The 53458-nt window shown below is 52.1% G+C and carries 55 protein-coding genes; 20 read left to right on the forward strand and 35 right to left on the reverse strand.

Annotated features, from left to right (window positions below; translation table 11 throughout):
• Positions 1–112: 112 nt before the first annotated feature.
• From H7F08_RS06780 to H7F08_RS06810, 7 genes are all read right to left on the reverse strand, one after another.
• Complete coding sequence (locus H7F08_RS06780) at positions 113–340, reverse strand: hypothetical protein (protein WP_193640175.1); 228 nt, start codon at positions 338–340, stop codon at positions 113–115.
• A gap of 58 nt (positions 341–398) precedes the next feature.
• Complete coding sequence (locus H7F08_RS06785) at positions 399–689, reverse strand: major capsid protein (RefSeq protein WP_193640176.1); 291 nt, start codon at positions 687–689, stop codon at positions 399–401.
• A gap of 375 nt (positions 690–1064) precedes the next feature.
• Entirely contained in the window at positions 1065–1661 is a 597-nt protein-coding gene (locus H7F08_RS06790) for a hypothetical protein (protein ID WP_193640177.1), read from the reverse strand.
• 187 nt (positions 1662–1848) lie between these two features.
• On the reverse strand, positions 1849–3120 hold the full coding sequence (locus tag H7F08_RS06795) for a phage/plasmid replication protein, II/X family (protein WP_193640178.1): 1272 nt from the start codon (positions 3118–3120) through the stop codon (positions 1849–1851).
• Complete coding sequence (locus H7F08_RS06800; protein WP_193640179.1) at positions 3113–3286, reverse strand: hypothetical protein; 174 nt, start codon at positions 3284–3286, stop codon at positions 3113–3115. Before H7F08_RS06800 ends, H7F08_RS06795 begins: the two co-directional genes overlap by 8 nt.
• 234 nt (positions 3287–3520) lie before the next feature.
• Positions 3521–3736, reverse strand: a complete 216-nt coding sequence (locus tag H7F08_RS06805) for a hypothetical protein (RefSeq protein ID WP_193640180.1) — start codon at positions 3734–3736, stop codon at positions 3521–3523.
• A gap of 2 nt (positions 3737–3738) precedes the next feature.
• Entirely contained in the window at positions 3739–4050 is a 312-nt protein-coding gene (locus H7F08_RS06810) for a hypothetical protein (RefSeq protein ID WP_193640181.1), read from the reverse strand.
• Positions 4051–4236: 186 nt separating this feature from the next.
• Between H7F08_RS06810 and H7F08_RS06815 the strand changes: the two genes are divergently transcribed.
• Positions 4237–4707, forward strand: coding sequence for a helix-turn-helix domain-containing protein (locus tag H7F08_RS06815; protein WP_193640182.1), 471 nt, complete (start codon positions 4237–4239; stop codon positions 4705–4707).
• Here the strand turns inward: H7F08_RS06815 and H7F08_RS15880 are convergent.
• The 5 genes from H7F08_RS15880 to H7F08_RS06840 all read right to left on the reverse strand — a co-directional run bounded on the left by H7F08_RS15880 (position 4621) and on the right by H7F08_RS06840 (position 8698).
• Positions 4621–4890 (reverse strand): DUF3293 domain-containing protein, encoded by a 270-nt coding sequence (locus tag H7F08_RS15880; RefSeq protein ID WP_077273104.1) that lies wholly within the window; start codon positions 4888–4890, stop codon positions 4621–4623. The two genes, H7F08_RS06815 and H7F08_RS15880, sit on opposite strands and share 87 nt — an antisense overlap.
• Positions 4891–4984: 94 nt before the next feature.
• Positions 4985–6511 carry a D-alanyl-D-alanine carboxypeptidase/D-alanyl-D-alanine-endopeptidase gene (gene dacB / locus H7F08_RS06825; RefSeq protein ID WP_193640183.1) on the reverse strand — a complete coding sequence of 509 codons (1527 nt, stop codon included), beginning with the start codon at positions 6509–6511 and terminating at the stop codon, positions 4985–4987.
• 24 nt (positions 6512–6535) lie between these two features.
• On the reverse strand, positions 6536–7747 hold the full coding sequence (locus H7F08_RS06830; RefSeq protein ID WP_235180042.1) for an MFS transporter: 1212 nt from the start codon (positions 7745–7747) through the stop codon (positions 6536–6538).
• Positions 7748–7805: 58 nt separating this feature from the next.
• Positions 7806–8360, reverse strand: a complete 555-nt coding sequence (locus H7F08_RS15455; protein WP_010642850.1) for a c-type cytochrome — start codon at positions 8358–8360, stop codon at positions 7806–7808.
• A 47-nt stretch (positions 8361–8407) separates the two neighbouring features.
• A complete protein-coding gene (locus H7F08_RS06840; protein ID WP_010642852.1) occupies positions 8408–8698 on the reverse strand; it encodes a hypothetical protein in 291 nt (96 codons plus the stop codon).
• A 233-nt stretch (positions 8699–8931) separates the two neighbouring features.
• On the opposite strand from H7F08_RS06840, the gene H7F08_RS06845 reads away from it, so the two are divergent.
• Positions 8932–10044 (forward strand): fatty acid desaturase, encoded by a 1113-nt coding sequence (locus tag H7F08_RS06845; RefSeq protein ID WP_193640184.1) that lies wholly within the window; start codon positions 8932–8934, stop codon positions 10042–10044.
• Here H7F08_RS06845 and H7F08_RS06850 read toward each other — a convergent pair whose 3' ends face one another.
• The 3 genes from H7F08_RS06850 to rfaD are packed head-to-tail and all read right to left on the reverse strand — an operon-like array spanning position 10045 to position 12447.
• Entirely contained in the window at positions 10045–10458 is a 414-nt protein-coding gene (locus tag H7F08_RS06850; RefSeq protein WP_075323599.1) for a hypothetical protein, read from the reverse strand.
• The gene (locus tag H7F08_RS06855; protein ID WP_193640185.1) at positions 10448–11458 is read right to left on the reverse strand and encodes an NAD-dependent epimerase; all 1011 of its coding nucleotides are present in this window, start codon (positions 11456–11458) and stop codon (positions 10448–10450) included. Before H7F08_RS06855 ends, H7F08_RS06850 begins: the two co-directional genes overlap by 11 nt.
• Positions 11458–12447 carry an ADP-glyceromanno-heptose 6-epimerase gene (gene rfaD / locus H7F08_RS06860; protein ID WP_193640186.1) on the reverse strand — a complete coding sequence of 330 codons (990 nt, stop codon included), beginning with the start codon at positions 12445–12447 and terminating at the stop codon, positions 11458–11460. The genes H7F08_RS06855 and rfaD overlap by 1 nt, the downstream gene beginning before the upstream one ends.
• A 157-nt stretch (positions 12448–12604) precedes the next feature.
• Between rfaD and H7F08_RS06865 the strand changes: the two genes are divergently transcribed.
• Together H7F08_RS06865 and acs are read left to right on the forward strand one after the other, a co-directional pair.
• Entirely contained in the window at positions 12605–14593 is a 1989-nt protein-coding gene (locus H7F08_RS06865; RefSeq protein WP_193640187.1) for a cation:proton antiporter, read from the forward strand.
• 106 nt (positions 14594–14699) lie between these two features.
• Positions 14700–16670 (forward strand): acetate--CoA ligase, encoded by a 1971-nt coding sequence (gene acs, locus H7F08_RS06870; protein ID WP_193640188.1) that lies wholly within the window; start codon positions 14700–14702, stop codon positions 16668–16670.
• A 215-nt stretch (positions 16671–16885) separates the two neighbouring features.
• Here acs and clpB read toward each other — a convergent pair whose 3' ends face one another.
• Genes clpB through xseB form a run of 7 tightly spaced genes read right to left on the reverse strand, consistent with a single transcriptional unit; the run spans position 16886 to position 25655 of the window.
• Positions 16886–19483: an ATP-dependent chaperone ClpB gene (gene clpB / locus H7F08_RS06875; RefSeq protein ID WP_193640189.1), complete on the reverse strand. Its 2598-nt coding sequence runs from the start codon at positions 19481–19483 to the stop codon at positions 16886–16888.
• A 40-nt stretch (positions 19484–19523) separates the two neighbouring features.
• Positions 19524–20690: an MFS transporter gene (locus H7F08_RS06880; protein ID WP_193640190.1), complete on the reverse strand. Its 1167-nt coding sequence runs from the start codon at positions 20688–20690 to the stop codon at positions 19524–19526.
• Positions 20691–20693: 3 nt separating this feature from the next.
• Entirely contained in the window at positions 20694–21785 is a 1092-nt protein-coding gene (gene aroC, locus H7F08_RS06885; RefSeq protein WP_193640191.1) for a chorismate synthase, read from the reverse strand.
• 3 nt (positions 21786–21788) lie between these two features.
• Entirely contained in the window at positions 21789–22583 is a 795-nt protein-coding gene (folE2, locus tag H7F08_RS06890; protein WP_193640192.1) for a GTP cyclohydrolase FolE2, read from the reverse strand.
• Positions 22584–22623: 40 nt separating this feature from the next.
• A complete protein-coding gene (gene dxs, locus H7F08_RS06895) occupies positions 22624–24498 on the reverse strand; it encodes a 1-deoxy-D-xylulose-5-phosphate synthase (protein ID WP_193640193.1) in 1875 nt (624 codons plus the stop codon).
• Positions 24495–25415 carry a polyprenyl synthetase family protein gene (locus H7F08_RS06900; protein WP_010639049.1) on the reverse strand — a complete coding sequence of 307 codons (921 nt, stop codon included), beginning with the start codon at positions 25413–25415 and terminating at the stop codon, positions 24495–24497. Before H7F08_RS06900 ends, dxs begins: the two co-directional genes overlap by 4 nt.
• Positions 25416–25418: 3 nt before the next feature.
• On the reverse strand, positions 25419–25655 hold the full coding sequence (xseB, locus tag H7F08_RS06905; protein ID WP_024893757.1) for an exodeoxyribonuclease VII small subunit: 237 nt from the start codon (positions 25653–25655) through the stop codon (positions 25419–25421).
• Positions 25656–25793: 138 nt separating this feature from the next.
• Between xseB and H7F08_RS06910 the strand changes: the two genes are divergently transcribed.
• The 4 genes from H7F08_RS06910 (at position 25794) to H7F08_RS06925 (ending at position 28571) form a co-directional block, all read left to right on the forward strand.
• Entirely contained in the window at positions 25794–27014 is a 1221-nt protein-coding gene (locus tag H7F08_RS06910; protein ID WP_193640194.1) for an MFS transporter, read from the forward strand.
• Positions 27015–27082: 68 nt separating this feature from the next.
• Positions 27083–27949, forward strand: coding sequence for an energy transducer TonB (locus tag H7F08_RS06915; RefSeq protein WP_226831391.1), 867 nt, complete (start codon positions 27083–27085; stop codon positions 27947–27949).
• Positions 27950–27970: 21 nt separating this feature from the next.
• Positions 27971–28144, forward strand: coding sequence for a hypothetical protein (locus H7F08_RS06920; protein WP_193640195.1), 174 nt, complete (start codon positions 27971–27973; stop codon positions 28142–28144).
• On the forward strand, positions 28137–28571 hold the full coding sequence (locus H7F08_RS06925; protein ID WP_010639058.1) for a DUF3429 domain-containing protein: 435 nt from the start codon (positions 28137–28139) through the stop codon (positions 28569–28571). The genes H7F08_RS06920 and H7F08_RS06925 overlap by 8 nt, the downstream gene beginning before the upstream one ends.
• A 15-nt stretch (positions 28572–28586) precedes the next feature.
• Here the strand turns inward: H7F08_RS06925 and trxA are convergent, their stop codons facing one another.
• On the reverse strand, positions 28587–28964 hold the full coding sequence (gene trxA, locus H7F08_RS06930; protein WP_010639060.1) for a thioredoxin: 378 nt from the start codon (positions 28962–28964) through the stop codon (positions 28587–28589).
• 130 nt (positions 28965–29094) lie between these two features.
• Here trxA and xseA point away from each other — a divergent pair, with 130 nt between their 5' ends.
• Positions 29095–30444, forward strand: coding sequence for an exodeoxyribonuclease VII large subunit (gene xseA / locus H7F08_RS06935; protein WP_010639061.1), 1350 nt, complete (start codon positions 29095–29097; stop codon positions 30442–30444).
• Between the two features lie 50 nt (positions 30445–30494).
• On the opposite strand, the gene H7F08_RS06940 is transcribed toward xseA, so the two are convergent.
• Together H7F08_RS06940 and H7F08_RS06945 are read right to left on the reverse strand one after the other, a co-directional pair.
• Complete coding sequence (locus H7F08_RS06940; RefSeq protein WP_215866458.1) at positions 30495–30740, reverse strand: BrnA antitoxin family protein; 246 nt, start codon at positions 30738–30740, stop codon at positions 30495–30497.
• A 34-nt stretch (positions 30741–30774) separates the two neighbouring features.
• Positions 30775–31074: a BrnT family toxin gene (locus tag H7F08_RS06945; RefSeq protein WP_193640196.1), complete on the reverse strand. Its 300-nt coding sequence runs from the start codon at positions 31072–31074 to the stop codon at positions 30775–30777.
• A 194-nt stretch (positions 31075–31268) separates the two neighbouring features.
• Between H7F08_RS06945 and H7F08_RS06950 the strand changes: the two genes are divergently transcribed.
• From H7F08_RS06950 to H7F08_RS06975, 6 genes are all read left to right on the forward strand, one after another.
• Positions 31269–31781: a peptidylprolyl isomerase gene (locus H7F08_RS06950; protein WP_024893752.1), complete on the forward strand. Its 513-nt coding sequence runs from the start codon at positions 31269–31271 to the stop codon at positions 31779–31781.
• A gap of 1 nt (position 31782) precedes the next feature.
• Entirely contained in the window at positions 31783–32559 is a 777-nt protein-coding gene (locus H7F08_RS06955) for a UDP-2,3-diacylglucosamine diphosphatase (protein ID WP_193640197.1), read from the forward strand.
• A 33-nt stretch (positions 32560–32592) separates the two neighbouring features.
• Positions 32593–35052 carry a cation-translocating P-type ATPase gene (locus H7F08_RS06960; RefSeq protein ID WP_193640198.1) on the forward strand — a complete coding sequence of 820 codons (2460 nt, stop codon included), beginning with the start codon at positions 32593–32595 and terminating at the stop codon, positions 35050–35052.
• 65 nt (positions 35053–35117) lie between these two features.
• Positions 35118–35336, forward strand: a complete 219-nt coding sequence (locus H7F08_RS06965) for a hypothetical protein (RefSeq protein WP_193640199.1) — start codon at positions 35118–35120, stop codon at positions 35334–35336.
• A complete protein-coding gene (locus H7F08_RS06970; RefSeq protein ID WP_193640200.1) occupies positions 35320–36153 on the forward strand; it encodes a hypothetical protein in 834 nt (277 codons plus the stop codon). Before H7F08_RS06965 ends, H7F08_RS06970 begins: the two co-directional genes overlap by 17 nt.
• Before the next feature lie 33 nt (positions 36154–36186).
• Positions 36187–36960: a sulfite exporter TauE/SafE family protein gene (locus H7F08_RS06975; RefSeq protein ID WP_193640201.1), complete on the forward strand. Its 774-nt coding sequence runs from the start codon at positions 36187–36189 to the stop codon at positions 36958–36960.
• Positions 36961–36986: 26 nt separating this feature from the next.
• Here the strand turns inward: H7F08_RS06975 and H7F08_RS06980 are convergent, their stop codons facing one another.
• Positions 36987–38687: a 2-isopropylmalate synthase gene (locus tag H7F08_RS06980; protein ID WP_193640202.1), complete on the reverse strand. Its 1701-nt coding sequence runs from the start codon at positions 38685–38687 to the stop codon at positions 36987–36989.
• Positions 38688–38828: 141 nt separating this feature from the next.
• On the opposite strand from H7F08_RS06980, the gene H7F08_RS06985 reads away from it, so the two are divergent.
• The gene (locus H7F08_RS06985) at positions 38829–39314 is read left to right on the forward strand and encodes an Lrp/AsnC family transcriptional regulator (RefSeq protein ID WP_010639082.1); all 486 of its coding nucleotides are present in this window, start codon (positions 38829–38831) and stop codon (positions 39312–39314) included.
• On the opposite strand, the gene H7F08_RS06990 is transcribed toward H7F08_RS06985, so the two are convergent.
• From H7F08_RS06990 to H7F08_RS07005, 4 genes are read right to left on the reverse strand one after another with little or no spacing between them, the layout of a single operon-like run.
• Positions 39308–40183 carry an HAD-IIB family hydrolase gene (locus H7F08_RS06990; RefSeq protein ID WP_010639084.1) on the reverse strand — a complete coding sequence of 292 codons (876 nt, stop codon included), beginning with the start codon at positions 40181–40183 and terminating at the stop codon, positions 39308–39310. The two genes, H7F08_RS06985 and H7F08_RS06990, sit on opposite strands and share 7 nt — an antisense overlap.
• Before the next feature lie 44 nt (positions 40184–40227).
• Entirely contained in the window at positions 40228–42372 is a 2145-nt protein-coding gene (locus H7F08_RS06995; protein WP_193640203.1) for an HAD family hydrolase, read from the reverse strand.
• A 37-nt stretch (positions 42373–42409) separates the two neighbouring features.
• Complete coding sequence (locus H7F08_RS07000) at positions 42410–43843, reverse strand: glycoside hydrolase 100 family protein (RefSeq protein ID WP_193640204.1); 1434 nt, start codon at positions 43841–43843, stop codon at positions 42410–42412.
• 57 nt (positions 43844–43900) lie between these two features.
• The gene (locus H7F08_RS07005; protein WP_193640205.1) at positions 43901–44806 is read right to left on the reverse strand and encodes a PfkB family carbohydrate kinase; all 906 of its coding nucleotides are present in this window, start codon (positions 44804–44806) and stop codon (positions 43901–43903) included.
• 353 nt (positions 44807–45159) lie between these two features.
• Here H7F08_RS07005 and H7F08_RS07010 point away from each other — a divergent pair, with 353 nt between their 5' ends.
• Complete coding sequence (locus H7F08_RS07010) at positions 45160–46587, forward strand: MFS transporter (RefSeq protein ID WP_193640206.1); 1428 nt, start codon at positions 45160–45162, stop codon at positions 46585–46587.
• A gap of 67 nt (positions 46588–46654) precedes the next feature.
• Here the strand turns inward: H7F08_RS07010 and H7F08_RS07015 are convergent, their stop codons facing one another.
• On the reverse strand, positions 46655–47212 hold the full coding sequence (locus H7F08_RS07015; protein WP_226831389.1) for a mechanosensitive ion channel domain-containing protein: 558 nt from the start codon (positions 47210–47212) through the stop codon (positions 46655–46657).
• 82 nt (positions 47213–47294) lie between these two features.
• Between H7F08_RS07015 and H7F08_RS07020 the strand changes: the two genes are divergently transcribed.
• Positions 47295–48155, forward strand: coding sequence for a fumarylacetoacetate hydrolase family protein (locus tag H7F08_RS07020; RefSeq protein ID WP_193640207.1), 861 nt, complete (start codon positions 47295–47297; stop codon positions 48153–48155).
• A gap of 14 nt (positions 48156–48169) precedes the next feature.
• On the opposite strand, the gene H7F08_RS07025 is transcribed toward H7F08_RS07020, so the two are convergent.
• The 4 genes from H7F08_RS07025 to H7F08_RS07040 all read right to left on the reverse strand — a co-directional run bounded on the left by H7F08_RS07025 (position 48170) and on the right by H7F08_RS07040 (position 52403).
• Positions 48170–48562 carry a group II truncated hemoglobin gene (locus tag H7F08_RS07025; RefSeq protein WP_081577562.1) on the reverse strand — a complete coding sequence of 131 codons (393 nt, stop codon included), beginning with the start codon at positions 48560–48562 and terminating at the stop codon, positions 48170–48172.
• A 3-nt stretch (positions 48563–48565) separates the two neighbouring features.
• Positions 48566–50452: a biosynthetic arginine decarboxylase gene (gene speA / locus H7F08_RS07030; RefSeq protein WP_193640208.1), complete on the reverse strand. Its 1887-nt coding sequence runs from the start codon at positions 50450–50452 to the stop codon at positions 48566–48568.
• Positions 50453–50517: 65 nt separating this feature from the next.
• Entirely contained in the window at positions 50518–51927 is a 1410-nt protein-coding gene (locus H7F08_RS07035; RefSeq protein WP_193640209.1) for a PhoH family protein, read from the reverse strand.
• A complete protein-coding gene (locus tag H7F08_RS07040; RefSeq protein ID WP_031569480.1) occupies positions 51924–52403 on the reverse strand; it encodes a peroxiredoxin in 480 nt (159 codons plus the stop codon). The genes H7F08_RS07035 and H7F08_RS07040 overlap by 4 nt, the downstream gene beginning before the upstream one ends.
• A gap of 117 nt (positions 52404–52520) precedes the next feature.
• Between H7F08_RS07040 and H7F08_RS07045 the strand changes: the two genes are divergently transcribed.
• Both H7F08_RS07045 and H7F08_RS07050 read left to right on the forward strand, forming a co-directional pair.
• Positions 52521–52991: a Fur family transcriptional regulator gene (locus H7F08_RS07045; protein WP_024893737.1), complete on the forward strand. Its 471-nt coding sequence runs from the start codon at positions 52521–52523 to the stop codon at positions 52989–52991.
• A gap of 144 nt (positions 52992–53135) precedes the next feature.
• On the forward strand, positions 53136–53339 hold the full coding sequence (locus tag H7F08_RS07050) for a type II toxin-antitoxin system HicA family toxin (RefSeq protein WP_193640210.1): 204 nt from the start codon (positions 53136–53138) through the stop codon (positions 53337–53339).
• Positions 53340–53458 lie beyond the last annotated feature (119 nt).

Below are 53458 nucleotides of genomic sequence, written 5' to 3' on the forward strand. Positions count from 1 at the left end.
ACATCGTCCACCAACCACGGCGGAACCAATCCTAACGCGAGAGAAAACAGCTCTTCAGGGACCATCAGCTAACTCCTATTCAGGGCACGACCGCTCCACAGCATTCTACCCCCTACCCACTCAATCTGACGAAGAGCCTTTTGGCTTTGTCTCTAATGCGTTGTTTGGCTGTTTCAGAAAGACCCACGTCAAAGCCAAAAAGGCGGGCTAAAAACCAGAAGCCAACAATAGCAGCAACAAGCGCAAAAATTGCAACAGCAATGACAGGCAAAGCTGATTGAGCCAAATTGTCAAATTCATTTTGTAGGAAAGCTGTTGCAGAGGCAAAGGGATTGACCATTAGATGAACCTCTAAAAAAGAGGGAGGGGAATTAAAGCCCCTCCCGGGGCGAGTGGACTTACACCAAAAGACTCAGAATCCACTTGAAGCCATAGATAGCCGCAGCCAGGGCCATCAGGGCAGTAGCCACAACCGCCACGTCAGGAACAATATCCGTGGTTATGTAGCTGGCGGCAGAACTGGCACCGATACCCGCGCCAGAGGCGAAGGCAGTCGAGGCCAATACCAAGGATCCCACACCGCCATAGACGGCAACGCGAGAGGGAGTAGCCAGACTGGCAATTTTCGCAAGGGCGCGATTACGCAGGCTTGGCTGTTCTTCATCAACTACGAGGGCTTGTTCACTCATGGGAATATCTCCTGTAAGAGAGTGAGCACCAGGGGACCGCCTGGCCGGATTGAGGGGGTGACTCATCGCCTACCCCGCATGAAATTAATGATCCACTTAGCGCCAGCCGTGGCGGCGAGTAATGCCATGATGGCGGGGGCTAAGATCAAAAAGCTGGATTCTGTAAAGGTGAAAGGGACCACATACGGCACCCAAGCAGGCGAAGTGCAGGCAGCGACAATTTCGGAGCCTGTGGCTTGACCAGACAGGACATTTTGTCCGGAGGCAGATCCAGCAGTTGCGTCGGGAACTACGTAGTAGAAAGACGCAGGGCTAGAACAGGTCAGGACGTAAACGCCTGTTGAAGTTGTGGAGGCCGTGGCAGACATGAATTAATTAACCATTCGCCTGCTGAAGAGGAATAGGCTTATTAATTGGCACCACGTCATCCAAGCGGAAACTTGGATAGGAACGCCCAGAATGGCGACGTGAAGTCAGTTGAAAGCTGGCGTGATAAACACCATGAGGCAAAACATCGGCTTCGAAATCGACGTAATTGCGCAGAGTAAGGTCAGTAGGCCAGAGGTCTTTATCAAGTACGGTGAGGGACTGAATAAAGCAGTCTTCCCAAGAGCGATCCTCGTAGGAGCCAGCAGCGCGAAATTCAGGAGCCCAAGCCTGAACATCCACAACAAAACATTCACCGGAAGTAATCCGTTCATTAACTTTGTCAATCGTAATGATTTCACCAGAGGAAGCCGGCAATAAGCGCAAGTCACCACGATCAGAGGCAGCAAGTTCAATCATGCCAATGCGGGTTTTATTCTGAGTGTCCTGAAAAAGCTTCTCCCCATCCTGAAACATCACATCAAAATTGAGAGGGCCACCGCCAAAGGGAAACACAGTCACAGGCTGAATATAGCCAGTCCAAGAAGATTTTTTACTTTCGAGTTTACGGGCTTTTCCCGCTTTCCAAACAGTTTCAATTTGCATAAATCACCTATAATCATCAAGTTACTGAGAAAAAGACCAAAGAGCTAAGAGGTAGAAAAAAAGGCAGACCTCCCCCATTGGCACGAAAAAACGGCCTTAAAAAACTGCATTTAAAACAACAGGCTATAACGTCGAGTCCAACCCGTTGGAAAAGGGAGCGCTGTTAGTAGCTCCCTTTGCTAACGATTCAGGCAGCCTTGAAAACTTCCGCATGCAGACGGTCAATATTTCCGGCTTGCATTGCGTTATGCGTGGCCTCCACAAGACGCAAACGATCAGAGTTAGGATTCCATAGCCGAACCTTCACAGGATCAACAGGAACGCGAATTAAGGCCGATCCATCTTGCATCATGGCGTCAGAGACACCAGAGGCGTTTAACAGGCGGCGATGGTTATAAAAAGAGGATTTAGAAACGGTACGTTTGGCCTGGACAAAGCCAAGGGATCGAATCCGTTGATAGAAGTCGAAAGCGCGTTGAGCGCGAGCAGCGTTAGGGGCATGTTGAATGAGGGAAGATAGCAAAGTGTCGTCAGTCATGGCGGCCTCCGTGGAAAATAAATGCCTGAATTCGGCATCCCATAGATCGGGCAGGTGAAGAAGTTTTGAGAGATAGTGAACAGGAAAGTAGATAATCGGCTGTTTCTTGTTTTTTGAATGAAGCGGCGTTATGCCAATGTCATGGAGATATTTGGAAGCGTTGTCTGCAAAAACACCAGGCACTAGATCGACAAAGTGTTTAGGAAGAAGACCATATTTTACGGCGTGTCTGGAAATGGCCAGGGCGCGAATCTGTAATTCAAAACGACCCACAGAGGCGAACTCTTGGGAGAGTTCTTCAATAATTTCCGGATAGGCTTGCAGGCATTTAGGGGGATGGGCTTTGAGATCCCTACCCTTGCAGTAGATTTTACCAACACGGTAGCGGGAGCCTTTGCCCAGGTAGATGGTGCGACCAGAGGGCATGGCATCACAGGACATGGGACGGGTTTCGAGTTCTTCGGCACGTTCTTCAACACCAGCACGGCGCTGACCACGTTGAACACCCAGAACGGTGTCAATCCATACATCAAGAGCTTGGAACGTTGGGAAATCATAGTTATAGGTCACATCGACGCGGGCCAAGTACCAAAGGGAACCATCCGGCCAGGTAGTGAGGTTGAAGATAGTGCCGAAAACATAATCAACCAGGCAACGGGCTGAAAACATTAAATCATCAGAGCCAGTTACATTGTGGCCCTGGTAGAGTTTGGGGGAGGCTTCGAGGGTTACACGGCCACCGATAGAAAGAGAAAAACCATCAAACCATGACGGGATTTCCACACCGGAGCTAATGCACCAATCCACCATATCACCAGTGAAGTTAGTTTTACTGATCTTGTGTTGAAGGCCCATGAGCCAACCAATGGCATCAGAGGGGAAAAAATCACTAGGAATAGTCAGGCGGAGGGTGTCAATCATTGGAACCACCCGACTTATTGTAGATACGATTACCTATAAACGTGACAAGCAACGAAAGGGCATCAATCAGACCATGAAAGGCATCATAGGCAAACAAGGCCAGAAAGCAGCCACCGAAGGAATACCAAAAGGCGTTTTCAAGTAGGTAAACCATTTGCTGATTCATGAATGCACCCGAACCACAAGTAAAGCCAGAATCAGCGGGGACATGAAAAAGCCCAGGAAGAACCAGATCATGTTAAGTAGCCAAGGTTTTTGAGGGGCTAGATTCATGACTGGCCACCGTTACGGTGACGGCGCTGATTGATGGCAACCAACAAGAAACCAATCAGGCCAAGATCAAGGGCAGTGGCGCAAACAAACGTAAAGAAGTGGACTTGTCCAGAAGATGAGAGGTAGATCACCAGGCACCCCCTAAGCCGCCAAGCTCATCCAAAAGTTCACGCGCAGACATGGAGCGCAAAGAAAGAACATGCCGAGCATAAGCATTACGAGAAGATAATGGGGTGATATAAAAAAGGAACATCTCACGTAAAAGTAAACGGCTACGAGCGTAAATAGCAAAAACATCTTGTGCAGGACAAGTATCAAGGGGGAAAAGATCGATCTGGGGCATAGTCAGGCCCCCTCTTCCATCAGTTCGAGAGCAAAAGCTTCGACTTGCTGGCGTTGCCAGTAGTCATTTACCTGGGCATCAAAATCTTCAATCGCACGATGAAAGGCCAGGTGACGAAGGTGACGTGCAAAATATTGCAAGGCGAAGCGGCGATGTTGAGCAATGACAAAGGGATCACCACGAGTCTCAAGGTAAGGGTGCAGGCGCATTGCCTTGCAGATGCAAATGGATTTAATCAAGGGAACAGGAACACGCCAGAAAGCAGCGTAATCATCAGCATTTTTAAACTTCTTAACGGTTGATTTAATAATCATATTTGTATCTCCAGTAAAAAGGGGAATCGGTGGATTCCCAAACCGGGTCATGACCCCGGAACCGCTACAAAGAGAGTGATTAATGCTTGATGAACACCAATCAGTAGGGAGAATAGCAAGTGCTGAGTGTTTGTCAAGCAGCCGACAAAGGAATATATCTAGTACATGCAGAAAAAGGAGTACGTCATGGAAATCAGAGAATTGCTAAGCAAGGCACAAACGAACAGCGGTGCTAGTAGTCAGAGAGAACTCGCCAAAATAATGAACTTAAATAACAGTAGCCTAAGTCTGCTCGCAAGTGGCAAAGGTGAACTATCCGATGACACCTATGTCAAGTTGGCCAAGCTTGCAGGTGTTGATCCTGTTCAGGTCCTCATCGAGAAACACGCACGGAAGGCAGGACCAGAAGCGGCCCCATTGTGGAAGCAAATACAAAAGCACTTACCCAAAAGTGCGGCGGTTGCAGTAATCGCAGTATGTGCTATGCCATTGATTCCAGAAAAAGCACAGGCAGGAATGGCTTATACAAATTTGCAGGTCCCCACAATAAACATTATGCGAATCAAAATATCAAACATACACCAGCCATACACGTCTTCCATCCAGATAGACAAAAGCCTTTTGTCCAAATTGACGAGCAAGCTTGACTGCCGCTGACTCATTCATAGTAAACACCATCAGACTTTCCTCCCACCACGCATCAACACCGCAACAGGATCGTAAAAATCGATAGCCGTTTGCATCCAACAACCTGACCAAACGACGTTGTCTTATTCTGTTTTGCCATGGACTCAATGGCTCTGACTGGGGATTCCAGGCCGTAATAATTGCGGCACGCACTCCATAAGCCGGGCCACCGATATGGAGGTTAAGCTGACCGGGAATCAGATAATGACTGTTTCGGTAGACCGAATCCAAAGCATCTGCGGCGAGTTTATGAGTCTCTTGAAGGCGATAATTGGCTTTTCCCCAGAATGATGTCCCGCACGACTTGGTCCACCCGGGCTCTGGCCTCAGCGTCCGTGCCCTGGAAATGATCGACCATAATCGCAAAGACATAAGCTTCCCCTGACTTATTGCGGAGTAATCCGGCGAGCGTGACTGCATTACGTAAAGTTCCTGTCTTGGCTCTTATGGTGCCTTTTGGCAGATCAAGAAAACGATGCCTTAAGGTGCCATCTACTGCCGCAACGGGCAAAGAATCACGCCAGATCTTGCCCCAGGATTGCTGATAAGAATACGCCAATGCTGACACTAACTCTTTGGCACTAAGGCGATCTAGCCGCGATAAACCGGAACCATCCACGAGTTGAGAAGACCCATTGTTCAGTATGCCTGATTGTAGTAACCAGTTATGTAATCCCTGCATGGCAGAGGCACGACTGCCATCACCTCCTCGACGCAAATCCGCATCTCTCAGTAAAACCTCTACATGCGTATTTTCACTGACTTTGTTGGCTACTGTTATCTCTTCTGCAAGGGATGGTGACACTCTTTCGGCAAGAACCGTAGTGCCTGGATATCTGCTACGCCAAGCACCTGGAGACCTTGGGCGACGATCAACGCTGATTGTCGGTCCAACCACTATCCCCTCCTCTTCTGCAGCTTGCCGCAGGGCTAAAGCTGCAAAATAAGGTGGATCGGGTTGAGCCAACAATGCAGAAAAATTTCCAGTGTTGGCACGTACGCTACCAATAAGCTGATATTGGTTTCCGGATTGAATGAGCTGGACAGGTCGTTCTTCTCCGTGTTGACCAACGGTTTGCACCTTGTTAATGATGACATTCAGTGGATCAGGCGTAATTTTTACGGTGGCGAGTCTACCCGCCCGGCGTGCGGGAAGCAGCTCAACACTGACCATGGCGTCGTTGAACATCAATGCGCTGACCGGTGCTCCAAACCAGAAACGCTGATCATCTGCTGTCCAACCTGGTATATGGTGATCTTCTGGAAACTTTCCAGCATCCACGACCATACCGTCGGGAACATAACGAACGCCCCGTGCGTAGAGACTTTTGGCGATGCTCCGCATCGGCAGCATAGGATCACCGCGCTCGGTTTTTTTGACAAACGGAAAATGACGACTGGAAATGTCAGGATCTCCATCACCCAGCACAATCAGTGGTCCAATTACTGTGCCGGTCGATTCAACTGTTCCTAAAACCAGAGTATGTTGTCTGGCCTCCGCCCCTAATACCTGCAGAATATAGGCTGTGGTCAACAACTTGGCCGTCGATGCAGGCAATTGACTATGCGTAGCTTCCTGATTCAGCAAAAGGTGGGCATCATGAATGCTGCGCAGTGCAATACTCCAATGCTCGCCATTGGCGCTGGACTCATTATTTCCATTAGTTTCCGCCTGACTGACTCCGCACAGTCCCAGCATCCCCAAAAATAAACCCAAACTAATCATGTCTAACAACCAGTCTGATGTTTTTTCCTTCAACCCATTAAGCAACATGTCTAACGCTCCTTTTTGATTATTTTATATTGGGGATTTCTTGTCCTGATAGAGCTTGTCCGGCATCCCTATTGCCAGTAAAAGGCTGGGGATCGCGGCCACAAATGCCAAAAGAAAAAATTCGACGAATCCAACTTTTGCTGCAAGAAAACCACTAAAACCTCCTACTACGGTGGCCGCCACAGACATCAAAGCCGAACCGATGGCAAAATGGGTGGCTTGATAATTTTCCTGACAGCGTTGCATTAAAAAAACCATAAGTACAGCCGTACCCAATCCGGCTGAACCTTGTTCAAAGGCAATGGTGACGCCCACCCACCAGATAGATGGATCTGCCCAGGCCAGCCAGGCATAGGCTGGTATGGCCAGAGACTGAATTAAGGTAAGCGGAAAAAGGGCCCTTTTTAAACCCCAACGCGAAATAATGAGACCACCCAGTAATGCCCCTCCAATACCAGTCACCGTACCGACACTGCCAGTGAGAATTCCGCGCGCAATTAATCCGTAACCCAGATGGTTCAGGAAAGGGGTAACCATGGCGAACATCATGGCGTCCCCGGCTCTAAACAAGAGAATGAAGGCCAAAGCCCAAACAATGCCAGGCTGCGCCAAATAGGTTTGAAAAGCTTCACGTACTGCTGCCCAACGATGACCTTGATGTTGCGTATTGGCGGGAGGCGGCTCTGGCAGTATCCATTTATGAAAAGCAGCCAGTCCCCACATCATGAATGCAGCAGTCAAAAAACAGACTGTCCATGATATCCATCCCGCTAAAATGACGAGTGCGCCATTTCCTACGAGCATCGCCACCCGATAAGCGGCCACCCTAAGCCCGGAAAAACCTGCCTGATCAGCCGTATCAAGGGTCTGAATATAATAACCATCGACGGACATATCATGTGTTGCTGACATAAAAGCCATCAGAATAAAAATTTTTGCGGCCAGATCCAGATTAAGATGCTGTGCTGGCCATATCAGCAAGGCGGCTACAGCCCCTAAAATCAACTCCATGACTACCAGCCAGCGTTTTTTATTTCCGAATAAATCAATGACCGGACTCCAGAATAGTTTCAGATTCCAGGGCAGCCCAAAAAATGAGAGCAAGCCAATAACCTGAAGACTGGCACCAGCATAAGTAAAAAACTGCACAGAAACCTGTTGCACCAAAGAATAGGGCAGTCCTTCGGCATAGTAAGTACTGGCAATCCAGGATAGTTTTTTAAATTTTATAGCCACAGCATTTTCCATATAAAAAACCCCCGCTGGGCGGGGGTTTTAACGGGCCTGAAAAATGTCAGGCTGATTTCGGCGGAGCAATAGGCTTTTGCGCCAGTACCCAGGCAGCCAACTCTTTAGCCTGAGCCGGTGTCACGCTTTGTGCTGGCATCGGCATTCCACCCCATACACCCGATACACCGTGTTCAATGGCATGACTCAGGGTGTCAACCGCCTTGGGATTACCCTTGTATTTATAGGCAACCCAAGCAAAAGCCGGCCCAACAACCTTGGCTTCCACCTGATGACAGGCAAAACAGCCCTTGGCTTCTGCCAAGGATTTTGCTTTAGCCATCTGATCCGTATTCATAGTAGCCGCTGATGCAGCCACTTTCACAAAGTGCCCGCTCCCTCCCTGCACATCAAAACTGGATGGCGAGGTGGTAGATCCAGTGCTGTCATCACTTTGGGTAGATCCAGAACCCTGGTCACTACTCATGGCCGAACTGGTAGCAGAGCTATCACTGGGCGCGGTGGTGGACTCTTCCTTCTTGGCACAGGCAGCAGCGAGAGTTACCACGCTGGCGAGTACCAGAAGACGCATGACTGGGTTGATATTACGTACGTTCATCATAAATACGCCTCCTCCATTTTCTGGTTATGGACTACCCTTGTAACAACTTAGTCTGTAGAGGCTCCGGAGCTGTCGCTGGCAGCCGTATCCGAAGAATCGGCACTGCTGGTGTCAGCCGCAGCACTGCTGTCGGGCGCAGCTGATTCCATAGGCGCAGCGGCAGCACTGGTGTCAGTGCTGGTCGTGCTTGCCGGAGCAGCAGATTCCGTCGTGGTGGTCGCACTACTATCCGCTGCAGCAGTGGTGTCTTCTTTCTTGGCGCAGGCAGATGCCAGAGCAATGGCGCCAGCAACCAGAACAATACGGGCAATAGGTTTGATCTTAGCGATATCCAACATTTCTTTCACTCTCCTAATAGTTAATACAGGATGACAGCTTCAGTTACACATCATTTATAGCGCAAATGACCGCACCATGTTAGCACTAATTTTTCCCATGCCAAATACCGGTACCGCCCGCTGGGCGGGTAGCGAGCTCCAAGACTGGCTCGCCCGGATACTCAAAAACACTTGGTGATCGCGGTTTATTATGTATAATGATGTACTATTATATTTATATAGGAGCGACTCCAATGGAAGCAGATCCGAAAAAGCTATATGATGCATTGAAATCGCTGAAAATTCAGACAGTTCGTCAAGCTATTCGGCCGGAATGCTATCAGCGTGATATCAGTAAGGCTTTGTTCAGTTATGCTTTTGACGCTGTGCTTTATCTAGCGGCGATTACCGGCATATTGCTGATTCATCATTGGTGGGCTCAGTTGCTGCTCGGTCTGGTGGCGGGATCTGCGGTTGCCTTCATGTTTGTCTGGGCCCACGATGCCGCACATGGCGCCTTGTTCGAAAATCGGCACCTGGCCGAAGTCTTGGGCACGCTGTTCATGTTGCCTTCCTTCAACATGTATCGCCTATGGGCTTTTGGACATAATCGCGTGCATCATGGGTTTACCAGTCTGAGCCCCATTGACTGGATCTGGAAACCATTAACCCCCCAGGAATATCGCCAAAAAAGCATCTTTCAAAAATGGATATATCGTCTGGAGCGGAGCCCCTATACCTGTGCTTTGCATTATCTGCTGCGCGTATGGTGGCCCGGAATGGTGCGTTTCAAGGCAGACCAGAAAAACAGACGCGATTTTACCTTAAGTAAAATCATGACTGCACTGTTTTTCCTGGCGTTTTCGGCATTCTCCTGGTGGGCGGCAGGTCCGCTGGGTTTTATCGCAGCGGTGCTGCTCCCCTTTCTGGTTTTCAATTACTACATTGCCCTTTTTGTTTATCTGCATCACACGCATCCTGACATTCCTTTTTTTATGGAAAAAGAAGAATGGAGTCAAAGTGTTGGCCAACTATATTGCAGTACGGTCGTGCGTTGTTCAAAAATCAGCGAGATGCTTATTCATAACATCCTGATTCATGCGCCGCATCATGTAGATCCGCGTATCCCCTATTATCATCTTGAAGCAGCTTATGAAGACCTGCGCTCGGCCTATGGTATCTACCTACATGAAATGCGTTTTAGTTTTAGATCCGTGCGCCGGATATTCAGCACCTGTAAACTCTATGATTATGACGCAAAGCAATGGATGAGCTTCCGTTCCGGACGCAGCTGGATTGAACAAAAAGCCACTGAGAGGAGTGTTTCGAGAGATACCAGCGTTTATCCCGGAAAAACGGCTTATTGATTATTCGTCGTCTGCATAGACGTTCTGCTTTGCATGCAAATTATCCGTAGCGGTGTTAAGAGCCTGAAGATGCAAAATCTTCAGGAGCCGCATGACGATCGGGTAAAGAAGAACAGCAGATACTGCCAGATAGACAATGCCCGAGTACAAAGCGAAGGCACTGGCAAACAGTTTTGCGGCTGTCCCATGCAGACTGGACACCGGACCCATGCCACTGAGAATCATGCTGGCATTGAGCAGGCTGTTGATCCAATTGATTTTCCCAAGAAAATGGTAACCCAGGATACCGACCCCCAAAGAGATGGTCATAAAACCCAAACCAATGGCGGTGTAGCGGAGCTGGTGCCAAATAAACTCCGTTCGACTGCGCAGACGGATGCTTTGCAGATGAAGTGGTTTATACCTATTGGGCATTGCCATAATACCGACGGTACCAGTCCACAAATTGCTGCAATCCTGCACGCAAGGGCGTTTCCGGAGCGAAAGCGACGGCCTCCTGAAGAGCAGAGACATCCGCGTAAGTAGCCACCACATCGCCATCCTGCATGGGCAGCCATTCGATTTCTGCTTTTTTATCCAGACACTCTTCCAGCGTTTGAATAAAGTCCGTCAGGGCTACTGGTGTATGATTACCGATATTGTGTATCTGAAAAGGCGCGGCACTGGATGCCGGATCCGCAGGCCAGTTTGCCTGTGGACCGGGGATTTTCGGAACAAGACGGGTGATTCCTTCTATAATATCGTCAATATACGTAAAATCCCGCTGCATTTTTCCATGATTGAATACCGGAATTTTTTCACCGGCAAGAATTTTGCGGGTGAAGCTGAAATACGCCATGTCCGGCCTTCCCCAGGGACCATAAACGGTAAAAAAACGCAGACCCGTACAGGGAATGCCATACAGGTGCGCATAACTGTGAGCCATCAACTCCCCTGCCCGCTTGGTGGCCGCATAAAGGCTGACTGGATGATCCACCGGATCGTGAACACTGTAAGGGAGTTGACTATTAGCACCATAGACCGAACTGGAAGACGCAAAAAGCAGATGTCCGACTTTTTGTGCCCGACATCCCTCAAGGATGTGCAAGAAACCGGTCACATTACTGTCCACATAACTGTGTGGAGCCTGCAATGAATAACGCACACCAGCCTGAGCGGCCAGATGGATTACCACATCAAAATGCGGTCCCGCAAAAAGTGTTTCCATAGCGGAGCGATCTGCCAGATCGATTTTTTTAAACTGAAAAGCTGGATGACCTTCCAGTTGCGCGAGACGATCTTTTTTGAGGTTAGGATCATAATAATCGTTAAGATTATCAATCCCCTGCACAATCCATCCATCGGCCAGCAAACGCCGCGCCAGGTGAAACCCAATGAATCCGGCAACGCCGGTGATAAGTACCCGCGTTTCCATTATTGGTCCCGTTCAGCCAGCCAGTCGATGTATCGTTCCACTCCCTGTTCTACAGAGAGAAAGGTTTTGCTATAACCGGCAGCGCGTAATTGGTGAATATCTGCCTGTGTGAAACTTTGATATTTACCATGCAGTGCTTCTGGCATGCTGATATAGCGAATGGTTTGAGATTTTTGCAGGCCGGGTAAATCGTGAGTTTCCTCACCGGCCATGCGCCGCATACTGTTGACTACGGTGACAGCCACATCATTGAAGCTTTGAGCCTGCCCTGTACCCACGTTATAAATACCGCTGCGTGGATGATCCAGAAAGTGCATATTGACGGACACCACGTCATCTACGTGAATAAAATCTCGCCGTTGCTCACCATCCGCATAACCGGCACTACCTGCGAACAGGTGCACGTGCCCATCCAGCCGATATTGCCTGTAAAAATGCATAGCCACAGAAGCCATACGGCCCTTATGAAACTCCCGGGGACCATAGACATTGAAGTAGCGAAATCCATGTACCGGGGCTTTCAACTCATTCCACATACGCCGTAAATACTGGTCAAACTGAAACTTGCTGAAACCATAAATATTCAGGGGGGATTCGGCCTGGCGTTCTTCCGTAAAACTCCCGGTCATACCGTAAACAGAAGCACTGGAAGCATACAGAAAAGGAACATTATGCCGTTGACACCAATGCAATAGAGCCTTGCTGAAAGCATAATTGTTTTCCATGACATAACGCCCATCCGTGGCCATGGTATCAGAACAGGCGCCTTCATGGAAAACGGCTTCAACGCCTTGCAGCTGATCTCTCTCAATCAACTCCAGAAGACGCTCAGCTTCCATGTAGTCGGCAATTTCCAGATCGGTGAGGTTAAGAAACTTGTCAGCGCGAGTCAGGTGGTCGACCACGAGAATGTCTGAAATACCCTGTTGATTCAGTGAATGAACAATATTGGCGCCGATGAATCCAGCTCCGCCCGTGACAATATACATGCGCGATTCTCCTTTTCCGGTTATGATAACAGAAAGTGGGCAGCTGCCGAACATAAGCCCATATCCCTTTCGGGGAGTGAAAATACTCAGTCGACCCTACCTATGAAAACCACGCAAGCGCCATGACCAGAATCTGGCGTGTTTGCTGAGGAGACCTATGCACGATCAGGGACTGCTAATCATCATCTTGCTACTCGCTACAGGCGTGATCCTGGTGGGGGTGCTGCGCTTTTTGCAGTTGCCCGCAGTATTTGCTTATCTGCTGACCGGAGTCATTCTCGGACCGCATGCTCTTGCGGTGGTGCCCGATCTGGCCAGCACCCGTCAACTGGCAGCATTTGGTGTGGTGTTTCTGATGTTCAGCATTGGGCTGGAATTCAGTCTTTCACAATTCATGAGCATGCGACGACTGATTTTTGGTATGGGCGCTGCCCAGGTTTTGCTTACCAGTGTTATTTTTGTGGGTATTGCTCTGATTATTCCGCTTTCCTGGAAAACCGGCGTGATTCTCGGGGGCATTCTGGCCATGTCATCTACGGCCATGGTAATCCGTGCCCTGGCCGAGAAAATGGAAATGCAGTCCCGTCATGGCCGCATAGCGGTCAGTGTGTTGCTGTTTCAGGATTTGGCCGTGGTTCCCCTGCTGATTCTGATTCCGGCACTGGCAGGGTCCGCCAAAGAGCTTCCTCATGATCTTGCCATGGCCGGTCTGAAAGCGGTGGTGGTGTTATTGGTGTTGCTGGTCATTGGCCGGCCGATAATGCGGCCCTGGTTCCAGTTGATTGCCAACCGCAAATCTACTGAGCTGTTCATGCTCAATGTGTTACTGGTGACCCTGGCGCTGGCGTGGATTACGGAACAGGCCGGGCTTTCTTTGGCTTTGGGCGCATTTGTAGCGGGCATGCTGATTTCCGAAACCGCCTATCGCTATCAGGTGGAAGCTGATATTGCGCCCTTTCGCGATATTCTCCTGGGGCTGTTTTTTGTCACCATCGGGATGTTGGTGGATTTGCCCGCCTGGTGGGCGAATATTGCCTGGGTGCTCATCGTTTTATTGCTGATTGTGTTTCTAAAAGGCTTTCTGGTGTGGGGGCTGAGCCGATTATTCGGTTATGAACCCGGAGTGGCATTACGCTCTGCCATTGTCCTTGCACAAGCGGGAGAATTTGGTTTTGTATTGCTGGCACTGGCCAATCAATACCAATTGTTACCCGCGCATGTGTTGCAGCCGGTGTTGGGCGGTATGTTGTTATCCATGATGTTGGCACCCATTCTGGTAGAACGTAATGGCTGGATTGCGCGCAAATTGGTGGGAAGTTACCGCAATCATCGCGATCAGCAACTCACTGAAATACGCGCCGCTGATCTCAAGGCCCACGTGGTGCTTTGTGGATATGGCCGGGTTGGTCAAAGTGTAGGCCGGGTACTTGAAGAAGAAGCTATTCCTTTTATTGCCCTGGATCTGGATCCGGTGCGGGTCCGTCAAGCGCAGTCGGCGGGCGAGTCCATATTTTATGGGGATGCCAGTCGGCGTGACGTTTTGCAGGCGGCGGGGATTTTCTCGGCGCGGGCGGTGGTGATCACCTATGCCAATGTCGCGTCCAGTCAGCGGGTTCTTTCCATAATCAAGGAGTTGAGACCAGAATTACCGGTGGTGGTCCGTGCTCATGACGACAGCCAACTGGAAAAACTGGAAGCCGCCGGAGCCGATGAAGTGGTGCCGGAGGTAAACGAAGGGGCTTTGATGCTCGCCTCTCAGACCTTATTACTCATCGGTTTCCCCATCAGCACCGTATTACGTCGGGTCCGACGTTTTCGTCAGGAGCGCTACCAGTTCTTCCGGGGTGCGTTCTGGGGCGGTTCTGAACCCGGCGAAGATCAGGCTTCGGCGCGACTGGCTTCTATTCCTTTGGGTGAAACCGCTTTTGGCTTGCGCCTTAGCCTTCGCGAGCTGAATTTGACCAGTTTTGGCGTGTCTGTGGTGGCCGTGCGGCGGCACGGTATTCGCGGGCGTGATCCGGCTCCGGATACCGTATTGAAATCTGGAGATGTACTGGTTTTATTTGGTAGCCCCGCAGCACTGACCAAAGCCGAACTATATGTTCTTGAGGGTAACACTGCACAGGAAACTGCAGTCAGCGCATAAGTTTTCAAGCTGGCCAGTAGCCGAATAGTCCAAGAACGCTTTTCTCTATGCTATGTTAAAGTATTATCTGAATATGCGGACCACACAAAAAATTTGAGAGTGATTTATGAATAATGCCATTGATTCCAGTCTGACCGAAAACCGCCTTTTCGCAGTACCCGCAGATTTTGCTGCCCAGGCAAACCTGACCGCAAATGAGTTTGCAGAACTCCAGCAAAAAGCAGCACACGATCCTCAACAATTTTGGGCTGATCTGGCGCACCAGCATCTGGACTGGGACACGGAGTTCAAAACGGTACTGGACTCAAGTGACGCGCCGTTTTATCGCTGGTTCAGCGACGGCAAGCTCAATGTGACCCATAACTGCCTGGATCGTCATCTGCATGACGCACAGCGCCATAAGGCTGCTCTGATTTGGGAAGGCGAAGCCGGAGAAGTCCGCACCCTCACCTACGCGCAATTGCACCGGGAAGTCAGCATTTTTGCCAATGCGCTCATCCATCAGGGTGTCAAAAAAGGCGATCGGGTCGCCATTTACATGCCCATGGTCTCGGAGGCCGTTGTGGCCATGCTAGCCTGCGCCCGTCTTGGTGCCATTCATACGGTAGTATTTGGCGGTTTTTCTGCCGAGGCGCTTAAAGATCGCCTTGAAGATACGTCTGCTGTGATGCTCATTACTGCGGACGGAGCTTGGCGTGGCGGCAAAAAAGTGCCTCTCAAGCAGCACGCCGATCAGGCATTACTGCGTGAACACGAACATTCCGTGAAACGGGTCATTGTCCTGCGCCGAACCGGTGCGGATATCGACATGCAGGAAGGGCGCGACATCTGGTGGGAGGAAGCTGTTTCCGGACAAAGCGCCGTCTGCCCCGCCCTGCCCATGGCTGCAGAAGACCCGCTATTTATTCTCTATACCTCCGGCAGTACCGGCAAACCCAAGGGCGTGTTTCACAGCAGCGCCGGTTATTTGCTCTGGACGATGCTGACCACCCGCTGGGCTTTTGATCTGAAGCCTGAAGATGTGTACTGGTGCACGGCAGATGTCGGCTGGATTACCGGACACAGTTATGTGGTGTATGGCCCCCTCGCCAATGGCGCAACCATTTTCATGTACGAAGGCGCGCCCATGTATCCCCAGCCCGACCGTTTCTGGGAAATGATCGCCCGCCATGGAATCAGCGTACTATACACGGCGCCTACGGCTGTTCGGGCTTTCATGAAAATGGGCGATGAATGGCCGGCCAGACATGATTTGTCAAGCTTGCGCCTGCTGGGTACCGTCGGCGAACCGATGAACCCTGAAGCGTGGATGTGGTATTCCCAGCAAATTGGTGCGGGACGCTGCCCCATTGTCGATACCTGGTGGCAAACTGAAACCGGCGGCCATATGATCGCGCCACTTCCCGGCGTCACCGCCAACAAACCCGGCTCCTGCGCCCTCCCCTTACCCGGCATCAGTGCCCGGATTGTGGATGACCGGGGAGATCCGGTTGATGCTCCCGACGCTGGGGGTTATCTGGTAATTGATCAACCCTGGCCGGGCATGTTGCGTGGAGTCTGGGGGAATCCGGAGCGTTACATTGAAAGTTATTGGGCCAAATTCAATAACCGCTACTATGTAGCCGGTGACAGCGCCCGTAGGGATCAGGACGGCTATTTCTGGGTCATGGGACGCATCGACGATGTGCTCAATGTTTCCGGGCATCGCCTGGGCACGGCCGAAATAGAATCAGCCCTGGTCGCCCATCCGGCAGTGGCAGAAGCTGCTGTGGTAGGGATTCCCCATGAAATCAAGGGAGAAGCCGTTTGTGCTTTTGTTATACTGAAGCATCAACATCAAGGGGATGACCGGGATGAACTCGGTGCGGCATTACGGGTGCAGGTCACTGAACTGATTGGCGCCATTGCCCGGCCGGATGATATACGTTTTACCGACGCCCTGCCCAAGACCCGCTCGGGCAAAATAATGCGCCGCTTGTTACGCTCTATCGCACGGGGCGAGGATGTAACGCAGGACATCAGTACCCTGGAAGATGCCGGTACCCTGCAGCAACTGGGGGCTCAGGACAAACGCTGAGTTCTGCGTAAGCCTGAACACGGCGGGTGGCTTGGAAGCTTTTTGCTCCAACGTCCCTTGCCTGTTGTTCTAAGGCTCATCCTGCTGTCAGGAGAGAACTCGCCCTTTGGGCTCAAACAGCTCTCCTGACGGGCGCAGGATTTCACCAAGAACAACAACGGCGCGGGCCAAAGTCGCGGCAAAGCTTCCAAGCCACCCGCCGTGTTCAGAATAAATCAGTGCAGACGACGCGGGGTGAAGGTAAAATTGTCACCTTCAAGCATCACTTCAATGATTTCACCCGGACTGAAATCCCCGCGCAGTAAACGCTGGGCAAGCGGGTTTTCAATTTCCCGCTGAATGACCCGTTTCAGGGGACGTGCTCCATAAACCGGGTCATATCCCACTTCAGCAAGACGGTCCAATGCCCCCTCACTTAACAACAAATCCATATCCCGCTCTTTCAGGCGCGCCCGCAATGCGCCCATCTGGAGACTGGTGATTTCCCGCAGTTGCACGGCTGTCAGCGGATGGAAAATGACCATCTCATCAATACGATTCAGGAATTCCGGACGGAAATGATCCTGAACCACGTCCATGACGGCGACGCGCATAGCGTCATAATTACCACTGCGACTGAACTCCTGAATCCGGTCCGAACCGAGATTGGAAGTCATGACAATGACCGTATTCCGGAAGTCCACCGTGCGTCCCTGTCCGTCCGTCAAGCGACCATCATCGAGCACCTGCAAAAGGACATTGAACACATCGGCATGGGCTTTTTCCACTTCATCCAGCAGAACAACAGAGTAGGGTTTACGCCGCACCGCTTCGGTCAAATAGCCGCCTTCTTCATAGCCGACATATCCGGGCGGGGCACCAATCAAGCGCGCTACCGAGTGCTTCTCCATAAATTCACTCATATCAATGCGGACCAGTAGGTCTTCACTGTCGAACAGGAATTCTGCCAATGCCTTGGTCAATTCGGTTTTACCCACCCCAGTAGGCCCAAGAAATAAAAATGAGCCATTGGGTCGACGTGGATCAGAAAGTCCTGCACGAGAACGGCGAATGGCATTGGCAACTGCAGCCACTGCCTCGCTTTGTCCCACTACCCGCGCCTGCAGGCGTTCTTCCATTTTCAACAGCTTTTCTTTTTCGCCTTCGAGCATTTTCGAGACGGGAATACCTGTCCAGCGGGCCACGACCTCGGCGATTTCTTCTTCGCCGACTTCAGTGCGCAGCAGAGTCAGTTTTGTCTGCTTTGCGCCCTCGCCTTGAGTTTCAGCCGCTTTGATCTGGGCTTCGAGGGCCGGAATGACGCTGTATTGTAATTCTGCCATGCGTTCCAGATCATTGGCGCGACGCGCTGTATCCAGATCCACGCGTTTGCGGTCCAGTTCTTTCTGAATTTGCGAAGTGCCTTCGATGGTCAGTTTTTCACCTTTCCAGACTTCTTCCAGATCCTGATATTTTTTATCCAGATCCTTGATTTGCGACTGTAAAATATCCAGTCGCTTCAGGCTAGCTTCATCTTTTTCTTTTTCCAGCGCGACCCGTTCGATATTCAACTGGATGATTCGGCGTTCCAGTTCATCCAGTTCCTGAGGTTTGGAATCAATTTCCATTTTGATGCGCGATGCTGCTTCATCCATCAGGTCAATAGCTTTATCGGGCAGGTTTCGATCTGGAATATAGCGGTGCGATAACTGGGCAGCCGCCACCAACGCCGGATCAGTAATGCGCACCCCATGATGGGCCTCATAACGCTCCTTGAGGCCCCGCAAAATGGCAATACTGTCTTCGACACTGGGCTCATCCACCAGCACCCGCTGGAAGCGACGTTCCAGAGCCGCATCTTTTTCGATGTATTTGCGATATTCATCCAGGGTAGTGGCGCCAATACAGTGCAGTTCACCCCGCGCCAACGCCGGTTTGAGCATATTGCCCGCATCCATGGAACCTTCAGCCTTACCAGCCCCTACCAGAGTATGAATTTCATCAATGAAAAGAATGATTTTCCCTTCACTTTTTTCAAGATCTGTTAAAAGGGCCTTCAGACGTTCTTCAAATTCACCCCGAAACTTGGCGCCGGCAATCAAGGCTCCCAGATCCAGGCCCAAAAGGCGCTTGTCGCGCAGGGATTCCGGTACTTCGCCATTGACCATACGCAAAGCCAGACCCTCAACAATGGCCGTTTTGCCGACGCCCGGCTCACCAATCAACACCGGATTATTCTTGCTGCGTCGCAACAATACCTGAATGGTGCGGCGGATTTCATCGTCGCGCCCAATGACCGGATCCAGCTTGCCCTGTCTAGCTCTTTCGGTGTAATCAGTGGTGTATTTTTCCAGCGCCTGACGCTGTTCTTCAGCATTGGCATCGTTGATTTTTTCGCCACCATGAAGATCATGGACGGCCTGTTCAAGATCCTTGCTGGTGGCTCCTGCAGCTTTGAGCAAGCGTCCGGCCTCGCCCTTGTCTTCCAGCAGGGCGAGCAGAAAATGCTCGGTAGAAATGAAGCTGTCGCCGCGTTTCTGACTGATTTTATCGGCCAGATTGAACATATTGTTCAAGTCACGACTCACCTGTACTTCGCCGGGCTGACCATGTACTTTGGGCATGCCTTCCAATGCGCGATTCAGCTGATTGCGCAGGGCATCCACCTGCACACCAGCTTTGGCAAGTACCGGACGGGCAATTCCCCCCTCCTGATCCAGAAAAGCGATCAAAAAATGAATGGGTTCAATTTGTTGATGATCCTGAGCGAGAGCAAGGCTTTGGGCATCCTGAAAGGCCTGTTGAAATTTGGTGGTCAATTTATCGGTGCGCATGGTAAAGCTCCATGGAATAAACGTTGACCATCACATGGGATCAGCTGGTCTTTTTTTCAAGGGTAGGGGATCCCCGCAATCCTTTAATCAGAAAAACACTGGCCAGCAAGGCCACCAGACCGGCCCCGGCAAAAGTCAGCTGCCCACCCCATCGGGCCCAGGACCAGCCTGCGGCAAGGGCACCCAGGCCGCCGCCCAGTCCATAAACCATACTGGCATAAAGCGCCATGCCCCGGGCCCGCAAGGCTCCGGGAAAACGCTCAGATACCCAGTGTACAGCGGCCAGATGAAAAGCTGCATAACTGGCTGCATGCAGACTCTGGACAAGCACTATCCAGAGTAAGCCCGGCCACCAGGCAATTACTCCCCAGCGCAGCGCAGTCAGAAAAAAGGAGGCGGTAAAAACCAGTGGCACACCAAAGCGACGGATAAAACGATCCCCCCACCAGAAAAAGGCTACTTCGCAAAGCACGGCAAAACTCCAGAGCATGCCGACACTACTACTGCTAAGCCCATGCGCCTCGGCATAAATCGAATAAAATGCATAATATACGCCGTGACTGGCCTGTTCGAGCAGGCCCGCCAACAAAAAAAACCAGAGCCCGGCATCCCGCAAGACCGGACTCATGCGCGGACGCAGCTGATGTGACGGATGGGTCTGGATTCCGTAGGGCAAATGACGGCTTACCCACCAGGCAAGCACTAAAAACACGAGGATACCGGGTAAAAATGCGCGCATTCCCCAGTTGCTGATGAACACCCCCATTCCCAGGGACAGGGCAATAAAGCCTAATGAACCCCACAAGCGGATGCGACCATAAGCGGCCGAGCGACGCTGCGCCCAGTCCATCGTGGCCGCATCCACCAATGGCAACGTTGCGGCCCAGAAAAAAGAAAATGCCAGGGTGATAAGCAGAATGACCAGGAAATGACCGGCGCTGAATTCCAGTGCCAGAAACCCGGCAGCGGTGAGCAGAGTCCCCAGCATCACAATCCGGCGGCTCCCCCAGAAGTGGGATAACCACCCCCAGAGATTAGGCGCCAGAACTTTACTGAATTGCACGGCAGCAGTGAGGATGCCAATGGCCAGCGGCGTTTGGCCCTGCGCATGCAACCAGGGTCCCCAGTAGGGCATGAACGCACCCAAGGCGCAGAAATAAACAAAATAGAAGGCGGCCAGCCAGCCCCCTTCCCGTTCAATGCCCATTATTTATGCAGAAATAGGGGGAAGTGGAGACTGTACGTCTCCATTCTGGGCGCGCTGGCGCATCCAGTGATCCATCAAAGTCAAAGCCAGCATGGCTTCAACAATGGGTACCGCACGAATACCTACACAGGGGTCATGGCGACCGGTGGTTACCACTTCCTGTGGCAGACCATGAATATCAATACTTTGACGAGGGATACGGATACTGGAGGTAGGTTTGATGGCCACCGAAAGCGTCAGATTCTGACCGGAAGATATTCCGCCCAGCACTCCGCCTGCATGATTACTCAGAAAACCGTCCGGGGTCAGCGCATCGCCGTGCTGACTGCCGCGCTGCTCGACTACATCAAAACCATCCCCCATGGCCACGGCCTTCACCGCGTTAATGCTCATCATGGCCTTGGCAATATCAGCTTCCAGGCGATCAAAAACAGGTTCTCCCAGTCCTGTCGGCATACCTGTAACCCGGGCATCGACGCGGGCACCGATGGAATCACCTTCCTTGCGCAACGCATCCAGAAATTCTGCCATTTGTTCTGCAGCGCTGGCGTCGGGACAAAAAAAGTCATTTTTGGAAATTTCAGCAGCATCAAACGACTGGGCCTTCACAGTTCCCATCTGCGCCATCCAGGCAAGGATTTCCATGCCCAGTCGATCTTTGAGGAATTTACGCGCGACGGCACCCGCCGCGACGCGGGTTGCGGTTTCGCGAGCCGATGAGCGCCCCCCTCCCCGATAATCCCGTAATCCGTATTTTTGCAGATATGTATAATCTGCATGACCCGGGCGAAACAGATCCTTGATTTTGCTGTAATCCTGGGAGCGTTGGTCGGCATTGCGAATCAGCAGGCCGATGGGTGTTCCCGTGGTCACTCCTTCGAATACGCCCGAGAGGATTTCTACCTGATCTTTTTCCTGACGTTGAGTGGTATGGCGCGATTGCCCCGGACGGCGCCGATCCAGATCACCCTGGATATCTTCCGGTGCCAGGGGCATTCCCGGCGGGCAACCATCAATAATACAGCCAATGGCCGGTCCATGACTTTCGCCAAAGGTGCTCACCCGGAAACACTCCCCAAAACTGCTGCCAGCCATGAATTATTTTTCCATTTCGATCATGGCGTAAGCCGAATGGTTATGAATGGATTCAAAGTTTTCCGATGACACCGAAAACCAGCGCACTCGCGGATCTTCCTGCAGACGCAGAGCCACATCCCGAACCATGTCTTCGACGAATTTGGGATGATCATAAGCATATTCCGTCACATGCTTTTCATCGGGACGCTTCAGTAAACCATACAATTCACACGAAGCTTCAGCTTCAATTAAATCAATAAGATCCCGAACCCAGATAGTATCCTGACTGCGGACATGCACCCAAACATGGGCACGCTGGTTGTGCGCCCCGTATTCTGAAATGCTTTTTGAACAGGGACAGAGGCTGGTTACCGGCACCATGACTCCCAAGGTTAATTGATAGCCTTTCGGGGTAATTTCGCCAATCAATTCCACCTCGTAATCCAGCATGCTTTTGACACCGGAAACGGGTGCCGCTTTTTGCACGAAAAATGGCAGACGCATTTCGAGTCGTGCCGAATCCGCTTCGAGGCGTGTGCACATTTGCTCAACAATGCCCCGAAAAGCTTCGACACTGATCGGCGCTTCCTGGTTATTGAGTATTTCCATGAAACGCGACATGTGGGTACCCTTGAGATGAGCAGGCAGACTGACATACATGTTACACAAGGCAACACTGGGTTGGGCTGCTGCATCTCTGTCCGCAATCTGCAGAGGGTGCCTGACGGCACGAATACCTACCTGCTGAATAGGAATGGCACGGGGATCTACCCGACCCTGAACATCTTCAAGAATCTCTGTAGCGCAATTCCTCACGCGCACCTCACTTTGAATAGTGGACCAATTTAGTCAGATATTACGCGTGACCCGGCTTCCGGGCAAGAGAATCCAGCAAAGTACGACCTGCTGCTGTGATTCCAGAAGCATCCAGCCCCAGTTCAGCAAGCCACTGATTGGCATCTCCCTGCTCAATAAACTGATCGGGAAGCCCGAGAATGCGCATGGGAACAATTTGCCCCTGGTTCAACAGGTATTCCGCCACAGCAGAACCCGCGCCACCGGCAATCACTCCCTCCTCTACGGTGAGCAAAGCCTGATGGGTCTGGGTCAACTCCTGGAGCAACTCTTGATCTAATGGTTTGACGAAGCGCATGTTAATAACTGTGGCATCTAACGCTTCTCCAGCCTGCAAAGCTGCTGCAGCCCGTGTACCAAATGCCAATATGGCCAGTTTTTTTCCGGAGCGGATTACCTCAGCCTTGCCTAGTGCTACGGTCCGCTCCAGATTTTTATCCAGTTCCAGCCCTACGCCAGTCCCACGCGGATAGCGAACCAACGCCGGACCGGGATAAGCAAACCCGGTATTGAGCATGTCGCGCAGTTCCTGCTCATCCTTGGGTGCCATGACCACCAGATTGGGAATGCAGCGTGCATAGGCCATATCAAAGGCACCCTGATGGGTAGCCCCATCGGCGCCCACCAAACCGGCCCGATCAATGGCAAACAATACGGGCAGATTCTGAATGGCGACATCATGCAACAATTGATCATAGGCGCGCTGCAAAAAGGTCGAATAAATGGCCACGACCGGATGGATGCCATCACAAGCCATGCCTGCAGCAAAAGTCACGGCATGCTGTTCGGCTATGCCTACATCATAGTAACGTTCCGGATAAAGCTGCTCAAAACGCACCAGGCCCGAACCTTCGCGCATGGCAGGAGTAATGGCGACTAGACTGGATTCTGCAGCCCCTTTGTCACAGAGCCAATCGCCAAAAACTTTGGTGTAGCTGGGCGGGCCACCCGCCTTTTTGGCCATTTGCCCGTCACTCTGATTGAAAGGGGTGACACCATGATAGCCGCAGGGATCCTCTTCGGCTGGTCCGTAGCCTTTGCCTTTTTTGGTCATCACATGCAAAAGACGTGGCCCTTCAATTTTTTTAAGATTTTCCAGGGTAGGAATGAGGGCGTCCAGATCATGACCGTCTATAGGTCCAAAATAATTGAAGCCCATTTCCTCAAAAAGAGTTCCCGGAGTAACCAACCCCTTGACACCTTCCTCAGCTTTTTTGGCCAGCTCGCGCAGCGGTGGCAACAGACTTAGTGCCTGCCCGGCACCATCACGCACGGTATTGTACAAACGCCCGGAAAGGATACGGGTGAGATACTGGGAAACCGCACCGACGTTGGGAGAAATGGACATTTCATTATCATTCAGGACCACCAGCAGGTTGGCGTCCAGTACACCCCCATTATTGAGGGCTTCATAAGCCATTCCGGCGGTCATAGCACCATCGCCGATAATAGCAACCACTTCGCGATCATTTTTTTTCAGTTTCGCGGCTACCGCCATGCCCAGTCCGGCGCTGATTGAGGTACTGGAATGACCAGCCCCAAAACTGTCGTAAGGGCTTTCATCACGTTTGAGAAACCCGGAAAGCCCGTCTTTCATGCGCAGTTGGCCAAAGCGGGGTCCCCGCCCAGTCAGAATTTTATGCGGATAGGCTTGATGGCCTACGTCCCAGACCAAGCGATCATCGGGTGTGTTGAAAACCGTATGCAAGGCAACCGCCAGTTCCACTGTACCCAGACAGGAAGACAAATGCCCGCCGGTCTGACTCACGGTTTCCAGGAGAAATTGGCGCAACGTCTTGGCGACACCCTTTAACTCAGTGCGAGACATTCTCCGCAATTCTTCGGGCATGGGAATGCCCTTCAACAAGTCCGTCATTTATTCCGCTCTACAATAAGGCGCGCCAGTGCGCGCAGATGATCCGCCTCATGCTGCCAGGACTGCAAGGCAGCAAGAGCCTCTTCCAGAAGCCGTTGGGCGTAATTCTGGGCTTCTTTCAAGCCCAGCAAGGTGATAAAACTGGGTTTGTTACGACTACGATCTGCGCCTTGCTGGGCTTTGCCGGTTTGTTGCAGATCACCGATTTCATCCAGAATGTCGTCCTGAACCTGAAAGGCCAGCCCAACCCGATCCGCATATTGTAGCAGCATGCCGCCCTGCTCCGAATTTTCTTCAACGCCTGCGGCACAAAGAGCCAGTTGAATAGCGCAACGAATCAGCATTCCGGTTTTATGCAGATGCATTTGCTCAAGAGCTGGCAAAGCCAGCTCATGGCCAACCGCCGCAAGATCAATGGCCTGACCGCCAACCATACCCCGAGAACCGGCTGCCAGGGCCAATGCCGCCAGCATGCGAACTTGCCATTGAGGATCAACGCCCCAATCCGGCTCGGACAGGGCGACAAAAGCCTGGGCCTGCAAACCATCACCCACCAAAATGGCCGTGGCTTCATCATAAGCTTTGTGGCAGGTCGGTAACCCCCGCCGCAAATCATCATTGTCCATGGCCGGGAGATCATCATGGACCAGCGAATAGGCATGAATCATTTCCAGGGCGGCAGCAGGGCGATCGAGTTTTTCCGGGGCAAGGTCCAGACACAGTCCGGTAGCATATACCAGAAGCGGCCGTATGCGCTTGCCGCCACCCAAGGTGCTGTAACGCATAGCGCCGTGCAGACGGGCTGGTAAAATATGTTCGTCGGGCAGCAAGCTTTGTAAAACAGCTTCTATGCGTCGCACAGCATGCTGACGAAATAACGCAAAATTCTGAGTGGTCTCCAGGGCTTCCAGGGTCATTGATTATTCATCCTGAGTCATTGGGGTGGCGTTCTCTCCCAGCAGTATTTCCACGGTCTGGCGCGCCTGCAGTAGTTGTGATTCAGCACGTTTGGCAAGATCCATACCCTGCTTGAACAGAGCTACCGAATCTTCAAGGCCCAGCTGACCACCTTCCAGACGGCGAACCGTAGCTTCGAGGGCATCAAGGGTGCTGGCGAAATCTGCGGGCGTGTCTGCAGAAGAGGGTTCGTTATTCATGTCTTTTTCCATGTTTGCCAATTAAACACTAGGCCCCATCCTCGGGGCAAGCGCAAAAATTTAATTTCATACTGGACGGTCGGTTAATTGGACACTAATATTTCGTCTGGTTTTCCATTCCGAAAGGCTCTTCTCTCCATGTCCATACAAAAGACAGCGCAGATAAACACCCTGTCAAAGCAGGAAGGCACCCGCTTTGACGTGCTTGGTGCCATCAGCGTGTCACATTTCCTCAATGATAGCATTCAATCGTTGATGTTGGCGGTATACCCATTATTCAAAAGCAATTTCGACTTGAGTTTTGCCCAGATCGGGTTGATTACCCTGGCTTACCAGCTGACGGCCTCCATTATTCAACCACTGGTCGGGCGTTATACAGATGGACATCCTCTGCCTTTTTCGTTGCCTATTGGAATGGTATCCACCTTTGCGGGTTTATTGTTACTCTCCATTGCACCCAATTATCTGATACTCCTGCTTGCAGCCGCACTGGTGGGTCTGGGTTCGTCGGTGTTTCACCCGGAATCCTCGCGGGTGGCGCGAATGGCTTCGGGTGGTCGTCATGGCCTCGCCCAGTCCATTTTTCAGGTGGGGGGTAATGTTGGCACCGCCGTTGGTCCGCTGTTAGCGGCATTTATTGTCATGCCCAATGGCCAGCACAGCTTGTCCTGGTTTTCCCTGGCCGCCCTGTTGGCCATTGTGATTCTGACTTTTGTGGGGCGTTGGTACCAACATCAGCATCGCCATCCGAAAAAGCACAGTACCGAAGTGCGCGAAGCGCTGCTTCCGGCAAAACTGGTCAAACGCAGCATTATCATTCTGGTTGCTCTGATGTTTTCCAAATTTCTTTACCTGACCAGTATCAGCAGCTATCTGATTTTTTATCTGATGCAGCGTTTTCACATTGCCACCCAGGAAGCCCAGTTGCATTTATTTATTTTTCTGGCGGCGGTTGCCGCTGGAACCTTGATGGGTGGACCCATTGGTGACCGCATTGGTCGCAAGAAGGTCATCTGGGTTTCCCTTTTGGGAATCGCGCCTTTTACCCTGGCCCTGCCCTACGTCGGCCTCACCATGAGTGCACTATTAACAGTGGTCATTGGTTTTCTGCTGGCTTCGGCCTTTCCGGCCATGGTGGTTTACGCCCAGGAGCTGGTTCCCGGTAAGGTTGGTACCATTTCAGGATTGTTTTTTGGCCTGGCTTTCGGTCTGGGTGGGGTGGGTGCTGCGGTTCTGGGTGAGCTCGCGGATGTCTGGGGTATCCAGGTGGTTTACCAGATTTGTGCGTTCCTGCCGCTGCTGGGCTTGCTTGCAGCATTGCTTCCGCATATTCCAGCACCGCACAAAAGCGCGCATTAACCGGCTTTACTCGTGGCGGTTGATAGGACAAGCTAAGCACTGCCGCCCGCCTTGCGCGGGCATATTTCATGAGCGGCACTGCCGCGAGGTTAGGACGATTGGCCTTCGCTGAACAAAAGTTTTACTTTTTGATTCCTGATGAAAAACCCCATTGGAGTGAAAGTCTGGCTCCGTGGTTGGTGGTTTCAGCAGTCTTGGTGGCCCTCGCCCTGTTTTTACTGATTCATGTCCAGAAGCCCAAAATGCAGGCATTGCACAACCAGACTGAAGTCAATAAAACTTTTCATATTATGCCGTTACCCAATAAGGCCGTGACACCCAGTCCGGTAAAACCGCAGGTAATACCTCATCCCCGGCCAGTGGTGAAACCACACCCGGTGAAGCCGCAGCTGCGACCAGTACCAGTACCCCGACCGGTGCCACGCCCCGTACCACACCCGGTATTTCATCCTCGTGCGCTGCCGCAAAAACCGCAACCTGCTGTTTCTCAGGCGCCATCCACCCTGCAAAGCATCCAGCCCTCAGGTCCACCCCATATCAATTTGGGAAGGCTGCAGGAACAAATGGACCAAGCCGCGCGTGAAGCTACCGCCAGCCCGCCTTTACCCAAATTCGAGAACCCCAAAGGACCGGTAGCCGATTTTTACATCGCCGGCTGGATTCAGAAGCTGGAACGCATTGGCGATCTCAATTATCCCGGCTCTATGGTGGGTCAGCTGAAAGTCAAAGTGGTGCTCAACCCCCAGGGCGGACTGGAGCGCATCATCATGGTCGATCCTTCCGGCAACAAGGAACTGGATGCAGCGGCTGAGCGCATTATTCGACTTTCATTTCCCTATATGCCTTTTTCCAAGCAACTGGCAGCCCAAACCCGGAAAATTGAAATTCCGCTGAATATGCATTTCATGGGTGTGCGCCGGGTCAATGCCTGGTGATTTACTGATAAGGAGAATTCTTTGAAAAAACGTAAAGTGGGTCCACTGTTGTTCGCGCTGTTTCTGGTGCTCTGGGCAGCTGCCATGATTGCGCTTGTAGTCATTGGTTTTACCAAAATTCAGCCGAAGGGTATTGGTAGCGCAGCTTCTGCTCCCAACGCCTCATCTGCACTCAAGGACGGTCATCATGGATAGCATGCGTATGGCGAAAATACTCGGTTGGGCAGGAATTATTCCCCTTATTCTTGCCAATCTGGGATTCTGGAAAGGTTACGGTGTGGTGGCTTTGACTTTGGGTAATATGTACGCCGCTATTATTCTCGGTTTTCTTGGTGCCATTCACTGGGGCCTGGCCATGAACCGTGAACACAGCGATGACGCACCCATGTTGATGATGTGGAGTGTTATTCCGGCATTATGGGGGTTTTTTGCTTTATGGTGGTCAGCACCCGTAGCGCTGGCCCTGCTGATTCTGGGCTTTATCGCACAGTGGTTCGCCGATTATCGTATAAACAAGCGCTTGAACTTGCCAAATTGGTTTTTGCCGTTGCGCAGCGGCTTGACTGCGGCAGTTATTAGCCTGCTGGGATTACTGCTACTGCAGTTATACGCCGGTTTTTAGGCCGGCGTGAACGTCTCAATGACTGGTATTTTCGCCCTGTTGACTGGCGATTTCCTCACGGACTTTATCCATATCAAGTGCGAGTGCCTGCTGGATAACTTCTTCCAGGGCGCTGGCAGGTAGCGAACCAGCCTGGGAAAAAATACCAATCTGCTGACGAAAAATGGTCAATGTGGGAATGGAACGAATCTGGAAGGAAGCACCCAGTTCCTGTTCCACATCCGTGTTTACCTTGCCAAAAACAATATCCGGGTATTTTTCGGCTGCAGCCTCAAAAGTTGGGGCAAAAGCCTTGCAAGGCGCACACCAAGGGGCCCAGAAATCGACAATAACCATGTCATTTCCGGTAACTATTTGTTCAAAGTTTTCCTGGGTAAGTTCCACTACAGCCATGCTATGTCCTCTCGTAAACAGGATTGCGCAGAATCGCGCGCGGCAGACGGGACCATCCCGAATGACAGTAAAGTGTTATATGCTGACCTTAAAGCGCAGGGCAGATGGGGTCAAGGGATGAGGTCAAGACATGCGTATTTCTGAAGAATCTATGCCGGTACTGTCAGTCAGTGCACTGAACAGTACGGCCCGGGAAATTATTGAAGGCAATTTTCCGCTGTTACGCGTCGAGGGTGAAATTTCCAATTTCAGTGCGCCGGGCTCTGGCCATTGGTATTTTTCTCTCAAGGACAGTCGCGCCCAGGTACGTTGCGCTATGTTTCGGCAACGAAATTTATATAGCCGGGTGCAACCACGAAACGGCTTGCAAATTCAGGTGCTGGCACAACCTACGCTCTATGAGGGTCGGGGTGAATTTCAGCTGATTATTGAGCAATTGCAAGAATCCGGCGAAGGTGACTTGCAGGCGCGTTTTCTGGCATTAAAAGAAAAACTCGCAGCCGAAGGGCTTTTTGAAGCACATCTGAAGCGTCCACTGCCCACATGGCCTCAACGTGTGGCCGTGATCACTTCGGCAACCGGTGCAGCCCTGCACGATATCCGGGCAACCCTGGCCAGACGCTGGCCCTTACTCAGCGTACTGGTTTATCCGGTACTGGTTCAGGGGGATCAGGCTGCCGGCCAGATTGTCGAAGCCTTGGGGCGCGCCAATGCGCGCAGCACCGAAGATGTGCTGATTCTTGCCCGTGGTGGTGGCAGCACGGAAGATCTCTGGTGTTTCAATGAAGAAATGGTGGCCCGTGCCATTCGCGCCTCGCGCATTCCGGTAGTCACCGGAATTGGTCACGAAATTGATTTTACCATTGCGGACTTTGCCAGTGATCTGCGCGCGGCCACTCCCACCGCCGCTGCCGAAGCAGTCAGCCCTGATCGGAACGAGTGGTTGCCCAAAGTACAGGCGCAACATTATCAACTTGAAAAGCTCATGCTCAGAAAGCTGCAGGATGAATCCCAGCGCCTCGATTTTTTGCAAATACGCCTGCGCCATCCTGGAGAAGGTTTGGATGCGGCCCAGCGACGCCTGCAACTCGCTCGTGAGAACTTGACTCGAGCCATGGCCTTGCAACTGTCATCCCAGGCGCAGCAACTAGCCTATCTCCAGGAGCGACGGGCGCGTCAGGATCCAGGACAACGCCTGCAAATTCTGGAAAAGCAACTGCGCCAAAGCCAGAAAAATCTGGGAACAGTCATGCTGAATATTTTGCAGCGTGCGGACCTGCGCCAGCAACAATCTACGTCTGCACTGCGCTTGCTGGATCCTCTGGCAGTATTGCAAAGAGGCTTTGCGGTAATACGGGATACATCCGGAAGAGTTATTTTCGAAAGTCAGAGCACCCATCCCGGTGAACAACTGGTAGCTACCCTGGCGAAGGGCAGTATCAGTTGCGAAGTCACGAAATGTGAATATGAAAATCTATGAGTTTTCACGTGATTTTTACGGCAGCCGAATGAGCCTTCTAACTGCCGACGTTAGGACAAAGAAATAGTCTCTTCTTTTACGGCCTCATCCAGCAGTTCTTGAGGAACTCCGCGCTTTCGCAGTGCTGAAAGTAGTCGAGCCGTAGCCCCGAAGCTGAAATGTGCTTCATCTTTCCGCAGTCCCTCACTGACATAGGCTTTAAGTAAGGGTTGATAGCCGCTAAACCCTTTCTGTGGAGCTATTTCCTTGAGAGACTCCACCACATCTACCGGAATCCGCAGAGTTACCGTAGTCATGGGACGGTCTTTGTTTAACCGAGTTTTGATGCGCTCAGGAATACTCATAACTTTGCCTCTCTTCATTCGTTAATTTACGGGCTGAAATAATACGGATAAATTCATTCTCTGTTTCAATGTGGACCACAAACAGACCATGCCCTGACATGCTCCAACCTATGGCTGCATCACGTGTTTCATGATGGCTACTGGCATCCACCAGACGAAACAAAGGGTCGAAAAATACAGTTGCCGCCTCTTCGAAGGTTACTCCGTCATGCTTTCTGGAGTTGATGACGGCCTTCCTGTCGTCCCAGACAAAAGATAACCCAAGCAATTCGTATTTAACGTCCATGCCATGGATTTTATGGCGACGATTTACTTTGTCAATACACTTTCCCGGATTCTGAGGGCTGGTTTCACTTGGATACCGTATGCGAGCTATCGACAAAAGCTAGGCTGACGCTTTACTCTTCCCACTCGCTGCCGCTGACCCAGTGGTGAATTTATTCTGAACAGGGTGGATCCCTGCAATTCCGAGGAGTCTTCATGACCAATCCACAAGTCGTACTGCACAGCAACAAGGGCGATATTGTCATCGAACTGGATGCCGAAAAGGCCCCCAACACGGTCGAAAACTTTTTGAGCTATGTTGATGAAGGTTTTTTTGATGAAACCATTTTTCATCGGGTCATTCCCGGTTTCATGGTTCAGGGCGGCGGTTTTACGGCAGATATGCAGCAGAAAAAAACCCATGCGCCCATCCAAAATGAGGCGGAAAACGGTCTGAAAAATCTGCGCGGAACCTTGGCCATGGCCCGCACCAATGATCCCCATTCAGCCACTGCCCAGTTTTTCATCAATCTGACTGATAATGATTTCCTGAACTTCAAAGCCGCTTCTGGCACAGGTTGGGGTTACGCGGTCTTTGGAAAAGTCGTCAGCGGCATGGAAGTAGTGGACGAAATCGCCAAAGTGCCTACCGGCAATAAAGGCATGCACCAGGATGTGCCCAAAGATACCGTCACCATTGAAAAGGGCGAGCGTATCGCTACGGCCTGACATGCCCTATCTGGATGTGGATTTTGAAGACGGACCGATCTGGTTCATTTCTGATCTGCACCTGAGCCCCCGGCAGCCTGCCCTGACCCGGCTTTTTCAGCAGTTTTGCGAAACCCGGGCTAAAGAAGGGCGGGCTGTTTTTATTCTCGGGGACCTGTTTGATTACTGGATCCATCCCGATCAATCCCGGGAAAGCGCCTACGCCGAAGTGTTTGCGCACCTGCAGCAATTGGTTGCAGCAGGTATTCGGGTCTATGTGATGGTTGGCAACCGGGATTTTGCCTTGAGCAAAAACTTGCTCGCGTCCTTTGGCCTTATTCCTATTCCCGACCCGATGGCCTTGCGCCTGGGTACCCAGAATATCCTGCTCACCCATGGTGATCTGCTCTGTACTGATGACCGCCGCTATCAGCTTTTCCGGCGGGTGATTCGCCATCCCCTGATTCGCCTCAGCGTCGGTAATCTCCCCTACTCCTGCTTGCAAAAATTGGCGACCGGTCTGCGGCGCGGAAGCACCCGCGCCGTCCAGAAAAAATCCCTGAATATTACCGACGCTCATCCTCTGGCGATCCACACGGCACTGCGGTACGGAATTGCGAATCAGCACCTGGAGCAGGGTTTTGATGTGCTCGTACATGGGCATACGCATCGTCCCGTCTGGGAACACCGGGACGGCGGCTGGCGAATGGTGCTGGGTGCCTGGAGCCCGGATGCAGCCTGCATTGGACGTTGGGCGGCTGGTCAGTGGTCGCTGGAAAAAATAACGCGCATCCCTTAGGCTTCAGTAACACTGGATGAGAGCAGAAATGCCATGGAAAAACGCGGACTCAGTACTGAAGAAGCGGTTTTACTGCAGCAGCAGTTTGGTCTCAATCAATTACCTGCTCCAAGCCCAACGCCCTGGTGGCGAAGACTTCTACAACAATTTAACAACTCTCTGATTTTCATACTCAGCATTGCCGCTATTTTTTCAGCAGCCCTTGGTCACTGGGTGGATAGTGGCATCATCGTCGCTGTGATTCTGATCAATACTATGCTGGGCTTTATTCAGGAAAACCGCGCAGAGCAGGCTGTTGCTGCCCTGCAGTCGTACCTGATGGAATATTCGCTGGTACTACGCGATGGTCATTGGCAAAAATTGCCCTCTGAAAATTTGCTGCCTGGCGATTGGGTACGGATTGAAAACGGAGAGAGAATAGCGGCAGACATGCATATTCGTGAAGCACATCAGCTTCAGGTCGATGAATCCTTGCTGACAGGCGAATCGGTTCCTGTGGATAAACAGCCGATCAACGACAATGAACTAGGTGTGTTGCATGCCGGAACCATGATCTCGCGGGGTTCCGGTGTGGGTGAAGTCTTTGCAATTGGTGGCGCAACGTCCATCGGTCATATTCAGAAGTTGCTGGCGCAAACCAAGGCTGGTAAATCGCCATTACTGATAGGCATCAATCAGTTATCCCGATGGCTGGGGCTGGGCGTATTCCTCCTGGCTATTATCGCTTCCCTTATCGCCTGGACGCATGGTGACAGTCTCGAATTTGCAATCCTTGCGGCCATCAGTCTGGCTGTGGCTATTATTCCGGAAGGTCTTCCCGCAGTGATCAGCATCAGTCTGGCCCTCGGTGTCCAGCGTATGGCGCAAAGGGGCTCCATCATCCGCCAATTATCCGCAGTAGAAACTCTCGGAGCCGTGACGGTCATTTGTACGGATAAAACCGGCACTCTGACCGAAAACCGCATGGCCGTAGAGGACTTGCGCCTGACCCAGAATGATCCTGAGAGCTTGCGCAGGGCGCTGGAAAACATGCTGCTCTGTAATGACGCAGAAATATCTGACGTCGGACAGGGTAGCGGCGACCCGTTGGAACAGGCGCTTATACGCTATGCACACGGCGAGGATGGCGCATTAATCCATTATCAAAAACGCAATCCCCGCCTGGATACACGTCCTTTTGACCATGAAAGCCCTTACATGGCGACCTTGCATGCTGATCGCATCGCCATCAAGGGTGCACCGGAATTCGTGTTGCAGCACTGCTTTCAAGAGTTGGATCAGACGGTCGGTTTCTGGGAGGGGGTTATTTCGGAGATGGCGAATCTGGGCCTGCGTACTATTGCTCTTGCCGAAGCGGATATATCTCGCTGGTCTTCTCTGGATCAGGGGGACTGGCGCTGGTTGGGCGTCGTTGCTCTGCTCGATCCACCGCGACAGGCAGTACCGGCGGCAATTGCAGCCTGTCGGGGAGCCGGTATCCGGGTGATTATGGTTACTGGTGATCATCCCCGCACCGCAGCGACTATTGCCCGCCAGATAGGTCTTGTGGATGCTGGTTCTGTTCGGGTAGTTGATCATGGGCAATGGTTGGCCGCTTCGCCTGCAGAACGTCAACAATTGGCGCGTGAGGTGAATGTATTTGCCAGGGTACAGCCCACTGACAAGCTGGAGCTGGTAAAAACGTTGCAAGACGAAGGGGAAATCGTCGCGATGACGGGAGATGGCGTTAATGATGCTCCGGCATTGCGTCGTGCCCAGATTGGGGTGGCCATGGGGCTTTCAGGTAGTACCGTTGCTCGCGAAGCCGCCGCCATGATTCTTGCCGATGATGATTTTGCGCATATTGCCTGCGCTGTGGCAGAAGGCCGTCATATTTATAACAACATCCAGCATACCGCACTGTTCATGCTGCCCACCAATTTTGCCCAGGGCATGGTGATTTTTCTGGCGGTTATTTTCAGAATGATTTTACCCATTACGCCCTTGCAAATTTTGTGGATCAATACGGTGACTGCCATTACTTTGGCGCTTGTTTTTGCTTTCATGGGCGCTGATAAGGCCTTGATGCAGCAATTGCCAAGACCCATTGCTCAGCCCCTGCTTCCTGGAACTCTCTGGATCCGCATTACGTTAATGACCCTTTTTTTGGTGATGATGGTATTTGCGATTTTTAAAACAGGCATTGCTTTTTATGATGTTGTGCATGCCCGCACATTGGCCGTGAATGGATTAATGGCCATGGAAGGGGCTGTACTTCTGGCGATATATGGATCCTGGCGGAATGATCGAGGTGACTGGATATTGATTATCAGCCTCGTAGTCATGATCCTGCTCCAGGCTCTATTTTCGCAGTTAACATTTTTGCAGCTTGTTTTTCAGACAACATCCATGTCGTTAAACGATATCGGTATTATTTTTCTCACAGCCCTGCTGGCCTGGCTGGCAGCACGCTTGATCATGCACCCACTGCAAATTTTCACTTTGAAAAGCTGAAATCTTCATCCTTGTCCGGATCATGCTAGACTAGGTCCAGTTTCTGGAGAATTCAGGAGATATTGATGAAAATAGAAAAAATACATGGCCAGGCCAAACGGCCAAAACCGCGTCTGGGTGTTCACCCTACCCGTATCGAGAAAGACCGGACGGTTTACAACCGCAAAGTCAAACACCGTGGCAATAATGGTCATCAGGGAGAGGGGCATACCGTGACGATGCGTCATCGTCAGCGTATGCCCCTTTCTGCTTCCACGCTATCGAATAATGGCTGCATCACTTAAACCTCAGCCCGTAGAATCTGGCTGGCTGCTGCGTTGGTGGCGGGATTCTCTGATTCTGCTGCGTGCTTCGCCCCGGTCTTTTGCGCTGCTTTATCTGGTACTATTGCTACTGAATATCGCTTGGCAGCCGCTTATACTGAGCATTCCCATCTCCTGCATTGTCATGGCGATTATATTTGCCGTCGCCATGGCGATTCATCAGGGTAGCACGCAATTGACCGACGTTGGCCGCAGCATTCGCGACGTACCCTGGTGGCCCCTCTTACGGCTCATCCTGGAAATTGCCCTGCTAGTTGCGGCACTGCTGATGCTGATGCTGATATTCCGGCATTATTTGCAGGGTATATTCAGTCAGGATCATATTTCCTCAGCGGCGACTTTGCACAATCTGAAATCTGCCGACTGGCAAAAGCTACCGGACTGGTTACGTTCGCTCATCACCAATGCCCTTGGTACCGCACAGACCATGCTGGGTAATGCATTTTTGCTGCTGTCTGTTGGCGTCATTGTCACTGGTATCACCCAGAGAGGCTATCTGGCCCTGCTGGCAGGATTCCAGGCTGTGCTGGCCAATGTTCGGGTCTGGCTGGCTTTCTTGCTGGCCAGCCTGCTGCTACAGGGGGTCATCACCATCATTTCGGCACGCTTGCATACTTATGCTGCGGCACTGCTGGTATCCCTGGTAGGGGTGGCCTTATTGATACTGGTTGGGCTGTACGGCTGGTGTTTTGTGCGCGAGACTTTCGGTCTGCCCGGCGCTCAGGTAGCCAAACAGGCAACAGCCCTGGCCCGGAAAAGTGCGGCGGCGCATGCCTGAAAATTTTCTGCTGATCCTATAAAAATCATCCTCATGATGTTTCTGAACTTTGCCGATATGGGCCTTGGACTAGCCGCAGGACTTGCAGGCTTTGTCGATGCCGTTGTGGGTGGAGGTGGACTGATCCTGCTGCCCGCTCTTTTTGCAAGCTTTCCGCAAGCTGCACCGGCAACACTGCTCGGTACCAACAAGGCGGGCGCCATCTGGGGTACTGGGGCCGCCTTCTTGTCTTATGTCCGGCGCGTGCGCATCCCCTGGAAAACCGTTCTCCCGACTGCGCTGGCGTCTTTGACGGGGTCATTGATCGGGGCGGATATGGTCACTCGTATCAATGGCGACGATTTTCGCCGTGCCCTGCCCTTTGTGCTTGCTGGTGTATTGATATACACCCTCATGAACCGACAATTGGGTCAGGTGCATCAACCCCGCTTTTCCCAAAAGACCGCCACCTTTCTGGGCATAGCTGGTGGATTGCTCATCGGCTTTTATGACGGCTTTCTGGGTCCTGGAACCGGTAATTTTCTGGTTTTTGTATTTATTCTCGTATTTGGTTTTGATTTTTTACATGCCAGCGCCAGTGCCAAAATGGTCAATTTCTCGTCAAATTTTGCGGCACTGGTTCTGTTTGCCAGCAAAAATCATGTGCTCTGGCATCTCGCCCTGTTTCTGGCTATGTGCAACATGCTGGGCAGTCTCATGGGTACCCGCATGGCAATGACGCATGGAACTACTTTTGTACGCCGCCTGTTCATTGTTGTCGTGCTGCTCCTGATTGCGAGAACGGCCTGGGAGGCCTTTGGCGGATAGTAGATCCATTTAGCCTCCCTCCTTGCTCATCCCCGTTTCTGCGCATCGTTCTGATGAAGACGAACCACCGCTCCCGCCTTACCAATGGCACTCAGCACAGACTGCAAGGCGGCTTCGGTGGTGTCTTCACCAAAAGATACTGCTGAAGCGGTTCCAGCGGATTCCACACTGACCCGGGCGCAGGCCATGGCGCGGGCACCAGTCCCGGCTCCCAGGGCGTGCTGATCAAATTGCTCCACTTCGGCGTAAATCCCAGCACCCTGAATCAAGGCATCTACCAGCGCCCCTACGGCCCCACTCCCCTTCCCTTGCAAAATGCGGGGATGCGCCTCTGTGCCCATGACCACCGAGGCAATGACCTTTTCACCTTCACGCTGCAAGCGGTAGCGTTGCATCTGCCAGTCGCCATTGCGCTTCACAAAATGACTTTCAAACAAGGCATATATTTGCTTCGCCGTGATCTCGCCGGATTGCTCTTCAGTCGCTTTCTGGACAACGGCACTGAATTCCTGAGCCAACCAGCGCGGCAGGGAAATACCATAATCCCTTTCCAATACATGGCTGACTCCGCCTTTGCCGGATTGACTGTTGATGCGCACCACCGCTTCATAGTTGCGGCCCAAATCGGCAGGGTCGATGGGCAGATAAGGCACCTCCCAAACAGCCGCATCCTGTCCCTGGCGGTGATTGATGCCCTTGCGAATGGCATCCTGATGGCTGCCGGAAAATGCGGTATACACCAGTTCACCAAACCACGGATGGCGGGGAGAAACCGCCATTCCCGTGCAACGGGTGTAAATTTCGCTGATGGCCTCCCCCATGGACAGGTCCAGCTTCGGATCAAGCCCTTGAGAATACAAATTCATGGCCATGGTAAGAATGTCCATATTCCCGGTACGTTCACCATTCCCGAAGAGGGTTCCCTCAACCCGGTCAGCACCCGCCAACACCGCCAATTCTGCGGCAGCCACCGCACAACCCCGATCATTGTGGGTATGCACACTGATTTTAACGTGCTCCCGTCCACGCAAATGGTCGCAAAACCATTCAATCTGATCTGCAAACACGTTGGGCATGGCGGATTCTACTGTAGCCGGCAAATTCAAAATAACCGGCTGACCCTCTTCAGGATGCCAGACGGACATCACGGCTTCGCAGATTTCAACGGCATAGTCCAATTCCGTATTGCTGAAACTTTCGGGGGAATACTGAAATGTCCACCGGGTCTCCGGGAAACGGGCCGCTCCGGCTTTTACCCACTTGGCACCGCGCACGGCAATAGCCTTGACGCCCTCTTTATCCAGACCAAACACCTGTTCACGCTGCGCCGGACTGGTCGAGTTGTATACATGCACAATGGCGCGCTGCACACCTTGCAGGGCCGCATAACTCCGCTCAACCAGATTTTCTCGGGCCTGGGTCAAAACCTGGATGGTCACATCCTCAGGAATCCGTTTTTCCTCAATGATTTTGCGGACAAAGTCAAAGTCGGGCTGCGAGGCGGCGGGAAAACCCACTTCGATTTCCTTGAACCCCATCCGCACCAGCAAATCGAACATTTCCATTTTCTGGGCCACACTCATGGGCGACACGAGGGCCTGATTGCCATCGCGCAAATCCACGCTGGTCCAGGTGGGTGCATGATGCATGCGCCGGTTGGGCCAGCGCCGATCCGGCTTGTGAACCGCCGGGAAAGCCCGATAACGACGATGATTAAAGCTGTTCATGATGATTCTCCTGCCTGCTCAAGACGATGGGAGAACTATACGCGGCATTATCCGGCAGGTGCTTGCGAATTTTGACTTTACTGCGGCTGTTCACGCATTATTATTGCTACAATAGTCTTTTTTTAGATTGGATATTGCGCCATGAAAAATGGAGAACCCAAAATGCCCCTGGACCGGTATGATCGCCGCATCCTTGAAGCCTTACAAAAGGATTCCAGCCTGAGCAATCAGCGCCTCGCTGAAAAAATTGGCCTCTCCCCTTCCCCCTGCCTGCGTCGGGTGCAGGCACTGGAAGAAGCAGGCATCATTCGCAAACAGGTGGCCTTGTTACAGCCGGAAAAAATCGGGCTGGAACTCATGGTGCTGATGCACATCAGCATGGACCGCCATACCCCCGAACGCTTTGAGCATTTTGAAGCAGAGATTAAAAAATCCGACGAAGTTCTGGAATGTCATCTGATCACTGGGCACGATGCCGATTATCAGTTGAAAGTGGTCCTGCGCGACATGGCCCACTTTCAGGATTTCTTACTGAATCGCCTGACCAGAATCGAAGGCGTGACGGGCGTACATTCCAGCTTTGTGTTGCGGAAAATGATCGATAAAACCGAATTTCCGGTTTATTGAGAAGCAGGCAACTTCATCCACGCCGCCGTTTCGGGCAGATAATGCGCGAGTCCCTCCAATACGCCGGCGCTGTAGTTCCCGTTCATGCCCAGAAATCCTCCATGGGCCATATAAAGGGTGTCCGCCAGATCCGACGCTGCAGCCATACGTATGGCCTCTTTCTGGACCTCCTGATGGGCGTTGGCTACCAGCACGGAGTGAATATGGCTGCCTAACACCTCCAGATCGTTACCCGAATCACCGGCAAAAACCGTGCGCTCCTGGGGATACGCGCACTGTTGACCGAGAAATTCTATAGCATGGAGCTTGCTGGCGCTGCTGGGCAGAATATCCAGCAAACCCGTATCGGTCATTTCATCGAAAGACAAGACCAATCGCGCATTAACCCCGATGCCCCAAAGGCGGCGGAGCAGTTCGGCCTCGAGGATGTCGCGATTAATACCCATATCCACCTGGTAACTGACCTTGAATATTCCCTGCTGTTCAGCTGGCTGCAAGGTGATGGCGGAAATATCGGCAAGCTCCGTAGTAATGTCGTGATGCGTCATTCCTCCCCAGTCAGGGCCAATTTCTGCAGACCAATGATCCCAATGACGCCAATGTCCTTCTTCGCGGGTGTAAATGCTTGTACCGACATCACCGATGATAAAGTTGGGAACAGGTAGTTGCCATTGCTCAATGGCTGCGGTAACCAGTTGCAGATGGCGGCCGCTAACCAACGCCAGGTGTACAGCAGGATGGGCGCAAAGCTCCCGAAACAAAGGACGGGCCTGTGCGGATTCAGGCTGACTGCCGTTTGGTATCAGGGTTCGATCCAGATCACAGCAGATTAATATTGTCGGAATGTTTTCCTCTGTTGCGTTCATCATGCTTGTCTCCTGCTTCCTTTAAGACAGATCACCATTTCCCTTGCTTAGATCGCTGCATTATTGCTCAGGAAATCATAATGCGTGATAGCCTCCATCGCTCCTGGTAGCCCACTTACCTGAGATTGATAAATATCCTCATGTTGCTGCAGATCTTTTTCTCCGCCCACCTGGGCAGCCAGAATATTACCTCCCAGCAAATCGAGATCCGCACGGGCACTGCCGACGACTAGTACGTGGTCAAGAGCGATGTCATGGCGATCCGCCACATAACGAATAGCGAATCCCAAGGAAGCGCGCTGGGGTACAACCAGAAATTCCTGCGGATTGAGGGCCATCAAACGGCTGGGAATATCACAGTTGTGAAGCTGATCATTCAGCTCTGCCAATCCCGCAAATTCGGCGTTGTCATGGATGAAACCATGCACGGCATAAAAACCCTGGCCGCTGCGGCCTACAATCTGCACGCCAGGGGTTTCGGCAAGCAGGTCGTATACCCGATCGCCTTGCCAATCTACGCCAATGTGGCGGCTCCAACCCTGATCGCGGGAGAGACTGGCACCATAATGAATCTGGGTCCCTCCACGGGTTATGAGAATATCAGGAACATTCATCCGGCGCTGCTTAAGCAGGGCCAACAATTCATGGAGAGGACGAAAACTGACCAAACCAAAGGCCATTTTTCGCCGATGGCGATGCAGCAGAGCGACCAGTTCTGCCTGTTGCTCCGGAATTGGTGCTGGATCAAGCAAACGGGCACCCAGAAATAACAGCCGATCGGCAGTAATACGTTCGCCCGTTGGGATACTTTCTTGTTGCTGAGGAACAGTAAGGGGCAATTCATCCAGAGCGGTCAGGTAATGGTCAACGTGGGTCTGCCAGGAATAATAGCGACGTACCCCGGCAATACCGTTCTTGGCATAACTTTGCCAGATAGTCTTATCGCTCAGCATGCTGAGCAGCTTCTCGCCAATTTCTTCAGTACTCAGAGGATCAATCAACACGCCGTTTTGGCAATTGGCAATAATATCTTTGGGCCCACCGTTTTCAGTCGCCAGAATCGGTAAGCCACAAGCCGCCGCCTCAATGAGTGTCAGACCAAATGGCTCGGTCAGGGCCGGATTGATGAAAACACCCCCCAGGCCTGCCGCCCAGCGATAGAGATCTGGTACGTCATCAGGACGGTGGTAGCGGGGATAGGCGGCTCTTCCGTAAAGATCATAACGATCAATCAGCAACAGAATTTCCGTCAATACCCGCCGTGGACCGGTGGCCATGTCACGAATGTCTTCGCGTGTTCCGGCCACAATCACCAGATTGGCGCGTGCCTGCAAACCTGGATTTTGGCCATAGGCATGAATCAGACCGGCAATATTTTTTCGTTCGTCGGGACGGGACAGGGCAAGAATAGGTGGCTTTTGTGGTGCTCGTAAAAAACGGCGCAATTCTGTGCTGATGGACGGCGAGGGTTGAGGACCGGGCTCAAAGCGGGAAACATTAACCCCTGGCGGAATCACCCGCATCCGCTCAGCATTAGCCCAATCATACATCCCGTATTGTCTATCGATCTCGTCCTGGGTACTGGTGATGATCAGGGAGGCAGTAGCCAGAATTTCTTCCTCAACACGGATACGCTGGGACAGGCGATATTTTTTCTCGAGGGTGCGCTCTGACTCTCCAGAGGCCAAAAGGCTTTGGCGTTTGCTGCGTCCGAGGGAATGTCCGGTATGCACCAGAGGCACACCGAGCTGTAAGGCCAGGCGCATGCCCACATAGCCTGCGTCGGCGTAGTGAGAATGGATAAGACTCGGAGATTGCCGGCGCAGATACTCCATGGCGTGATCACTAAAGCCATCCAGATAAGGCCACAGGGCTTCTTTGGGCAGGTATTCGTCAGGTCCAGCCGGAAAACGAATAATATGCGCCTTCGGCAAGTCAGGCAGACTCTCGTCCTGCCGGGCGTAATCATCAGCCACGTTAGAATCGTGAATCCTCCGGGTGAGCAGATCGACCCTCCCGACCCGAGGATCTGCGGCAAGCGCGCGCAGCAGTTCGACGACATAAAGAATCTGACCGCCCGTATCCGCATCGCGGCCCAGTTCCAGATTCTGGCCGCGAATCAGTCCGTGAAGGCTGATAAGAACCAGATGGAGCTGGGCTGAGTCCGGCTTGTTTTCCGGGCGATTGTCCATTATCTAACCCTCACTGTATGCTCCCGAAACATATTACCTACTCCTCTGCACTCTCCGTGGTTTCGTCCAGTGTTTCATCGAACCCCAGCCGCTCCAGAAGACCCGGCTCATCCAGGAAATAGCGCGCAAGTAATAGTCCTGCAGCGCTCCACACCTGTCCGATATTGGCCCGGCGACCTACCAGACGTCCAAGACGGCCGTCGTAGTATTCCGGCCAACGGTCGGCAAACAGGCGTGGCTCAACCATTTGCCAGGCCCGCTCTGCCAGATCCATGCGTCCCGCCTTGATAGTTGCCGCCACCAGGGGCCAGATCATGACCGGCCAATTGCCACCATTGTGGTAAGACCACGGAATATTTTTAGGGTCGGACCCCGTGATCAGCCGCCATTCATCCCCCTCAACGGCGGGATAAACGAGTTTCATGGGGACTCGTCCAAGCAGGTCGTTCCAGCGCTGCTCAATCAAGCTGGTCAACGCCTGTGCCTGGGCAACCGTGGCCATGCCCGTAGCCAGCATCAACAAATTTCCCTGGGCAAAAAAGCGAAAATCCATCCGCCCTGGACCCAGATTTCCTACGAAAAAGCCGGCCCCGTCGGGAAGCCAGTCCTGGACCCAAAGAGGAATGGATTCGGGGTGGATATTGAATAGATTTTCAATATCCACCCCGAGCATTTCCGTTTCAAAGCGATAAATCCGGTTAAGGACGTCCATATCCAGCCAGTAATACTGCTGTACATAAGAACGCAATACATTTCTGCGGCGCTGTGCCAAATCTACCAACCATTGACTGCCCTGCTCTGGAAGCAAAAGGGAAGCGCAGCGCAGGGTAGCATTGAACAGCGCCTGAATTTCGATGGGATGACCATTGACGCCCATACGTCGATCAATCATGAAGGAGGCATCAGGAACCAGCAGGGTCGGAAAAACCTCAAAGCGACTCTGCAAACACAGGCTCAGAATCATCCGCAACATGCGCTGGATTTCTGGGCTGCGGGCAAAATCCAGGTCCCCTGTATACAGCACGTAGGCATGCAGGAGCATGGACCACCACATCATCGAGTCCACCGGGGCTACCCGGCCAATGGCCCGGTCGCCAAAGTCCGCCAGCACCTCCTCTTCTCCATGGTCATTGCGCTGCACGCGAAACGAGGCAGGCATAACCCCGGGAGCAATCTGCTGCCCTTCAAGTTCTTCCTGCTGTCCTCTGAGCTGCATAATCAGATGCAGGAAGGAGCGGACGACGTCAGCCCGATTTTCCAGCAGCAGAATCAATCCGACGGGGAAAAAATCCCGTACGAAGCAATCTGCATAATTTTCTGCAGGGGCCTTGGGGTCGACGCTGGCTGCCGTACCCACCAGTTGCCCTCCATAGAAGACACCAGCAGCCTCAATCAGTCGATAGGCATCATCCAGGGCTGGACTGACGCCATGGTACCGGGGTTTATTGAAACAAGGTTCATTCTCGGCCAAAGGCTTTTCTCCTCACAGCTGATACTGGGCTAGCGCCTTCGCGTTGGGTTAAACAGATTATTCGCCTTGGGTCCAGCGACTCATGAACGATTCATAAAAATCCAGGGAATCCGGCGTCGCACCTTGCAGAGCGCAAACTGCAGCCGCCAATTCCCCGCCCCGGCGCAGGCGTAATTCCGGGCTTTCCCCCCGCAGCAGACTCCATAACCAGGCGGCAGAAAAGGCATCACCCGCTCCTACCGTATTCACCAGATTATTTACTGGTTCAGCAGCGGCTTCATAAAAGTCGTTATGATCCCAGTAGGCAGAGCCTTCCGGTCCACAAGTCAGCAACATCGACTCCAATGAAAAACGGTCTGCAAAAACCCGCATCTTGTCGCGTAGCACAGGCCCGGAACGTAGCGAAAAAACGGCCAGCAAAGTTTCTAATTCATCAACGTTACATTTCAGTATAGATGAATCGGTCAGTAACGGGGCAAGCGTATCAGGCGTCCACCAGGGTGCCCGTAAATTGATATCCAGAAATCGCTTGTTACTGATGGAAGCTAATTTCTGCAAGGTTTGCCGGGATGTACCGATTTCCCGCAAGGCAAGAGAACCGTGATAAAGCCAGGAAACAGGTTCAGGTAATTTTTCGGGGAATGGAATGTAATCATAAGCCTGATGGGGTAGAATTTCGAAGCGATGACCTTCTACCGGGTCAGGTAGCACCTCCACCCGCCCGGTTGGCAAAGTCTTGCTGACTGCCACCCCTGACAAGGGCATCTGCCATTGCCGCATATGATCCAGGATATTCCTGCCATTGATGTCATCGCCCACCTGGCTGATAAAAATGGCGGGCACTCCCAAGCCGTTTAAATGACGCGCCACATTAAAGGGCGCGCCCCCAAGGCGCTGGCTGTCGCCGAAGTCATCGACCAGACATTCGCCGAAAATCACTCCAAAACGCTTAAAATCATGCATGCTTCTCACCATATCGAAAGCATAGGTCACTGACAAGCAATCCCATTTTTTGGCGACATTGAACCTAAAAACGGCAGGTGCCGTGGGTGCTTTGCCGCGACTTTTGTTTCGAGCCGTTGTTGTTCTTGGCGAAAACCTGCGCCCGTCAGGAGAGCTGTTTGAGCCCGCAGGGCGAGTTCTCTCCTGACAGCAGGATGAGCCCTAGAACAACAGGCGAGGAACAACGGAGCAAAAAACACCCACGGCAACTGCCGTTTTTAGGTTGAACTATTTACCCAGATAGTCATCAATATTTTATATACCCATGATTTTTACGCCAATGCAATTTATCACTCAACGTGAGGGGTCTTGCCATGCCTGTAAAAACAACAGCCGAACAGCATCAACCCGGAAACCCGATATTTTCCAAGGAGCGCAGACGTCTGGCCCATGCACGCTTCGCCACTGTGCTGAAAATTCTGAATGAACCAAGGCGCTGGATATCGGTCTGGTTTCTGTCCTACGCGCTTCTCGGCGCCATTTCATCTGGCCTCCTCCCCATCCTGTTACCGTTGATGATTGTTGGTTTAACCCATCATCTCAGTTGGGTCGCCTATGTAATGGGGGGATTTAATTTAGGACTTCTGAGTTCACCCCTCTGGGGCTTTCTGGCAGACAGCAAACAATGGCATCGACCGGTCTTTTTTACCGGGTTTTTGATGCTGATCATCGCCCTTGCGCTCATGCCTTTTCTTCCGGGGCTTTTGCCCTGGAGTCTGCTGGCACTACTGGCAGGGGCTGGTACCTCGGCCGTGGCCACTGTGGCCAGCTTATTCATTGTCGAATTTGATCCCAAAGACCACTGGGAGTCTCGTCTTGGCTGGTTGCAGACTTTTAATGGCGCCGGACAGGTGGTCGGCCTACTGGTTGCCAGTGCTTTTGTGGCCAATTTCAAGATGGGTTTAATCTGCTCGGCCCTGGTATTAATTCCAGCCATATGGCTGGGCGCCAAAGGTCTGCCCGCTGCTGCAAAACGTTTTGACTGGTCTGCAGAAATTGGCAACCAGATGCGTCGGGAAATAGATTGGCGACTGCTGGCCAATTTTGGGCGTCCCGAACTGTTGGGAGGTGGGGTAATGCGCTTTTCCCATCATTTATCTCTGCGGGGTGGCAAACGCTTTAAGGAAGTCTTGTCCACCCGTTTCGGACGTTTTCTGTTCTCCTGGTTTGCTGTAGCTTTCGGCGTTGCCGCCTTTTTTGCCTATTTCCCCGTAGCCATGCAAAAAGCCTACAGCGTGGCCCCCGCCTTGACTTCCAGTGTCTATGCAGTGACGGCTGCCGTTGCCCTGATTCTCTATTCTGTGGGCGGACAACTCTCGGGAAAGTTTGGCGCCGGACGGGTATATCGCTGGTCGCTCATCGGACGACTGCTTGGGTTTACCCTGCTGTTGGCTGTCTTTTTTACGCCCATTCCCAAAACCTTCGTGGCTCTGTTGGGTTTTGTCCTGATTATTGCCGTATGGCCTTTGCAAAGCATCTCGGGCACTACTCTTACAGCCCGTCTGACGCCGTTCAGCCAGGGTGCCGCCATGGGTTTATTTAATGCCAGTGGCGCGGTAGCTACCGTGCTGGGTACTTTTCTGGGCGGACCGCTGATGCAGTTCATTGGTTATCCCGCACTCTCTGCCATGGCCATTGTGGGGATTATTCTCGGTTGGGTAAGCGGACATAATCTGCAGGCAGAAAATGTGTCACTCGCAACGGAGGCGTCAGCCAACGCAACTACGCGATCTACCATATAAAAATGGAAGACTGTTACAAGAAGTCTGACTGAACATCTAAACGAAAAATATGCAATTCCGGAGAAAATTATTCACTATCTTTCTTATCGCCCACATCCGGTAAACGGCGGATCACACGCTGAAAGAAAAAATTATTGGGGATGACGACCACCGCGCCATCGTCCTGTTTGAGTTCGGTAAACATCAGGTTTTCTTCAACCACTTCACCGATGAGTGTTTCGGGGAAAATTTCGATACGCTGACCTAAACGTAAGGGCTGCCAGAACCAGATAAAAAACCGCGCGGTAATATTGCTGACCATCGCCCACAAAGCCAGCATACCCACACCGATTACCGCCAGCAGACTGACAAAAGTCGTCCATATGGCAGTCACATCCACCGCCCAGACGCGCAACACCACTACCCAAACCAGAAGCCATAAAAACCAGGTAGTTATGCGTTTAAAAACGATGCCATAACCATGGGAAATGGTGCGCCGTGATCCCAGAAAAGACAGCAGGTGATTGATGGCTTTACCGTACCAACGCAAAATGACGTAGCTGCCCAGTATAATCAGTACCGTATAAATCGCTCTATGCAATAGCCATTCGGGATCTACATCAATCCCGTATACTGTCATTACCATGTCCTGTCCTTGCCGGGTATTTTATAGGCGCACCTTAGCCGAGGTGCTAGTATATGGCAACAAACAAGGCAAGGAGTAAGCATTGAAACTCAGTAAAATCAGTAGTAACAGCACCATCGAATTGGCGCTCTGGCGCGGTCGCGACTTGCTGTCCCTGCGGAATATCGCCCCGCGATTGACCCTGATGGATTTGCTCGGCGCGAGTGCCAGCCTGCGCAATGATCTGGAACAACGACTTAATCGTGCGCATGCCCAGGACCTGCTCGATCCCACGCAACTGAATTTTCTGCCTCCCTTACCCGAAAACTGCAAAATCCTCTGCGCAGGGCTGAATTATCAAAGTCATGCCACGGAAGTCTCTGCTCCACCAGCGGAATATCCCAACTTTTTTATGCGTTACGAAGATACTCTGGTGGGACACGGTCAAGCCCTGCGTATCCCTTCCAGCTCCCGGGAACTGGATTACGAAGGAGAACTCGCTGTGGTTATTGGCAAGCCCTGCTTCGGGCCCATGAACGATGCACAAGCACTGGATTGCGTGTCGGGTTACACTATTTTCAACGATGCCAGCGTCAGGGATTTCCAGTTTCGCGCCAGTCAGTGGACCCTGGGCAAAAACTTTCCTGCTACGGGCGGATGTGGGCCTGTGGTAGTCAGTGCCGATGAACTTCCCATGGGAGCCAAAGGCCTGGCCTTGCAGACGTTGATTGATGGTACGGTCATGCAGACCGGCAATACGGCCGATCTGATTTTCAACGTTGCGGCACTGATTCGAGCCCTGGCGGCAGTCACGCCCCTGCGTTGTGGAGACCTGATCATTACCGGAACACCGGCTGGTGTAGGATTCACGCGCAATCCGCCGCGCTTTTTACGGGCCGGCGAACACTGCGAAATTCGTATTGAAGGCATCGGGTCGCTCATCAATCCGGTCACGGCAAATTAACCAGGCACGCAGCACTAACGATTGCGCATGAAATCTGCCGTACGCTGCAAGGCAGTCTGTAAATGCGTATACACTTCGGGCGGCATGTCCTGTTCCTGCATGGAGCGCAACATGCAGGCCATCCACTGATCCCGCGCCTGATCATCTACCGGAAAGCTGGCATGGCGCGCCCGCAGGCGGGGATGTCCAAACTTTTCGACGTACAAATCCGGTCCACCCAGCCAGCCTGAAAGAAACAAAAACAGTTTCTCCTTGGATTCGCTCAAGTCGGCCGGATGCATTTCCCGCAAAGGACTGCGCCATTGGGCTTCACTGTCCATCAAGTCATAAAAACGATTGACCAAAGCCCGGATCGCGCTTTCGCCGCCCAACAGAATATAAGGAGAAGTTTCAGGTTCAAGAATCACAAATCACTCCAAATAAGTATAACCATGCAGACCATCGGCAAATTGTTGCAGGAAAATGTGCCGTTGCTCAGGGTTGAGATGGGTACAATGATCGACTTTTTTCTGGTAACGCGCCAGTAAATCCGGAGCAGAAAACTGCACGTAATTCAATACCGATTCTACGGTATCTCCGGCCACAGGCTGCTCCAGAAGAACCTGACCCTGCGCATTACAAAGCACATTCACCGAATCCGTATCGCCGAAAAGATTGTGCATATCACCAAGAATTTCCTGATAGGCACCCACCATAAATATACCCAATATATAGGGCTTGTCATTTTGCACGGCATGAACCGGCAAGGCCGGCGTCAGGCCTTCTGCGGTCACATAGGCGTCAATCCGACCATCGGAATCACAGGTAATATCTTCAATCCGGGCGCGACGTTTTGGTTCTTCATTTAAGCGCTGAATGGGCATAATGGGGAAAATCTGATCTATCGCCCAGACATCCGGCAAGGATTGAAATAATGAAAAATTCACGAAATATTTATCGACAATTTTTTCATCCAGTTCATCCAGAATATCCCGATGCGCCCGATTATGGGGGTCCAGAAAGCGACGCACCTGCCAGATAACGCGCGCGTAAATTTCTTCCGCCTGCGCTCTTTGTTCAATATGCAGCAGACCAAGATTAAATTGTTGATGTACTTCACCCAGCAGGTAAATGGCTTCCTGATAAACCTCCAGGGCATCTGATGACTGGGCATTCTCCAGGCGTTGGAGCAGACGTTGCCATTCCTCGGTGATTCCCTGCGCGGCAGTTGCAGACAAGGGCAGCTCTCCTGCTGCCATTTCCACATCTGTCACATTCGTCAACAAAATGGCATGGTGAGCGGTCAGAGCCCGGCCCGATTCCGAAACCACATGGGGCTCCGGCAAATTTTCCTGGCGGGACACCTCAGCCAGGGCACTGACAATGGCATGTGCATAATCGCTGACATGATAGTTGGTCGAGCAATAGGCACGCGAATGGGTTCCTTCGTAATCCACCCCCAGACCGCCGCCTACGTCCACGACTTCCAGGGCCGCGCCCAGACGCCGCAACTCGGCATACAGTCGCGCGCACTCGCGCATACCACCTTTAATAAACTGAATATTGGGAATTTGCGAACCCAGATGAAAATGCAGTAACTGCAGACTTTGCAGAGCGTTCTCCCGGCGTAGATGTTCAAGCAAATCGAGAATATGCGCGGTGGACAAACCAAACTTGGATTTTTCCCCACCCGTGTTTTGCCATTTACCCGCCCCTGCCGAAGCCAGCCGGGCACGAACGCCAATGCGGGGTTGCACACCAATATCCCGGGATTCACTGAGGATGAGCGGTAATTCCGATATTTTTTCCACCACCAGATAAACCCGCAAGCCCAGCTTTTCGCCGCTCAAGGCCAAACGAATATACTCGCGATCCTTATAGCCATTGCAAATGACTGTTCCGCCTACGGGCATTAAGCCCAGCACGGCCAGCAATTCCGGCTTGCTGCCCGCTTCAAGGCCCACATTGCCTGAGCCCGCCCGCAGAATTTCTTCCACAACCCGACGTTGCTGATTGACCTTGATAGGATAAACCGGGGTATAGCCCCCCTGATAGTGCGTATCCTGCATGGCGGCCGTAAAGGCGCCACGCAGTTTTTCTACCCGGTGACCGAGAATTTGTGGAAAACGCAGCAGACAGGGCAGCCCCAGGGAGTGTTCTCCCAATTCGCTGGCCACATCAGCCAGTCCAATCGCCGGACTGTCCGCACGCGCATCTGGCCGCACCAGCATTTGCCCGTCTTCGGCGATGTCAAAATAACCTTCGCCCCATTGCTGCAGATTGTACAGATGACGACTATCGGCCACAGTCCAGGTCATGCCCGCTCTCCCCCCTCAAAAGCCCAGCGCAGTCTAAGGGTTCTGCAGGCCACCCGACAAGTCATCTATAGAGCTTCGTTGGCAAAATCCGCCAGTCTTGAGCGTTCGCCACGGCGCAGGGTAATGTGGCCGCTATGTGCCCAATTCTTGAAACGATCCACCACATAGGTCAGACCCGAAGTGGTCTCCGTCAGATAGGGCGTATCAATCTGGGCAATATTGCCCAGGCAGACAATTTTGGTGCCGGGGCCTGCCCGGGTAATCAGGGTTTTCATTTCCTTGGAGGTGAGATTCTGGGCCTCGTCGATAATGACAAATTTCTCCAGAAAAGTGCGCCCCCGCATGAAACTCATGGATTTCACGCGAATGCGTTTGTTTAGCAAGTCCTGGGTCGCACTGCGCCCCCAACTCCCGGCTTCATCGCTGCTGCGCGCCAGAATTTCCAGATTGTCTTCCAGCGCACCCATCCATGGCTGCATTTTTTCTTCTTCAGTCCCCGGCAAAAAACCAATTTCTTCGCCTACTGGTACCGTTGCCCGGGTAATAATGACTTCCGAATAGCGTTTATGTTCAAAAACCTGATCCAGAGCGGCCGCCAGGGTCAGCAGGGTTTTTCCGGTGCCGGCATGACCCAGCAGGGTGACAAAATCAATGTCCGGATCCATCAGCAGATTCAAGGCAAAATTCTGCTCAGGATTACGGGCGACAATTCCCCAAACGGCATGACGATCATGACGATAATCCGTGATTCGCTCGATGATGGCATGTTCAGGATGCACTTCGCGGACAATAGCCGCGAATTCATCGGCATCCGCCTCCCCCTGATGCAGGGCAATAAATTCATTGGCATGCCAGTGCTGAATGGCAGGACCACTGATTTTATAGAAACTGCGCCCGCTTTCCTGCCAGGCATCCAGATCGCGACTGTGCTGATCCCAGAAATTTGCACTGAGAATTTCCGAGCCTGTGTACAATAAGTCCGCATCTTCCAGGGCACGGTCATTTTCGTAGTCTTCCACGCGGATACCCAGGGTCCGGCCCTTGATGCGCAGATTGATGTCCTTGCTGACCAGAATGACATCTTTTTCAGGGTGACGATTTTGCAAGGCCAAGGTGACCGCAAGAATTTCATTATCGGCCTTACCACCCGCCAGATCTTCCGGCAAAGCCTGCTGGTAGGCGGCCGTCTGAAAAAACAGACGGCCCTGGGCGTAGGGCAAAGGCAGGCCCTTATCCAGATCCGCCGTATCCGTCAGCAGTTCGTCGAGCCTGCGACTGACCTGACGGACGTTACGGGCCTGCTCGCTGAGTCCTTTTTTATGCTGATCCAGCTCTTCCAGAACAATCATGGGAAGCAGAATGTCGTGTTCCTGAAAGCGGAACAGCGACGCTGGATCGTGCATCAGGACATTGGTGTCGAGAATATAAAGCCGTGGTTTTTGGGGATCGTTGGCAACAGCTTTGCCGGCACTCATGGGAGTTTTTTGACAATATCAAGTATCGCCGCCGCATGACCTGCCGCTTTGACCTTGCGCTCCACATAGGCAATTTTACCTTGCCGGTCAATAACAAAGGTGCTGCGCTCTACACCAATACTGACTTTGCCGTACATGTTTTTTTCCTTGAGCACATCAAAAGCGGTGCAGAGGGCTTCGTCCGTATCTGCCAGAAGCGGAAAAGGGAAATTGAACTTGCAGGCGAATTTTTCATGGCTGGCCAGACTGTCGCGGGAAACGCCCAAAACTTCTGCGCCAGCCGCCTGAAAATCAGGATAAAGGGCAGTAAATTCCTGGCCTTCTGTGGTGCAGCCGGGAGTATCATCCTTGGGATAAAAATAAAGGACGACAATTTTGCCGTGGAGATCGCGCAAACGGATTTCTGAATCCTTGCCATAAGCAGCAGCGTGAAATTGCGGGGCATCTTGACCAACGGCGATTTTTTCTGAGGACATGGAAGACTCCTGAGTGAACCTGTTGAAAATCTAGCGCGGCTGATGCCCAGATGTCCAGCCATTCCCCGGATCACGGTCGGACTTGCACCCATGCAGGGGCTGCTCTAGCATGAACCCATGAAAAATCATGTTCATGATACGCCCTCCCCCACGCACAGCGATGCAGAAGTGACTCAGCTATTGCGGGACGCGGGACAACGCGTCACCAAGTTACGCGTTGCTGTTTACAGGACGCTCCTGGACGCCGAGCAACCCCTGAGCCATCCCGAGGTCCAGCAACGTCTGGAATCAAGCATCGCGAGCCCGGTAGATCGGGTCAGCTTATATCGCAATCTGGAGTGGTTAGTGGATATCGGCCTGGCCCACCGCATTACCGCAGATGATAGGGTCTGGCGTTTCAGTGCCCGACGCCTGGAACAATCCAATCAGCATCCCCATTTTCACTGTGTTTCCTGTGGACAGGTTTTTTGTCTTCCGGAAAGCCCGGTCTCCACGCCCACTCTTCCCAAGGATTATTCGGTCATCGAAATGGAACTGGTGGTGAACGGTGTCTGTGCCCATTGTGGTAAAAACAAAACCCCCGATTGATCGTAATACGAGGGCTAATATCAGTCTGATTTTCATCTGTCGATCCTCCATGAATACTCCCTTTGCACAAAGCGAGGGAAATGGGAGGATGGCCGTTAGTCTCCCGGCAATGACTTGCAGAAATCCGTGTGTATAATACACACCATGACGAGCTCAGAACTGATCAAATGCCTGGAGTCGGCGGGATGGTTGCATCGAAGTACAAAAGGTTCGCATCACGTCTATGTGCATCCCGATCGCCCAGGGCATCTTTCGATCCCGCATCCACGTAAAGACCTGGGCACAGGATTACTCCACAAACTTTTGAAGCAGGCAGGACTTAAACTGAAGTTTCACCGATTTTCATGAGGAATAAGTCGCCGCATGCTACGCCACCATACGCATGAGCATCTGAGTGAATGATTTATGAGGGGGTTGGCAGAGATGGGGCCAAAGTCCCAGAAAATGGCTGGAGAGAGCTTCATCTG

It is taken from the genome of Acidithiobacillus sp. HP-11 (assembly GCF_015100075.1).
Classification (GTDB): Bacteria; Pseudomonadota; Gammaproteobacteria; order Acidithiobacillales; family Acidithiobacillaceae; genus Acidithiobacillus; species Acidithiobacillus thiooxidans.

Coding starts and splice junctions, on each gene's coding strand:
- H7F08_RS06780 (WP_193640175.1), bottom strand. CDS start 340: ATGGTCAATCCCTTTGCCTCTGCAACAGCTTTCCTACAAAATGAATTT.
- H7F08_RS06785 (WP_193640176.1), bottom strand. CDS start 689: ATGAGTGAACAAGCCCTCGTAGTTGATGAAGAACAGCCAAGCCTGCGT.
- H7F08_RS06790 (WP_193640177.1), bottom strand. CDS start 1,661: ATGCAAATTGAAACTGTTTGGAAAGCGGGAAAAGCCCGTAAACTCGAA.
- H7F08_RS06795 (WP_193640178.1), bottom strand. CDS start 3,120: ATGATTGACACCCTCCGCCTGACTATTCCTAGTGATTTTTTCCCCTCT.
- H7F08_RS06800 (WP_193640179.1), bottom strand. CDS start 3,286: ATGAATCAGCAAATGGTTTACCTACTTGAAAACGCCTTTTGGTATTCC.
- H7F08_RS06805 (WP_193640180.1), bottom strand. CDS start 3,736: ATGCCCCAGATCGATCTTTTCCCCCTTGATACTTGTCCTGCACAAGAT.
- H7F08_RS06810 (WP_193640181.1), bottom strand. CDS start 4,050: ATGATTATTAAATCAACCGTTAAGAAGTTTAAAAATGCTGATGATTAC.
- H7F08_RS06815 (WP_193640182.1), top strand. CDS start 4,237: ATGGAAATCAGAGAATTGCTAAGCAAGGCACAAACGAACAGCGGTGCT.
- dacB (WP_193640183.1), bottom strand. CDS start 6,511: ATGTTGCTTAATGGGTTGAAGGAAAAAACATCAGACTGGTTGTTAGAC.
- H7F08_RS15455 (WP_010642850.1), bottom strand. CDS start 8,360: ATGATGAACGTACGTAATATCAACCCAGTCATGCGTCTTCTGGTACTC.
- H7F08_RS06840 (WP_010642852.1), bottom strand. CDS start 8,698: ATGTTGGATATCGCTAAGATCAAACCTATTGCCCGTATTGTTCTGGTT.
- H7F08_RS06845 (WP_193640184.1), top strand. CDS start 8,932: ATGGAAGCAGATCCGAAAAAGCTATATGATGCATTGAAATCGCTGAAA.
- H7F08_RS06850 (WP_075323599.1), bottom strand. CDS start 10,458: ATGCCCAATAGGTATAAACCACTTCATCTGCAAAGCATCCGTCTGCGC.
- H7F08_RS06855 (WP_193640185.1), bottom strand. CDS start 11,458: ATGGAAACGCGGGTACTTATCACCGGCGTTGCCGGATTCATTGGGTTT.
- rfaD (WP_193640186.1), bottom strand. CDS start 12,447: ATGTATATTGTCACGGGCGGAGCTGGATTCATCGGCGCCAATATTGTT.
- H7F08_RS06865 (WP_193640187.1), top strand. CDS start 12,605: ATGCACGATCAGGGACTGCTAATCATCATCTTGCTACTCGCTACAGGC.
- acs (WP_193640188.1), top strand. CDS start 14,700: ATGAATAATGCCATTGATTCCAGTCTGACCGAAAACCGCCTTTTCGCA.
- clpB (WP_193640189.1), bottom strand. CDS start 19,483: ATGCGCACCGATAAATTGACCACCAAATTTCAACAGGCCTTTCAGGAT.
- H7F08_RS06880 (WP_193640190.1), bottom strand. CDS start 20,690: ATGGGCATTGAACGGGAAGGGGGCTGGCTGGCCGCCTTCTATTTTGTT.
- aroC (WP_193640191.1), bottom strand. CDS start 21,785: ATGGCTGGCAGCAGTTTTGGGGAGTGTTTCCGGGTGAGCACCTTTGGC.
- dxs (WP_193640193.1), bottom strand. CDS start 24,498: ATGACGGACTTGTTGAAGGGCATTCCCATGCCCGAAGAATTGCGGAGA.
- H7F08_RS06900 (WP_010639049.1), bottom strand. CDS start 25,415: ATGACCCTGGAAGCCCTGGAGACCACTCAGAATTTTGCGTTATTTCGT.
- xseB (WP_024893757.1), bottom strand. CDS start 25,655: ATGAATAACGAACCCTCTTCTGCAGACACGCCCGCAGATTTCGCCAGC.
- H7F08_RS06910 (WP_193640194.1), top strand. CDS start 25,794: ATGTCCATACAAAAGACAGCGCAGATAAACACCCTGTCAAAGCAGGAA.
- H7F08_RS06915 (WP_226831391.1), top strand. CDS start 27,083: ATGAGCGGCACTGCCGCGAGGTTAGGACGATTGGCCTTCGCTGAACAA.
- H7F08_RS06925 (WP_010639058.1), top strand. CDS start 28,137: ATGGATAGCATGCGTATGGCGAAAATACTCGGTTGGGCAGGAATTATT.
- trxA (WP_010639060.1), bottom strand. CDS start 28,964: ATGGCTGTAGTGGAACTTACCCAGGAAAACTTTGAACAAATAGTTACC.
- xseA (WP_010639061.1), top strand. CDS start 29,095: ATGCGTATTTCTGAAGAATCTATGCCGGTACTGTCAGTCAGTGCACTG.
- H7F08_RS06940 (WP_215866458.1), bottom strand. CDS start 30,740: ATGACTACGGTAACTCTGCGGATTCCGGTAGATGTGGTGGAGTCTCTC.
- H7F08_RS06945 (WP_193640196.1), bottom strand. CDS start 31,074: ATGGACGTTAAATACGAATTGCTTGGGTTATCTTTTGTCTGGGACGAC.
- H7F08_RS06950 (WP_024893752.1), top strand. CDS start 31,269: ATGACCAATCCACAAGTCGTACTGCACAGCAACAAGGGCGATATTGTC.
- H7F08_RS06955 (WP_193640197.1), top strand. CDS start 31,783: ATGCCCTATCTGGATGTGGATTTTGAAGACGGACCGATCTGGTTCATT.
- H7F08_RS06960 (WP_193640198.1), top strand. CDS start 32,593: ATGGAAAAACGCGGACTCAGTACTGAAGAAGCGGTTTTACTGCAGCAG.
- H7F08_RS06965 (WP_193640199.1), top strand. CDS start 35,118: ATGAAAATAGAAAAAATACATGGCCAGGCCAAACGGCCAAAACCGCGT.
- H7F08_RS06970 (WP_193640200.1), top strand. CDS start 35,320: ATGGCTGCATCACTTAAACCTCAGCCCGTAGAATCTGGCTGGCTGCTG.
- H7F08_RS06975 (WP_193640201.1), top strand. CDS start 36,187: ATGATGTTTCTGAACTTTGCCGATATGGGCCTTGGACTAGCCGCAGGA.
- H7F08_RS06980 (WP_193640202.1), bottom strand. CDS start 38,687: ATGAACAGCTTTAATCATCGTCGTTATCGGGCTTTCCCGGCGGTTCAC.
- H7F08_RS06985 (WP_010639082.1), top strand. CDS start 38,829: ATGAAAAATGGAGAACCCAAAATGCCCCTGGACCGGTATGATCGCCGC.
- H7F08_RS06990 (WP_010639084.1), bottom strand. CDS start 40,183: ATGATGAACGCAACAGAGGAAAACATTCCGACAATATTAATCTGCTGT.
- H7F08_RS06995 (WP_193640203.1), bottom strand. CDS start 42,372: ATGGACAATCGCCCGGAAAACAAGCCGGACTCAGCCCAGCTCCATCTG.
- H7F08_RS07005 (WP_193640205.1), bottom strand. CDS start 44,806: ATGCATGATTTTAAGCGTTTTGGAGTGATTTTCGGCGAATGTCTGGTC.
- H7F08_RS07010 (WP_193640206.1), top strand. CDS start 45,160: ATGCCTGTAAAAACAACAGCCGAACAGCATCAACCCGGAAACCCGATA.
- H7F08_RS07015 (WP_226831389.1), bottom strand. CDS start 47,212: ATGGTAATGACAGTATACGGGATTGATGTAGATCCCGAATGGCTATTG.
- speA (WP_193640208.1), bottom strand. CDS start 50,452: ATGACCTGGACTGTGGCCGATAGTCGTCATCTGTACAATCTGCAGCAA.
- H7F08_RS07035 (WP_193640209.1), bottom strand. CDS start 51,927: ATGAGTGCCGGCAAAGCTGTTGCCAACGATCCCCAAAAACCACGGCTT.
- H7F08_RS07040 (WP_031569480.1), bottom strand. CDS start 52,403: ATGTCCTCAGAAAAAATCGCCGTTGGTCAAGATGCCCCGCAATTTCAC.
- H7F08_RS07045 (WP_024893737.1), top strand. CDS start 52,521: ATGAAAAATCATGTTCATGATACGCCCTCCCCCACGCACAGCGATGCA.
- H7F08_RS07050 (WP_193640210.1), top strand. CDS start 53,136: ATGACGAGCTCAGAACTGATCAAATGCCTGGAGTCGGCGGGATGGTTG.